Origin of the sequence: Acetobacter suratthaniensis, assembly GCF_017377745.1 — a bacterium.
Lineage (GTDB): Bacteria > Pseudomonadota > Alphaproteobacteria > Acetobacterales > Acetobacteraceae > Acetobacter > Acetobacter suratthaniensis.
In genome coordinates, this window is sequence record NZ_JAFVMG010000004.1 from 1 (window position 1) to 57,671 (window position 57,671).

Consider the following 57,671-nt stretch of genomic DNA (forward strand, 5'->3'; position numbering starts at 1 on the left):
CTCGCGCCCGGCGGCATCAGACTGTGAAGGTGTATCCAACATGCGCTCTCTCCCACAATATGAAAGGATTCAACATCTTTCCTGACAGGGTAAGCTTTTTTCAAACCCTGCGATAGTCCGTCAGCATAGCGTGGGTAACCGGACGGAGTTATGGAAACCCGACTTTTATTTTTGATAGTGCTACAGGATTTTATACACCCCCGGCCGATGATCCAGCCGGGGGCATGTATTCTCAGAACTCGACGACAGTGCGGATACTCTCACCGCGCTCCATCATGTCAAAGCCCTCATTGATCCGCTCCAGCGGCAGCTTGTGCGTAATCAGATCGTCAATGTTGATCCGGTTTTCCATATACCAGTCAACAATCTTGGGAACATCCGTACGACCCCGCGCCCCACCAAAAGCAGAGCCAATCCAGCGCCGACCCGTAACAAGCTGGAACGGACGCGTGCTGATCTCCTGACCCGCAGCCGCAACGCCAATAATCGTCGAAACACCCCAGCCACGATGCGCACATTCCAGGGCCTGACGCATCAGTGTCGGATTGCCGACACACTCAAAGGTGTAGTCTGCCCCACCGCCCGTCAGTTCCACAAGATGGCCCACAACATCGCCATTCGGCCCAAGGTCACGCGGGTTTACAAAATCCGTCATGCCAAACTGCCGCGCCATCGCCTCACGCGCAGGGTTGATGTCAACGCCGATAATCCGGTCCGCGCCCACCATCTTCGCACCCTGAATCACGTTCAGGCCAATCCCCCCAAGACCAAACACAACAACCGTCGAGCCGGGTTCAACCTTAGCCGTGAACAGAACCGCGCCAATACCCGTGGTCACACCGCAGCCAATATAGCAGACCTTGTCAAACGGTGCGTCAGGGCGGATCTTCGCCAGCGCAATCTCCGGCAGAACCGTGTAATTCGCAAAGGTCGAACAGCCCATGTAATGATGGATCGGCTGACCCTTGAACGAAAAGCGCGACGTGCCATCAGGCATCAGGCCCTTGCCCTGTGTCGAACGGATGGCCGTGCACAAGTTCGTCTTGCGTGAAAGGCATGATTTGCACTCGCGGCACTCGGGCGTATACAGCGGGATAACATGATCCCCCGGACGCAGATGCTGCACACCAGCACCAACCTCCACAACAACACCAGCCCCTTCATGCCCCAGAATGGCAGGAAAAAGACCCTCAGGGTCCGCACCAGAAAGCGTGTATTTGTCCGTGTGGCATAGGCCCGTCGCCTTCACCTCTACAAGAACCTCGCCCGCTCGCGGCCCTTCCAGCTGAACCCGCTCAATCTCCAATGCACGTCCAGCCTCAAAAGCTACCGCCGCCCTTACGTCCATTCTCTTTATCCCCTGATCAAGACTTTTACTGAGTAACATTGCGCGAGGCAGCGCCAGATGGCCCTAGCCCCAGTTGCCGCAAATGGTTCATGATGGCCCGTGCCGCCTCATCGGCGGACGGAGCAACCAGCACGTTTCCGCTCCCTTTCGTGGCATCGGATGTTCCGCTCATCAGCCGTGGGCGCGCGCGCCATGGGCGAATGTCGCCCTGCACACCATTATCCTGCCCCTCATCCGATGTTGTGGTCAGATGAACGTTTTCGATATGTGCTGCACGCCCGATGGCGTGTACCCGCACAGGAACATTCCCCGTACGGTCATGTGCCGCCAGCACGCACGCGCCTTCAATAAACACGGGCCTACGCACCCCACGTGGCCGGGCCTGCAATACCTGCAGTGCTCCAGAGCTTTTTTCTTCCGTATCGGACGCGCCAACAACCTCAGCAACATCTGACACCACCGCCCAGTCAAGCGCATGCGCGACTTCAAACGGCACAAGCCCGCTATCCAGCCCACCGCAAGCCCTGTGTCCCGTAACCAGAATACGGATATCTGTATTGGCCCGAAGCCACGCGGCCAGTGCTGCACCAACCAAGCCAGCGCCGCGTTCCTCCGCTGCATTGTCCATCAGCACATCAATCCGGTTCAGACCATATGCCGCATAATCACGTAGGAGCGGCATTGCCGCACCGACATGCACCCCCACCAGATCAGCCGAAAGCTGCCGGGCAAGACCAATAGCATGCAGTTCTGACAGTACTGGAGCCGCACGCCCGGACAGGGCATCCACGCCGCAGGACAGGGCAACGGCTACCCGCATGACTGTTCCCCTTCCTGCTGTGCCAGCCGCAGCACTGCGGGCATGACGTCCTGTGCATCGGCAATAATGGCCAAGGAGGCACGTGCGACCATAGCAGCATGCAAATCGGTGTTGACGGCAATAATGTTTTCCACCCGCCCTATCCCCTGCAAATGCTGTGGCGCACCCGAAATACCGACAGCCAGATAACAGGCTGCATCCAGCACTGTGCCTGATGCTCCAACCTGTGTTTGCCGGGGCATATGCCCCGCATCACACACCACGCGGCTGGCCCCCGGCGTGCCACCCAATACCCGCACCATGGCCGCAAACTGAGTGAAATCATGCACGCCATTCCCTGCTGAGACCACAAAGGGGGCTTCCCCCAGAGGCAGGCTTGCGGGGTCACCCGCCACGGCATCACCAAAGCGCACGCGCCCTGTCTGCTCTGGCCCTTTCCTTTCGCTATCCGCCGGATAATCCATGCCCATAATTTCATGCGCCAGACCCGCATAGGCGGCCACCCTATCCTCCTCCAGCGTCATAACCTGCGGGAGCACCTGCACCACACGCTCGCGCCGCATGGCATGGCATGGCGCAATGACGGCGCGGAGTGAAAAAGCCTGTATCGCCCCCATAAAACTGCAACCACCGGCAACCGTAACACGGCGCGCCCTGTCTGCCCCTTCCGGGCTTTCAGGAAACAGGATGTGGGCGGCACCACTTTGCTGGAACCAGTGCAGGACGGCGCGTGCCTGCCTGTCCGGATTATCCTGCCCGGGCGGGAGGAAAAACAGTCTGTCCGCGCCTGCCTGCGCAAGAGCCGCTTGCTGCTCTTCTGGCAGATCAGCCGGACAGAGAATGCCCACAGCCCCCTTGCCACCATCCGCAACGAGCCGGGCGGCGCCGATAATCTGCCTATCAAAGCGGGAAAGACGCATATCCTCGAAATCGGGAGCAGCCAGAACCAGCATGGCCGGGTTTTCCACCCGGATCATACGCGGCGCCACCTCCGCCGCAACAGCGACTGCTGCACCCGCACGAGCACTCCCCCACACAATGCGCCTGCGTCCGGCCCCTCCCGGCACGGTATGGTACGCACGCTCCGCTCTTGGGTCGCGCCGCCGACCGTCCATCACATGATTAGAGATACCCCCCATAACATAGCGTAGCCGTCCGGCCTGTCCGGGCTGGCGACGCGCTGCGCGTTCGGCAAAGGGTGAGCGGCGGATACGGCCTGTCATGCATCCTCCACTGCGGCCAGAACCAACTCGGCAATATCACGCACCTGCGGCTGTTCCCCCACAACACCTTCCAGCATGGCCGTGCAGCCGGGACAGCCCACCGCCACCACAGCGGCTCCGGCCTGCCGTGCATGCGCCATGCGCAGATCGGGAATACGTTCGCGCGCATCCACATCGCTCACCGGATTGCCGCCCCCACCTCCACAGCACATGGCCTGCATGCCGTGCCGCTCCATTTCCACCACACTCTGGCACGCTCCGGCCAATAAACGCCGGGGCGCTTCGATCTGCCCATTGTAGCGGCCCAGATAACAGGGATCGTGCCAGGCAACCGGCGCACCGGCCTGCGGGTTCAGCTTCAAACGACCGGCCTGCACCAGTTCATCCAGCAGGCCTGTATGGTGCTGCACCACCCATGACGGCCCCATGCCATTGTTCAGACCCGGATACTCGTTGGCCAGCACATGAAAGGCGTGCGGGTCTGCCGTAACAATACGGTTAAACCGACGCCGCGAAAGCGTTGTGACGACATCAGCCGCCAGCATCTGGAAAGTTTCCTCATCACCCAGCCTGCGGGCCAGATCGCCACAATCGGTTTCGGCTTCGCCCAGAATGGCAAAACGTAGTCCAGAACGGTGCATAAGCGTGACCAGTGCCTGAAGGCTCCGGCTGTAGCGCCTGTCAAAGGCGCCCTCACCCAGCCAGAGCAGAATATCGGTTTCCTCCCCTTCAGCCAGAACAGGCACATCGAGCATGGCCAGCCCTTCCGCCCGCTCCACTGGTGGTCGTCCGGCAAGGTTGCCTTTGTCGCGCAGCACACGCAGGGCGGTTGCCGCTCCCGGCCGCAAGGCACCGTGCATGAGAGCTTGCCCACGGCGCAGATCAACAATGGTATCCACATGCTCGATCATCATCGGGCATTCTTCCACGCAGGCCCGGCAGGTTGTGCAGGCCCACAGCGTTTCAGGATGAATGGAGCCCCCTTCGCCCACAATCGCCTGTGACAGACCGCCCTGCCCGGTGACAGCCGGAGCCCCCGGCGCGGGAGAGCCCGTATAAACCCCACCACGCATGGCATGCACCATACCCTGTACCAGCGCCTTGGGGTTGAGCTTCTGCCCGGCGGCAAAAGCCGGGCAGACCTGCTCGCACCGCCCGCATTGAATACAGGCATCAAAACTCGCCAGAACATTCCATGAAAAATCAACAGGCGTCACGCAGCCCAGCATGGGGGCATCCAGCGCCATACCCCGCAGCGCGGTGTCGCGCCCGCCACCGAACCGGCCTGGGCGGGTATGGGTAACCAGCCATGTGGCCCCAGAAAAGGCATGTTTAAGCGGCCCGGCCCCCAGCAGCCACAGCAAAGCAGCGCCCCCGGCCCCAACCATGATCTGGCCAACCCATACGACCGGGCCTGTCTGTGTATCTGAAACAAGACCCCACATAGCCAAAAACCACAGACCGCCGAGGCAGCACACTATGGCAGGCGCAATGGCATAGAACAGCCCACCGGACAGAAAGGCCGGCCTGCGTGGCCAGCGCCTGCGCCAGACCAACACCGCCCCCGCCAGCCCCACCAGAGCAAACAACGCCACACAGCCCCAGTACAGACGGCTTGCCCGCAGGAACGGCAACACCCCGAGCAAGGCCAATGCAACACTGGCCATAAGCCCACCGGCGGTCAGAGCGTGCATGCGCCCGGCCCCCGGCCTGCGCTCAACCACGTCATGCACGTCTTTCAGGTAGCGTCGTGGCAAAGCCATAAGCCCGGCCTGCCAGTCAATGACAGCCGACCGCCCCTGCCGCCAGCCCATGGCGTAGCGCCCCGCGACAAGCAGGCCACCCACGCACAATACCCAGACCAGACCTGCCGCCGTCAGCATCATCTCTTAAAAATCCTTGCACAGACGCAAGGCATCATAAATGGCCGCATGAATATTGCGTCCGGCCACAGCATCGCCAATGCGGAACAGGGCGAAGCCTCCCGCCCCGGCCTGCTCAAGTGCTGGCTGCGGCTGGCCTTCCAGCAGGGCAGGAAGATCCGTCACACCATGATTGACCGATTGTGCTTTGAGATCAAAATACAGTGTTTCAAGCGGCAGATTTCCACATTCCACCACCACCGCATCCACCAGACGCTCTTCTTCCTCGCCTGTCATGGTGTTGCGCAGTACTGCCACCACGCGGTTTTCCTCGCGGTAGAGTTCCTGCAACTCCATATTGGGGGACAGGATCACACCCAGACGATACAGCTCGCGCAGGTGGACAGGCTGGTTTGTTGTGCCTACCTCCTGTGCAATCAGCCGGTCGCACGTCGCCATTTCCACCTGACAGCCACGCGTGGCCAGCAACTCCGCCGCAGAGGCTGCATTATGCTGCCCCATTTCATCATAAAGCAGAACACTGCCTTCAGGTGCCGCCTGACCATCCAGCACATCACGCACGGTACAGGCCAGTTCATGGCCCGGCCAGTCACCCCGGTTGGCAACACCACCCGTTGCTACAATGACAACATCAGGTGTAAGGGCCGCAACCGACTGTGCATCCGCCGGGGTATTCAGCCTGATCTCCACGCCCAGTTTACGCACCTGCGCATCAAGCCAGCGCACGATGCCTGACAGGGCTTCGCGCCAGCCTGCCTTGGCCGCAATATTAACCTGCCCCCCCGTACGGTCTGTTTTTTCAAACAGGATCACCTCATGCCCACGCAGGGCGCACACGCGGGCCGCTTCCAGACCAGCGACCCCGCCCCCCACAATCACCACCCGCCGCTTACGCTCTGCCGGGGCAATATCATGTGGCAAGGTCTGTTCACGCCCGGTCGCAGGGTTTTGCAGGCACAGCGCATCGCCCCCTACGTAAATCCGATCAATACAGTAACCGGCACCAACGCACTGGCGGATATCCTCTTCCCGCCCGGCAGTCAGTTTGTTGACGATATGCGGATCCGCAATATGGGCCCGGGTCATGGCCACCATATCCACATGCCCTTCAGCAATGGCGCGGGCCGCCGTGGCCAGATCCATGATGCGCTGGGCATGGAAGACCGGAATATCCACTTCACGGCGCACACCACTGGCCAGATGCAGGAATGGGGCTACAGGAAACGCCATGTTGGGCAGGCTGACAGCGTGCGACATTTCATCGCGCGCCTGACCGCCAATGATGTTGACAAAATCAATCAACCCACGCCCGGCATAATCCGAGACAATGGCAATGGCGTCCTCATGAGAAATGCCGCCTTTGAGCATTTCATCACCCGACATGCGTAGGCCCACCACATAGTCATCACCCACCGCTTCGCGCACTGCGGTAAAAACTTCGCGCCCGAAGCGCATGCGGTTTTCCAGAGAGCCCCCATAGGCATCGCTTCGCCTGTTAACGAGCGGGCTCCAGAACTGGTCAAGCAAATGCCCATGTGCGCCGGACAGTTCCAACCCATCCAACCCACCGTCCTTGCAGCGGCGGGCCGCATCGGCAAAGGCGCGGATAATCCGGCTTATATCTTCATCTTCCAGTGCTTTTGGCACCGAGCGCGAGGCGGGTTCACGCACAACGGAAGGGGCTACAACCGGCAGCCAGGCATCTGTATCCCATCGGGTACGGCGGCCCATGTGGGTAAGCTGGATCATCAGCTTACCGCCATAGCCATGCACCCTATCCGCGAACTGCTGAAAATATGGAATGATGCTGTCATCCGAGACCGCAATCTGGTTCCATGGCGTAGCAGGGCTATCGCAATCGACCGAGGAGGAACCGCCGAACATGGTCAGCCCGATCCCACCACGCGCCTTTTCTGCATGATAAAGCTGGTAGCGATCCTTGGGCTTACCCCCCTCGCCATAGCCCGGCGCATGGCTTGTGCTCATGATCCTGTTACGGATAACCAGATTTTTTATCCGCAGGGGGCGCAGAAGAACATCCGCATTCGCGTTCATGCTGTCAGTTTCCTTCAGGGCTGGCCGTTCTGGCCCATCTGCCGCCGTTCATCGCGCGGGGGATAACCATACCGTCCGCGATAGGCCGTGCTAAAATGCGCCGAGGATGTAAAACCACAAGCCATAGCAACATCCGTTACCGGCATGCAGGTCTGCTGTAACAGCCGGCGTGCCTTTTCCAGCCGGGCCGCCGACAGGTAGCCTGCCGGGGTGGTGTTGGTATGGCTTCGAAAAATGCGTTCAAGATGTCGGGTTGAAAAACCAAGTTCTTTGGCCAGTGTAGCAACCCGCAAGGGGCGGTCCATCTGGGTTTCGATCATGCGTACTGCTTTACGCAGGGCCAGCGGCATTCCTGCCAGATTGGCGGCGGGCTGACTTTCCTCGCCCGCGCGACCACGATCGAGAATGAACTGCGCCGCCACCGCGCGCGATAGAGAAGCACCTGAGCGCGCCTCGACAATTTTCAGGATCAGGTCGAGCGGCACAGACCCACCTGTACAGGTCAGCCTGTTTCGATCAATGACAAACATATCGCCGGACACATCTATCTCTGGAAATTCCTCCTGAATTGCACTCAGGTTTTCCCAGTGCACCGCGCAGCGATACCCCCGTAGCAAACCGGCTTCAGCCAGCGCAAAAGTACCTGTGCACAAAGCCCCGAGCATAACGCCTGCACGGGCTTGCGTGCGTAGGAAAGTGCGCAGGGCCTCAGATGTTGCAGCCCGGACATTAACCCCACCACAGACAAAAATAATATCATAACGCTGGCTTGTCGCCTGAAGGCTCGGGTTCAGGCTCAGCCCGTTACTGGCCTGCGCGGCCTCACCATTCAAGGTCAGGATATCCCACACATAGGCATCGCCCTGACCAAGCCTGTTGGCCATACGCAACCCCTCGATCGCGTTGCTGACCGCAATCATGGAGTAATTATCCAGTGTCAGAAAACCAAAGCGCCGCAGGGCGGCAAGAGACTGATCACGCGCCATGGCTCAGCGCTCGACCACAAGATCGGTACGGGGCTTGGCACAGCACAACAGGATCATACCCTGATCAATCTCGCGCTGGCGGATCCCCCCCTGATGCTCCATATCCACCTCTCCCGACACCAGCTTGCATTTGCAGGTGCCACACATGCCCTTGGCGCAGGAAGCAGGCAGGCGCATGCCCGCCGCCCGCGCAGCAGACAGAACCGGCGTACCGGACGGGCAGGCAATTTCGCGGCGGCTTTTGGTAAAGCTGACCGTATAGGCTGTTTCCGTCAGTGCCTGCGTGGTCTCCACAATTTCGGGTTCTTCCTCAACAAGGGTGCCGAAGTCGAAACTCTCCTCGTGATACTGTTTCATGTTGAAACCGGAACGTTCAAGAAGTGCGCGAACCGCCGCCATATACGGCGCAGGCCCACACACATAAACCGTGCGCTCCAGAAAATCCGGCGTGATCTGAGCCAGCATGTCCGCACTCAGGCGCCCACGATAGCCATGCCATTTTTCAAACGGCGCATCACCCTCGCAAATAAAACTTGTACGCAGGCCGGTATTGCCCAGCTCCAGCGCAGCAAGCTCCTGACGAAAAATCAGATCAGCCGGGCTGCGCGCACTATGCACGAAGGCAATATCCGCGCCGTTCCGGGTGTCGAGCAGATAACGCGACATGGACATCATAGGGGTGATACCACTCCCCGCTGAAAGAAACAGGAACCGGCGCGCCTCGGAACCATCGCAGGCAAAATCACCCATGGGGCCGAGTACGCGTACATCCATGCCTTCACGCAACGTATCGTGCAGCCAGTTGGACACCAGCCCCCCCGGCACACGCTTGACCGTAATGGACAAAGCATGCGGCCGCGATGGCGAGGATGAAACCGTATAGCAGCGATTAACCTCTTCCCCGCCGATTGGCAGCACCAGTGTCATGAACTGACCGGGCCTAAACAAAAAACGCCTTGGCTCAGGAGCCGTGAAAACAAAGGTCTTCACATCATGCGTTTCCTGTATGACAGCCTGACAGCGCAGGACTTCATCCGTTTGCGCGTTCCAGGCCGGTGCATCCAGAATGGCGGGGAAAAGTTCCGTCATGCAAGATAGTCCTTCAGACGTTCGATGTACCAAGAGGCAAATTTCTCTACCAGCCCTTCGGTGTAAGGAGAGTAGAAGCCCGTTTCATAAGCGGGGTCCTGCGCACCCTGCTGGGCGATTCCTACCAGATCGGCATCCTGCTGGTTGGTTGCTTTCCAGACTTCGGTCAGCCGGTCCAGATCGTAATCAACACCTTCAACCGCGTTCTTGTTCACCAGCCACGTAGTGCGCACCAGCGTACGCCCGGCACTCAGCGGCAGCGCCGTGAAGGTAATGACGTGATCGCCCATGAAATGGTGCCATGAGTTAGGCTGCGTCCAGAAAGACAGCGCGCCCAACGCCTTGTCCGACACTGTGCCAATCGGCAGGCGGCAGGCTGCGCGCGTATCCATGGTGTAGCTTTCGCCACTCTGGTCGATGGGCAAGCGCTGGGTACGAAAACCGGTCGGGCGTCCGGTCAGTTCATCCACCTCACGCGAAGGCAGGCCCTCGCCTTCCCAGCGTGAGCAGGAAGCCTCAACCAGATCGGTATAACGCTGGGCATCGGTGCGGGCGTCTTCATCCAGTTCCGTGGGAGAGAAGCCAAACCCGTAGGCAAAGAGCGGAATGGTCAGTTCGGGATGGTTGGGGCCGCAGTGGTAACACTCGCGGTTGTTTTCCATCGTCAGCTTCCAGTTCCCGTCTTCAATCAGGTCAGCCTGATAGGCAACACGGGCTTCGCGCACGTTATGGGGGGCCAGATACGGCTCCATAACACGGGCCATCTCGTCAATATCGCCCGGCGGGTTGTCGGACAGGCAGATAAACAGCAGCCCACCGATCGAACGTAGCGCCACGGGCTTGAGGCTGTTGCAGCCGGGCTTGAAATCCTCGCCCATGTGCTCATAAAATTTCAGCTTACCATCCAGCCCGTATGTCCATGAATGATACGGACACACGATATTGCCGATCATCGTTGCCCCCTCGGGGATCATCCTGACCCCACGATGGCGACAGACGTTGTGGAAAGCCCGGATCGCTCCATCATCATCCCGCACGATAATGATGGAAGCTTTACCGACATTCACGACCAGCGCATCGCCCGGCTCCGCGACTTCCGGCTCGGACGCCACAAAAATCCAGTGCCGGTCGAAGATCGCCTTCATATCAAGGTCGAATACTTCATCGCTCGTGTAAAAAGGCGCATCCAGCGATTTTCCCGCGACACGCCGCTCAACAAGAGCCTTTATGGATTCAGTCATGTTTTCAAACCCTTGCCTGCCGGCCTGCCATTCGCTTGCCGTAACAAAGACTGTGCCATAATCATCCGAGATTTTTTTTGAAATTGCGACCTAAATTTACGCGCAAAAGACTTTTTTTATACGCTCAACATTCCGGGAAACAAACGGCCAGCCCCCCCTGCGACGTTTCCTTGTAACGGCTGCTCATATCCGCGCCCGTTTCTTTCATGGTTGCAATCACCTGATCCAGCGAGACATGGTGCGACCCATCACCCCGCAGCGCGAGTGAGGCCGCATTGATCGCCTTGACCGCCCCAAACGCATTACGCTCGATACACGGAATCTGCACCAGGCCGCCCACGGGGTCACAGGTCATGCCAAGATGGTGTTCCATGCCAATTTCGGCTGCGTTTTCAATCTGTTCCGGCCCACCACCCAGAGCCGCCGCAAGCCCACCCGCCGCCATGGAACACGCGACACCAACCTCGCCCTGACACCCGACCTCCGCCCCTGAAATCGAAGCATTGCGCTTGAACAGACCACCTATGGCTGTGGCAGTCAGGATAAACCGCTGCTCGCCCTCCTTCGTGGCATCGGGGCAGAATGTCCGGTAATAGCGCAGAACAGCGGGCAGAACGCCTGCCGCCCCATTAGTCGGAGCGGTAACAAGCCGCCCGCCCGCAGCATTTTCCTCATTCACGGCGATAGCGAACAGGCTCACCCAATCCATAACCTCGTGTGCTGTGCGCAGGTTACGAAAGCGATCCGCTTCAAGCCGTTTCCGCAAGCCCGGTGCACGGCGACGTACAGCCAGCTTGCCCGGCAGCACGCCTTCATGGTGCATGCCACGTTCTACCGCGCTCATCATTTCTTCAATGATACGGCTGATATGCGCCCCAACCTCATGCCCCGGCCGCAAGGCAACCTCGTTCGCCAGCACGATTTCGGCAATGCTCAGCCCCGTCTGGCGCGTAAGCTCAAGCAGCTCACGCGCACACACAAAATCAAACGGCACAGCAGGTTCATCCGGCGCTGCCTGCTGGGCAAGCTGCTCCTCGGGCACCACAAACCCACCCCCTACAGAACAGACACGCTGGCACGCCAGCACGGAGCCCTGTGCATCAAGCGCTTCAAACTGCATGGTATTGGGGTGAAAGGTAGCCGGGGTTTCATAATCAAACACCACATCAGCCTGCGGATCGAACGCGATGTCTGCCCCGTTCAGCCGCAGGAGGTGCTCCACGCCAGCCCGTTCCATACAGGCATCTGCCTGTGTTTTTTCCACCGTATCGGGGCGCAGTCCGGCAAGCCCCAGTATTACGGCCCGGTCAGTCGCATGCCCTTTGCCAGTCCAGGCCAGAGAGCCATACAGTGTCACCCGCAAGCGTGCGACACCCCCCGGCAAGATAGCGGCAAAATCGCCCGCAGCCCGCATGGGGCCAACCGTATGAGAAGAAGACGGACCAATGCCGATCTTGAACAGATCAAACAGGCTGACCATGGGTCTTTATCCAGAGCGAAGACACAACCGGGGCGAGCGACCTGAGGGCACTCCCCCCGGCCCGGTCATGAAACGACAGAAGGTGTAAAAATCAGAACCGTGTGTCGTGCGCGGCACTTTTCAGCATCGCGGTGACATAGGGCAGAAACGAGGTCCAGACCTCCAGATGGAAGCGATCCTCTGCCTGCCGCCAGATCATGCCATCGGCCTTGTCCAACAGGGTACGCGTGGCCGTGCCGGGAGCAAAGCTTGCGGGGGCGAAATCCAGCGGACTGAGGCAGCCCAGCACCTCGGCCGCACGGGGGCCACCGACAGACAGCGTAGCTTGCCTGGCCGTAACCTCCACAAGACTATGCGCAAGGCCAGACAAGGCACTGGCCCATGCCTCGGCCACACCCTGTGCTGCTGCTGGTTCCAGCAAAAACAGCACTTCATACGGGCCAAGCCTGAGAGCCGTAGCGCCCTCAGCCTGCGCGACCCCCAGCATATCCGGCACAGTGCAGCCTACGGCGGCACAGGCCGCCTGCATGGCCGCCTCGCGCCCCTGAAAGACCCAACGGGTCAACGATGGGCCGGTCGCAAGAGCGAAGCCAGCCAGATCAACAGTGCTCTCAGCCATTCAGGCGCACTCCTTCCGCGTCGTAAAAGACGGGATCAACCAGCTTGACGGGAATCACACGGTCTTCCATCGGCACATAAAGCGTCTGCCCCTTGCGCGCCCGGCCACCCGAAATCATGCCCAATGCAATGGAACGCCCCAGTGTTGCGCTGAAATACGATGAGGTGACATAACCCAGCTTGTGCATGGGGATAGCCTCCTTCGGATCAGCCACAAGCTGCGCACCTTCCTCCAGCACTTCCTGCGGGGCTTCGGTCAGCAACCCGACAAGCTGCATCCGTTCGGGTGACTGCATGGCGGGCAGCGCCAGAGACCGCTTGCCAACAAAATCTTTCTTGGCCTTGCCAACCGCCCAGCCACATCCGGCATCATCCGGTGTCACGGTGCCATCGGTTTCCTGCCCGACGATAATGTAGCCTTTTTCCGCGCGCAGCACGTGCATGGTTTCCGTGCCATACGGTGTCAGCCCATGCGCCTGCCCGGCCTGCCACACGGCATCCCATATCCGGCGGCCCTCGGTTGTCGGCACGTTGATTTCAAAGCCGAGTTCACCCGAGAAGCTGACGCGGAACAACCGCATGGGAACACCCAGAATGGTGCCCTCGACCACGCTCATATGCGCCAGTGCCTCACCGGAAATATCCAGCCCATCCACCAGAGGCGCAAGAATTTCACGCGCTTTTGGCCCCTGCAACGCAATGACCGACCACTGCTCGGTGGTGGAGGTCAGCCAGACATCCAGATCAGGCCATTCCGTCTGCAGATAGTCTTCCATCATGGACAGAACACCCGCAGCCCCACCCGTGGTGGTGGTGACATGAAAACGGTCTTCCGCAATGCGGCCCACAACGCCATCGTCATAGATGAAGCCGTTTTCGCGGCACAACAGGCCATAGCGGCAGCGCCCGACCCCGAGCTTGGTCCATGCGTTCACATACATGCGGTTCATGAAGGTCGCCGCATCCGGGCCTACAACCTCAATCTTGCCCAGCGTGGACGCATCGAAAATACCCGCCGCATTGCGCACAGCCAGACATTCGCGCCGCACGGCGGCTTCCATGTCCTCGCCATTGCGGGGGAAGTAGCGCGCACGGCGCCACATCGAGACATCCTCAAACACCGCACCTTGCGCACGCGCCCAGCTATCAACCTGCGTGCGGCGGTCGGGATCGAACAGATCCCCACGCGCATGGCCCGCGAACGTGCCGAATGTGACCGGCGTAAAGGGCGGACGGAACGTGGTCAGCCCCACCTGCTGCACCGGCCTGCCCAGCGCGTAGGAGGCAATGCCCAGAGCATTGACATTGGACAGCTTGCCCTGATCGGTGGCCATGCCCGTTGTGGTGTAACGCTTGACGTGTTCGATGGAGCGGAAGCCCTCGCGCACGGCCAGACGGATGTCCTTGGCGGTTACATCGTGCTGGAAATCGACAAAGGACATGCTGTGCAAATCCTTGCCTCGACGGGGCAATGCCCCGGCAAAACCTGCATAATCAGCACGGTCCTGCGCATCCACCCGCCATGCAGGGGTATCGCCCGTATGGCCACCGGCACTGGCCGCAGCCACACCGGCGGCGGCACCATCCGCCAGAACCGCATCAAGCTGATACACGCCGTGACACGCCCCGACCGAACGCTCACGCTCAGCGGACTCGCCGGGCACATAAGCCCCGACTTTTTCATCAAACCGCAGCTTGCCACGCGACTGCGAGAACAGATGCACACTGGGCGTGTAACCGCCTGCCATCAGCACCAGATCCGCGCTGACATGACGGCCCTTACCAACATCACCACCCGGCAGCACCGGAGCCAGTTCAACCCCGCTGACCCGCTGCGTGCCATGCACGCGCTGGACAACGAAAGATTTGTACACCCGCACTCCCATCTGCTGGCACTGGCGCAACAATGCGCTGTCAGGTGCCGGACGGATGTCGGCTATGGCGGCAACAGACGCCCCCACCTCCAAAAGATCAAGCGCCACACGATAAGCACTGTCATTAGCGGCAACAATTACAACCTTGCGCCCGCACAGCACGCCATAACGGTTCAGATACGTACGGGCCGCCGTAGCCAGCATGACACCGGGCCGATCATTGCCTTCAAACACCATCGGGCGTTCAAGTGCTCCCGTGGCCAGCACGACTTCCTTGGCCCGCACCTGCCACAGACGCTCGCGCGGCTGGCCGCTGGCACCGGTCATCAGATGATCGGTCAGGCGCTGGTTCAGTGCAATCATGTTGTGCGGGCCGTAATTGAACGCGGAACAGCGCGTCATCAGCCGCACATTTGGCAGGGCTTCCAGCTCGGCCACAACGCCGCGCACCCAGTCCGGCCCGCTCAGACCCTCGATACGGGCCTGACGGTCAGACAGGAGCGAACCACCGAATTCAGCCGTTTCATCCACCAAAATGACCCGCGCCCCGGTACGGCCAGCCGCGAGCGCCGCACTCAGCCCGGCCGGGCCACCACCCGCCACCAGCACATCGCAATGATCATAACGGAAGGCATAGCTGTCGGGATCGGGTTCTGTCGGGGCAACACCCAGACCAGCCGCATGGCGGATGATCGGCTCATAAACCTTATCCCAGAAGTTTTTCGGCCACATGAAGGTCTTGTAGTAAAAACCTGCGGGCAACATGGCCGAGAACAGGCTGTTCACACTCCCCAGATCGAACTCCAGACAGGGGGAGCGGTTCTGGCTGACAGCTACAAGACCTTCATGAATTTCAACCTGCGTCGCCCGCAGGTTGGGCGTGTGCAGGGCCGGGCCTTTACCCACCCCCACCAATGCATTCGGCTCATCCGAACCCGCCGTAACAGGCCCGCGCGGACGGTGATATTTATACGACCGTCCCATGAGATGACGGCCATGCGCCAGCAGGGCAGAGGCCAGCGTATCGCCCGCATAGCCCGCATAACTGCGCCCATCAAACGTGAAGCTGACAGGGCGGGATGTATCAACCCGCCCCCGGCCCGGAATACGGAACATCTGGTTCATCGCGCCGCCTCCGCAGCCTGTTCCGGCGTTACATCGGGCCGAGGCTGGCCCATTTCATAGGTCATCACGAAACGATCTGTCCGGGTATCACGCAGGGCATTGAAAAACCGGCCGCAGCCATGAGCATGGCGCCAGCGTTCGGCAATCAGCCCCTTGGGGTTGTCACGCATGTAAAGATACTGAGCCCATTCCTCATCACTCAGAGTCATGGGGTCGGCCGGGCGGGCGATATGTGCCTCGCCGCCATTCGCAAACTCGACTTCAGCCCGTTCCCCGCAATAGGGGCATTTTATCAGCAACATGTCCTACCCCGCTTAATGGGCAACCGCAGCAGCCGCTGCTTCGTCAATCAATGTCCCGTCACGGAAGCGTTCGATCGTGAATGGCGCATTGATGGGGTGTGGTTCATCCTTGGCGATCGTCCAGGCGAACAGATTGGCCGCCCCCGGTGTCGCCTTGAAACCGCCTGTGCCCCATCCGCAGTTCACATACAGCCCCGGCACCGAGGTTTTGGCCGTAATGGGCGAACGATCAGGCGTGTTGTCGGTAATCCCGCCCCATGAACGCATCATGCGCAGGCGCCGGAACATCGGACAAAGCTCGGTAATAGCCTCAAGCGTATGGGCCGGAATATGCAGCCCGCCACGCTGGGTATAGGAAACATAGCTGTCCGTGCCAGCGCCGATCACCATCTCGCCCTTATCAGACTGGCTGATATAGGCATGAATGGTATTGGACATGACAATGGTGGGGAAAGCCGGTTTAACCGGTTCGGACACCAGTGCCTGCAACGGGTTGCTCTGCAATGGCAGACGGATACCCGCCATACCCAGCACCACAGAGCTATGCCCCGCCGCCGAGACACCAATTTTGCGCGCCTTGATGGGGCCAAGCGTTGTTTCAACGCCCGTCACCTCGCCACTGGGCGCACGGGTAATGCCCGTTACCTCGCAGTTTTCAATAATATCCACGCCCATATCGGACGCCGCCCGGGCAAAACCCCAGGCCACAGCATCGTGCCGGGCCGTACCCGCACGGCGCTGGAGCGCACCCCCCAGAATGGGGTAACGGATATTGGGCGAGATATTCAGCGGCGGACAGAATTCCTTGACCTCCTGCGGGGTCAGCCATTCATTGTCGATACCGTTGAGCCGGTTCGCATGCACATGGCGCTTGAACACCTGCACATCATGCACTGTATGCGCGATCATGAGGCATCCGCGCTGGCTGAACATGACATTGTAGTTCAGTTCCTGCGACAGCCCCTCCCACAGTTTGAGAGAATGCTCGTAGTAGCTCGAGCTTTCATCAAACAGATAGTTGGAGCGGATGATGGTCGTGTTGCGTGCGGTGTTGCCACCCGCAAGCCAGCCACGCTCAACCACCGCGATATTACGCAGGCCATGCTGTTTGGCCAGATAATAGGCAGCCCCAAGGCCATGCCCACCACCGCCGACGATAATAATATCGTAGGCAGCTTTCGGTTTGACGGAGCGCCATTGGGGCTTCCACCCCTGATGGGCCCCAAGCGCCTGACGGAACAGAGAAAACGCTGAAAATTTCTGCATGTTCATCCCACATGCTGCAGAGCCATATCTCCTTTTATGCGACACAACCGGGGGAGCCGCGCGTATAAAACAGACAAGTTTCATGAACGAAACGGACACACGCAAAAACCGGCATAACAAACCGGCCAGTTAAAAAAAAGAACGACGCACCCTGCAAAAAGGGCACGCCGTTCTTCCAGAACCCCACAAAAGAAAAGCCGCCTGCAAGCAGGCGGCTCTCCAGCCAGTTAGCACCCCAGAAGAGGCTTGGCTTTACTGTGCCCGACGTTTGGACACGAACGTGAAAATGCAGGCCATCACAGCCATAAAGCCCACGTAAATCGCGCCGATTTCAAGGTTGTAGTAAATAACGGCAATCAGCGCGATCACCGCAAAAACAAGAGCCAGCCCCGGCAGCAGCGGATAAAGCGGTGCGCTGTACGGGCGGACGAGAGAAGGCTCCTTGATACGCAGCCGGAACAGGCTGGCCATGCTGAGAATATACATGGTGAGCGCACCAAACACCGACATGGTCACCAGTGTGGCAGTCAGGGACTGTCCAGCAATGGAGATAACATCATCAGAGAAAATGGCGGCAATCCCGACCAGACCCCCGGCAATGGTGGCAACATACGGCGTGCGGAAACGCGGGTGCAGACGGCCAAGCACGGCAGGCAGGAAACCCGCACGGGCCAGAGCGAAAATCTGACGCGCATAGCCCATGATAATGCCGTGCAGAGAGGCCACAAGCCCGAACAGGCCCAGCCATACCAGCATGTGCAGCCAGCCGCTATTCGCCCCCACAACCGTTTTCATGGCCTGCGGCAGCGGGTCATTCAGGTTGGCCAGAGCATGCCAGTCGCCCACGCCACCAGCAAAGATCATGACACCGAAAGCAAGGCTGACCAGCGTGAGAACGCCAGCGATATAGGCAACCGGAATGGAGCGGCGCGGATCTTTTGCTTCTTCCGCCGCCATAGCAACACCTTCAATGGCGAGAAAGAACCAGATGGCAAACGGAATGGCGGCAAAAATACCCCCCATCGCTTCCCAGCCGAAATGCGGCGCCACACCCCAGCCGTCCTTGACGAAGTTATCCCATGAGAAACCCGGCGCAACCACGCCCATGAACACCAGCAGCTCGATAATGGCCGCAACGGTCACGAACAGTTCGAAGGTCGCGGCAATATGCACCCCGACGATGTTCAGTGTCATGAAGACCACATATGCCCCAAGAGCTGCCACTTTAGGCGACAGGTTGGGAAACTGCACGTTCAGATAAGCACCAATCGCAAGCGAGATGGCAGGCGGCGCAAAAATGAACTCAACCAGCGTTGCCAGGCCAGCCACAAGGCCACCCCAACGCCCGAACGCACGCAGGCTGTAAGCAAAAGGCCCACCAGCATGCGGCACAGCGCAGGTCAGTTCCGTAAAGCTGAAAATAAAGGCTGTGTACATCACGGCCACGAACACTGTCGCCACGAAGAAGCCCAGCGTGCCCGCCGTACCCCAGCCATAGCTCCAGCCGAAATACTCACCCGAAATCACAAGACCGACAGCGATACCCCACAGATGAAACGCGCTTAGGGATTTGCTGAGATGTGTCGACTCTTCAGCCATATGTAAAAAAATCCTTCATTCAAGAAAGGCGATCCACGCTTCCGATCGCGCCACCTTCGGGAGCCGCGTCCTTGAGGCCGACCCCCGTCAATTTAAGATGCCTGGCTTCGCGCATGAGCCAGGCCAGCTTGTCCGCAGCCACCTGCACGGACAGCCCGTGCGGATGGATATTGGACAGGCAATTCCGTGATGAATCCGGGCACCCCACATACGGCGCGTAAGTCAGATACACGCCCATGCTGTCCGCAACGCTCAGGCCCGGACGCTCCCCGATCATAACCACCACCATACCGGCGCCCATGGTCTGGGCGATTTCATCGCCCAGCGCGACACGGGCCTGTGTCGCCACCACCAGTGGGGCGATCTGCCAGTCGGCCAAACGCGCCCGCATGGCTTCAAACAGCGGTACGGCCCCCTGCTGGGTTGCTGTGCTGGATAAACCATCCGCCGCCACGAACACGACATCCCATGCGCCCTTTGGCAGGGCCGCCAGCGACTCCTCGGACAGCCTGCGGCCCAGATCCGGCCTGCGCAGATAGGTTGAACGATCCGGTGCGCGGCTGTTCACGTGCAAAAAAGGCTCATCCGCCAGAGCCTGTTCGATACAGGCCACATCAAGCGGCGTATGCACGGCATCGCGTGCCTGTGCATGGGCTGCCTGAAACTCAAGCACATCGGGCGTTTTCAGCGTGTTGCCACTGCGGGCCAGACCGATGCGTGCACGGGTGTACTGGCGCAGCGGCTTCCAGTCATCCTGCCCACTGGTGCTGACACCCTGCCCTGCGGCTGCGGGCACCCCCCGCGTGACATCCGCGCTCATGCTGCACCTGCCAGACTTGCAAGCCGGGTCTGGCCGGGGGCAAGGGCGCGCATACGCTCACTGGCACCGTCATACAGCCCCATACGCTCAAGCCATGCGGCAAATTCCGGCGCGGGCTTGAGGCCCAGCAGACTGCGCAGCGTCAGAATATCGTGGAAGGCAAGGCTCTGGTAATTGAGCATGACATCATCCGCCCCCGGCACCCCGATCAGGAAGGTAATGCCCGCAGCACCCAGCAGCACCATCAGGGTATCCATATCATCCTGATCGGCTTCAGCATGGTTGGTGTAGCAGGCGTCACACCCCATTGGCACACCCAGAAGCTTGGCGCAGAAATGATCTTCCAGCCCCGCGCGAATGATCTGCTTGCCGTCATACAGATATTCCGGGCCGATAAAGCCCACGACCGTATTGACCAGCAGCGGCTTGTAGGCACGGGCCACGGCATAGGCGCGGGCTTCGACCGTCTGCTGGTCCACCCCATGATGGGCGTCAGCCGAAAGGGCCGCCCCCTGCCCGGTTTCGAAATACATGACATTCTGGCCAACCGTGCCACGCTTGAGCGACAGCGCCGCATCATAGGCTTCCTGAAGGATAGCCAGGGTTACGCCAAAACCTTCATTCGCCTTCTGGGTGCCCGCAATGGACTGGAACACCAGATCAACGGCACCGCCCCGGTTCATGATTTCGATGGTGTTGGTCACATGCGTCAGCACGCAGGTCTGTGTGGGAATATCGTATTGCTGGCGGGCATGATCGAGCATATCGAGCAGGGCCAGACCATTGGCCACGCTATCGGTTGCGGGGTTGATGCCAATCACCGCATCGCCAATCCCGCACAGCAGCCCATCAAGCGTGGAGGCCGCAATCCCTTTAAGGTCATCTGTCGGGTGGTTGGGTTGCAGGCGCGATGTCAGGCAGCCTTCCAGCCCGATGGTGTTACGGAACTTGGTGACAACGCGAATCTTGCGCGCAACCGACATCAGATCCTGATTACGCATGATCTTACTGACAGCGGCCGCCATTTCCGGCGTAATACCCGGCGCGACAGCACTCAGTGTCGCGGCATCGGCTTCATGCGACAAGAGCCAGTCACGGAACTGCCCCACCGTCATGTGGGCAAGCCGGGCAAAGGCTGGCTTGTCATGCGTATCCACGATCAGGCGGGTTACGTCGTCTTCCTCATAAGGCACCAGCGCCGTTTCAAGGAATGTGCGCAAGGGCAGGTCGGCCAGCGCATAACGGGCCGCTACGCGCTGCGCATCCGATGTCGCACACAGCCCGGCAAGCTGATCGCCCGAGCGGACAGGAGAAGCAGCCGCCAGCAAGTCCTTCAGGGTTTCAAAACTATAGGTTTCCCCCCCCAGGGTGTGACGGTACGCCATAAAACTGCCTCCAGTATGCCAGCCAGCGGAACAGAGGCTCAGACCTCCTTCCGGTTCGAAGTCGTAACCATACATAAAACAGTCTGTGCAGGACACAAGCACCGAGCGGATTTTCGCAAAAACTCCACACATCCCCACATACCCGCCCCCTTATCGGCCATTAAACGGCGGTTCATACCCATGCAAAAACCCTCTACCTGATGCAGCCACGCAACAGCGGATGAGATTCTGCCCCCCACTACGTTGCGAACGATCCTGCCCGTGGCGGGCATCAACCCGTCCGTGCGGGGTTTTTCCCTCTTGCATCTTCCCCCAAAGCCTGCTTGCAGATACGCCATGCAGCCCACATCAGACAGGACAGACTGGTTCCCTATCGTACTCCGCATGGAAGGCGCGCGCGCGCTTGTAGTGGGGGGCGGGCAGGTCGCCGCCAATAAAACGCGCCTGCTGGTTCAGACAGGCGCACAGGTTCACGTCCAGTCCGCCAATCTGTGCGACGAACTGGCCCAGATGGCCACACAGGACGCAGAGCGCGAAGGCCGCTTTATCCATATCGCGCGCGATGCAACCCCAGCGGATGCCGCACATTGGGCCGCACAGGGGTTCAGGCTGGTTTATCTCGCCACTAACGATCAAGCACTCAACCACACACTGGCAGCGCTGTGCCAGCAGCATAACCTTCCAGTTTGCGCGGTGGATGACCCTGCGGTGTCCTCTTTCATTACCCCTGCCCTGATTACACGCGGGCCGGTGCAGGTTGCCATTTCCACAGGTGGGGCAGCCCCCGTGCTGGCGCGGCGGCTCCGCACGCGTATCGAGCAGATATTGCCAGATGGGCTGGGCCGTCTGGCCCGCTTCATGCAAGCACAGCGGAGCTGGCTGCGTGCGCGCCTGCCCGAAGCCGGTGCGCGCAGGCAGGTGTGGGAGCGTTTCATCGACGGCCCCGGCGGCAAGCTGGGCATGGATGGCCAGGCCGAAGAAGCCCGCAAAGCCCTTGATGATCTGCTGGAAAACCCCACCCCACGCGGCGAAGTCTGGCTGGTTGGCGCTGGCCCCGGCAACCCCGATCTGCTGAGCCTCGCAGCACTGCGCATGATGCAGGATGCGGATGTGGTGCTGTATGATAACCTCGTGGCGCCCACGATCATGAACTACATCCGGCGCGATGCAGAGCTTGTTTTTGTAGGCAAAAGCAGCAACCGCCACACCCTGCCGCAGGGCGATATCAATGCTGAACTGGTCCGCCGGGCAAAGCAGGGCCTGCGCGTGCTGCGCCTTAAGGGGGGCGATCCGTTTATTTTCGGACGGGGCGGCGAGGAAATCGAAACACTGGCTCAGGCCGGTGTGCCATTCCGTATCATCCCCGGCATTTCGGCGGCCAATGGGTGCGCGGCCTATGCCGGTATTCCCCTCACCCACCGTGACTGCGCCCAGTCATGCCTGTTCATAACGGGCCATGCCCGGGCTGACGGCACCCTGCATCTGGACTGGGAAACCATCGCCCTGCATAATCAGACGGTGGTCATCTATATGGGCCTTGCCGCCCTGCCCCAGCTTTGCATGCGCCTGATCGAACACGGCCTGCCACCAGACTGGCCCGCCGCACTGATCGAGCGCGGCACCCTGCCAGAACAGCGCGTGCTGTGCGCCACCCTGTCGGATCTGGCAGAAAAAGCCACCGAGCAGGGTATAAGCAGTCCCGCCCTGATTGTGGTGGGCGAAGTTGTCCGCCACCGCATTCTTCCCGCCGGACAATAGCCATGCCCTTCCGCTCCCTTACGGCCCGCAGAGCACAAGCCCCACTTCTTATGGCGGCTCTGGCCGTATTGCTGAGCGGTTGCGCCACACCGGTTTCGGTTCATACCATGGGGCTGGCGGACAGTTACCGTGAGCGCACGCACAGCGCTCTGGACGGGCCGCGCCTCAGCACCCAGACCCAATCCGTTCTGGAACGCCAGAACCTGACAGACACATGGAAAAAACACCCCCAGCAGGCACTGGCCACCCTGCGCGCAAGCACACAGGCGCGTTTTTATACGCCTGATCTGCCCAGCCAGCTTTTTGCTCTGTCGGAACTCAATTACCAGCTTGCCCGTAAAACGCAGGCTCCCGCCGCCTTTATGGCGACCGCGCTGTATGCCTACGCCTATCTTCAGCCCGATGCCCCAACAGCCGAACGCCCCACGCCGTACGATACCCGCGTACAGCAGGCCAGCGCCCTGTATATGCTGGGCCTGACCGGCGCATTCGGCAGCCCGGTCAATCCAGACAGCCAGCGCTGGACGCTGCCTTTTGCAACACTCGACCTATACGCGAACCCAGCCGAACGGTTATGGCATGGCCAAACCCTGAGCGACTTCCAGCCCACAGCCCAGCTGAAGGTTTCTGGCCTGCAAAACCTCTACACCACCCCCGGTCTGGGTGAGCCGCTGGCGGCTGTGCCGCAAAGCGATTCACAACCCAATACGGCCTTTACAGTAACCGACAAGGTGCGCGTTCCCGTTAATCTGAACCTGAGCATAGCCGACCCACGCCGCCAGATTCTCTCAGACAGGATCACCGGCCGCATTATTCTGACACCGCTTGACCAGACAACGCAGTTTGACACAAAATCCGATACCCCCCCTCTGCAATATGACCAGACCGCCGCACGCGCCATAAGCCTTAGCCAGCCAGAAATATGGTCAAGCGAATACAAGGGTTTTCTCGACGGACGCTTTTTTGACAATGGCCGACGGTCACAGCTTTTCGCTATTGAACCGCATCAGCATGGACGCATGCCGGTTATCCTGATTCACGGCACAGCCTCCAGTCCGGGGCGATGGGCAGACATGGTCAATGACCTTCTGCAAGATAAAGACATAAGCAACAATTTTGAATTCTGGTTTTTTTCCTATGCCACGGGAAACCCCATTCCATATTCCGCCCTGCAACTGCGCCGCGCGATAAAAAAAGCACTGGCTGATCTGGGTGGCCCGCAGGCAGACCCGGCTCTGGGCCAGATTACCCTTATCGGCCATAGTCAGGGTGGTTTGCTGGCCAAAATGCTCACCATTTCACCACAAGACCACCTATGGAACGGGCTGATGAAACGCCCGCTCTCCAGTCTGGATTTGCCCAAACGGACAAGCCGCTTTCTCGATCAGGCACTCATGCCGACCGCCATGCCGGAAATCCGGCGCGAGATTTTTATTTCAACACCCCAGCACGGCAGCTATCTTGCCGGGCTTTCAATCGCGCATTTTATCGGCGGCCTTGTTACCTTCCCTGTTTCTATCAAGGATGTGACAAAGCAGATCATGAATGGCAATGCCGATGCCATGAAGCTCGACATGAGTCCGGGGCGGCTGGGTAGCGTTTATGCCATGTCTCCCCATAGCGCGTTCATGCGCACGCTTGCCTCCATTCCTGTTGTGCCAGATGTTGCCACCCATTCCATTATTCCCGTGCAGGATGACAGCCCTCTGAATGTGGCGGATGATGGGGTAGTTACTTATGAGAGCGCGCATATCCCGGATGTGCGCTCCGAGCTGGTGGTACGCCATTCCAGTCATTCAACGCAGGCCAATCCCGTCACCATTGCTGAAGTCCGGCGCATCCTGCTTGAACAGCTGGCAGCCTTCCGTCCGGACTTTCACCCCGGTGGTGATGTAGACAGGCGCAATATTGTCAGAATCGGCGGGAGCTATACCCCGGTTGGCGCCCAACCCGAAACACCGCCTGCAGCCTCTCCATGAAGACGCGGGCAAAGCGCGGGCACACGAAATTTCGCACGTTCCGTAAGATCATGGGGCGGCTTGCGGTTCTGCTCATCGCGCTGATAGGCGGCGCATCGCTTTTCTATTCCACACTGGAACCCGCAGCCCTGCGGATCGGGTTGAGTATTGCGTTTCCCGCAGCACTCCTTGGCAGCCTTGCAATCAGGGTACCGCTACGCCGCCGCAGTATCATGCTGGGGCTCTGTCTGGTTCTGGGCATATGGTTCTGCACCGATCCTGCTCGCAACGACCGTGATTGGGCCGAAGAATATCGCCAGACAGCCGATGCTACCGTGCAGGGGCGCATCGCACATGTCACGAATATCCGCAATTTCCGTTATCGCACCCCCAGTGATGCCACACCGGCTTATTATGATGCTGATTTTGATCTGGATACGCTCTCCAGCGTCGATCTTGTCACGTCCTACTGGGCCGGGCAGGCCATTGCCCATGTCTTTCTGAGTTTTGGCTTTTCAGATGGGCGGCATCTGGCATTTTCCATAGAAACCCGCAGGCAGAAGCGCTTTGATTACTCCACCATTGCCGGGTTTTTCCACCATTACGAACTTTTTTATGTTGCGGCGGATGAACGTGATCTGATTGGCGTGCGCACTGATATCCGTCGGGAGCATGTTTATCTTTACCGCCTGCAACTCTCCGCCGCCACGCGGGAGCGGCTGCTGCGCAGCTATCTGTCTGAACTGCACACACTCACCACACATCCGCGCTGGTACAATACGCTTACAGCCAACTGCACAACGGAAATACTGGCCCGCTCAGGGGCTAGTCCGCGCTGGCGACTGGACTGGCGTGTGCTCCTGAGCGGCTATACGGCCTCGCTCGCCTATGACATCGGGCTGCTTGATCACCACTACCCCTTTGACACCCTACAACGCTTAAGCCTGATCCAGCGCCCTGATGATGCAAAGCCGAGTGCAAATTACTCGCAAGAAATACGCGAGCATCTTCCACTAACAGACCCACAATAAAAGAACACATACCTTCTCAAAAGGTAAATAAAGCCGATCAAACGAGAACGAATGTCAATTTCACGCCATTTTTTATTTCAAAAAACATATTTACATAAACCATCATTCGCCATTACATAGCATCACAAGTCATCAGAGCATTTTCAGACAGGGAGCCTGCACATCATGGCCAAAGACCCCAAGGTTATCGAATACCTCAACCTCCAGCTCACCAACGAGCTGACGGCCATCAACCAATACTTCCTGCATGCCCGCACGCTGCGCCACTGGGGCGTGACCCTGCTGGGCAAGAAGGAATATGAAGAATCCATCGAGGAAATGCGCCACGCCGACTGGCTGATTGAGCGCATTCTGTATCTGGGTGGCCTGCCCAACGTGCAGCGCATGAACACGATCCTGATCGGTCAGGACGTGAAGGAAATCCTTGAATGCGACCTCAAGCTTGAAGAAAAGGCGCTGGCCGACCTGCGCGACGGCATTGCCTATTGCGAAAGCGTGCGCGACTTCGTGTCCCGCGATCTGCTGCTGAAAATTCTGGCCAACGAGGAAGAACATGAAGACTTCCTGGATCGCCAGTTCGACCTGATCCGCCAGATCGGCATTGAGCGTTATATCCAGCTCAACTCCGCTCCGGCACCTGATCAGGAATAACAGCCTGCTCTGCGGCGGGGCTTCGGCCCCGCCTTATTTTTTATCAAACAGCTCTGCATAGTGTTCAGGCTTGAAGCCCACCAGAATGCGGTCTGCCCATTCCACAACCGGGCGTTTGATCAGAGTAGGGTGAGCTTTCATAAGCTCTGTTGCCCGCACTGGGTCCAAGTCCACCTTATCTGCCGGATCAAGCCCACGAAATGTCGTGCTGGCACGGTTCAGCAGCACTTCCCAGCCCAGCGCATCCACCCAGCGTTCCAGCGACACACCCGCCATACCGTCTACCCTATAGTCATGAAAGACATAGGAAACGCCTTGGCTTTCCAGCCATTGCCGCGCCTTACGCACGGTATCGCAGTTCTTGATTCCATACAGAATGGCCTGAGCGCCCATACTTTCCCCCTTCTGGCATGATGGCACGGCGCAGGGCCGGGCACCCCTTCATACACCAGAGGGCGTAATATCCAGCAGCTTTCTCAGGGCCTTCATCAAAGGGGCATCCACCGCGGTGTCAAACGGACGGGCTGCCGCTACATCATACCCAACACACATGGGCAAAACCCGCTGGTGCGGCGCTTCATCCGCATAACGGGGTACAATATGGGTATGGAGCGATGGCGCGAGATTGCACCATGTTTCGTAATTGATCCGCTCTGCGCCGGTCGCGCGCAACAGGGCATCGCCTACCCGCACGGTATCCGACAGGTAACGCAGCCGCGCGGCTTCCGGCATGGCGTTGAGCGACTCCACGTCCGGGTCGGCTATCAGAATACAATATCCGGCCAGCGGCTGGGTGTCGGCCAGCACCAGCCAGCCGCTCTCCATACGACCGATCACACGCGGGTCTTGCCCATTGCGAGCAAGGACAAGGCGCTTCTGGATAGGATTTTCAGACACGTGACGTCTCTTCCCGCCGAATGGATGCAAACTGCGCCCCGCCTTCCGCTTCGTGGCGGCTGACATCGCGCGGCCTGCTGCCATAACGGGCCGTAACGGCCTCCAGCACGGGCAAAGAGGCTTCATCCCCTCGCAAAAGGGCAATCAGGGCACGCACACGCAGCATGTCATCCTCGCTGGCGATACTGTAGAAAATCGTCCGCGACTCGCGGCGTGGCACAACAATTTCTGCCCGCCGCAATGTGCCAAGCTGCTGGCTGAGTGTTGGCTGCCCAATACCGGTGCGGGTTTCAAGCTCGCCAACAGCCAGCGGGCCATGCCGCAGCAGAATATCCAGAATGACCAGACGCTGCGGCTGGGCAAACAGCTTGAGCCGCTCCACCATCTGCCGCGCTTCATCCAGTTGCAGGCTACTCACGCCCCGGCTCCCTGCCCCGTAGTTACGGGGGCCGGTGCGGTATCAGGCTGCTTTTTCATAAACCATTGCGGCCCCAACGCTTCTATTTCCTCCTGCGTCTGCCCGGCGGGCAGCACCACGGCATCGCCCGGCATCCAGCCTTCGGGGGTTAGCACATCGCCTTTGCTGACACGTTGCAGGGCGGCGAGCGTGCGCTTCATTTCCTCTACAGAGCGGCCGACCGTCATGGGGTACCATGTAACAACCCGCACAATGCCTTGCGGGTCGATAAAATAGGTTCCTCGCACGGTAGCACTATTGCGCGCATCCGCATCCAGCATGCCATAGGCCTGCGCGATCACCAGCGAAGGGTCTTCCACAATCGGGAAAGGCACCGATACGCCAAACTGCGTCCGAATAGCCTCCACCCACGCCAGATGCGCAGGCAGGCTGTCCACGGAAAGCCCCACCAGCGCACACCCCATGGCGCGGAACTCCGGCTCCGCTCTGGCCAGGGCAAGGAACTCACTGGTGCAGACCGGCGTAAAGTCAGCAGGGTGGGAAAACAGCAGCACCCACTGTCCACGCAGACTGCTGAGGGTCAGGACACCGCGTGTCGTGCGGGCCATGAAATCCGGCGCGATGTCACCAATCCTGAGAGACACCGCGGCAGACGGCGCTGAGCCGGGCTGAGGCGATTGATCATTCATGTGGTCTGTTTATGCGAAAAGCAACTCTTGACGCAAGATGGTTTCATATTTAGTGAAAGTAAATATACATTGTTACTGAAATTGATAAACATTCAGGAGCGCACATGTCGGACCTTGCCCTTTCCGCCGCTTATGACCAGATCGTGGCAGCCGGTCACCAGCCGCAGACCCGCCCCTGTATCCGCAGTTTTTTTGATGAGACGACCTTCACCGCAACGCATGTCGTGCATGACCCACGCACGCGGGCGGCAGCCATTATAGATAGCGTAATGGATTACGACCCGGCCTCAGGCCGCACGTCGTTCCATTCCGCCGAACAGGTGGTGGCCTATGTCCGTCAGGAAAACCTGAACGTGCTCTGGCAGCTTGAAACCCATGCCCATGCCGACCACCTTTCCGCCGCACCATGGCTTAAGAAACAACTGGGCGGGCAGATCGGCATCGGGGCCGATATCGTGCAGGTGCAGCAGACCTTTGGCGCCATTTTCAATGCCGAGCCGGCCTTCACCCGCGATGGCGCACAGTTCGACCATCTGTTCACCGATGGAGAAACCTTCTCTCTGGGCGATCTGCCCGCCATAGCGCTGCATGTACCCGGCCACACTCCGGCGGATATGGCCTTTATCATTGGTGATGCCGCCTTTATTGGCGATACGCTGTTCATGCCCGATTACGGCACCGCACGGGCGGATTTTCCCGGCGGCAGCGCACGCACACTCTACCGCTCCATCCGCCGCCTGCTCTCCCTGCCGCCCCAAACACGGCTTTTCCTGTGCCATGACTACAAGGCTCCCGGTCGCAACACATTCGTATGGGAAACCACGGTGGAGGCCGAGCGCCAGAACAACATCCATGTGCATGACGGAATCAGCGAGGATGCCTTTGTATCCATGCGCACAGCACGCGACGCAACGCTCTCCCTGCCCAACCTGATCATGCCTTCGGTTCAGATCAACATGCGGGCGGGCCATTTGCCCGCGCCCGAAAACAATGGCATCAGCTACATCAAGATTCCCGTAAACACGCTCTGACACGCACCGGACGGTTCTCCCTGCCATGCTCTCCCACTCCCTGCTTCAGTCCGGCCTGCTCCATATCGGTGTGGAACTGCTCTGCGGCGCGCTGATTGGTTTCACACTCGGGCTGATTGGCGGGGGCGGCTCCATTCTGGCGGTGCCGCTCATGGTATATGCCGTGGGCGTGCCGAACCCGCATGTCGCGATCGGTACCAGTGCACTGGCGGTTGCCATCAACGCCCTGATCGGACTGGGCCAGCATGCGCGCGCTGGCACGGTCAAATGGCGCTGTGCCGGTATTTTCGCCTCATGCGGGGTGGTAGGCGCTTTTCTGGGTGCGGGGCTTGGCAAGGCAATGGACGGCCAGAGGCTTCTGCTACTGTTTGCCCTGCTCATGATCGGAGTGGGTGCGCTTATGCTCCACGGCCGGGGCAACACCGGCTCCCCCGGCGCAAGCTGTAATCGCCACAACGCCCCCAAGGTCATGACCTATGGGCTGGGTGCGGGCCTGCTTTCGGGTTTTTTCGGCATTGGCGGAGGATTTTTGATTGTGCCGGGGCTGATGGCCTCCACCAGCATGCCCATTCTCAACGCCGTTGGCACATCACTCGTGGCGGTTGCGGCGTTCGGGTTCAGCACGGCACTCAGCTATACCCTGTCCGGCTATGTGGACTGGCAACTGGCCGCGCTCTTTATCGCCGGTGGCGCTCTGGGTAGCATTCTGGGCACACGCACGGCCCGCAGCATGGCCGGATCAACCGGCAGGCTAACAACCCTTTTCGCGGGCGTGATCTTTCTGGTCGCGTTTTACATGATCTGGCAGGGTATTACGCGGCTATAAGCGCCCGAGCGGCTGCCAGCGCCACATGTAACTGCTCAAAAATATTCTGCTGCCCCACGGCTTCGACAATATGATGCCGCTCCATATCCGCCAGCGCATAGGGTAACACCCGCCCGAAAAAGACCTGCACATGCCGCGCACGCAAGCGCTCAAGCACATCACGCACCACACGGGCAGCGGAATAATCAATATCCGTAATGGCGCTGCAATCCACCACCAGACAACGTACCGGCACCGGTGCCGTATCAATTAACAAAGTAATATCCTGAGAAAAAAGCTGGCAGTTTGCATAAAACAGGTCTGAGCTGAAGCGATAAATGATCAATCCCGGCTCTGTCTGCGCACCTGCCTGCACGGGCTCTACTTCCATTGTGCCTGTCGCGGCATCCGAGCGCAGCACCATGGTATGTGGCCTGTAACTATGCCGCACATGCCGGAACAGGGAGAGTGCAATGGCAATAAAAATACCCTGCTCCACCCCCACTCCCACCACGGTAACAGCCGTCACCAGTGCAAGCCAGAACTCTCCGGGGCTTTCACGCCGGATGCTGTTGAGCGCCTGCACATCCACCATGCCGACCGCAACGCAGAAAACCACCGATGCCAGCACGCAATGCGGCAACCATGCCAGCGGCCCGGTTAATGCCAGCAGCACACACACCGTCACTCCGGCAAAAACCACCTGCGCACGCTGGGTCATGGCCCCCGCGCGCACGGCCATAGCGGTCTGGGTCGGGCTGCCATTGACAGTGAAAGTGCCACTCAGCCCGGCCACGGCATTGGCGGCGGACAGGCCGAGGATATCGCGGTTTTCATCCACATTTTCATGAAACATATCGGCAAAGGCACGCGATGTTGCGGCGCTCTGGGCAATGATGACAAACACGCAGGATGCCGAAACCGGCAAAAGGGCCAGCATGTTTTCCCACGGGATGACGGGCACATGCAAAACGGGCAACCCACCCCGCACCGGCCCCAGCACCCCAACACCGTGGGCTGTGGGCCACCCGCTCCAGCCGAGCACTATACCAAGCCCCACAACAACAAGAGCTACCGGTTTACGCGCACAATATTTCTGCCCGAGTAGCAGCCCCAGACAGGCCACACCAGAAATCAGAACCGCCGCCCCATTCGCCTGAGGCAACCCGCGCACCAGTTCCAGCACCTGCAAAGCAGGTGTATGGCGGGCCGATACCAGACCGAGCATATCGTACAGCATTCCCAGCCCGACCTGCACTCCCACGCCAGCCAAAAAACCCACCAGCACGGTGCGGGAGAGAAAATCCGCCAGAAAACCAAGCCGACATAGCCGGGCCACCAGCAAAAAACCCGCATTCAACAAGGCAACCGCACTCACCATGCTGATATAGGCTGCACTCCCCATCGGAGCCATTTCAGACAATGCGCCCGAAAAAATAGCGGCTGTAGCAGAATCCGCCGCCACGACCAGATGGCGCGAGGCGCCAAGTGCTGCAAACGCCAGCAAAGGCAGCAATACTGTATAAAGTCCGGTTACGGGGGGCATGCCCGCTATCCGCGCATAGCCGAGAACCTGCGGAATGTTCATGGAGGCAAGGGAAAGCCCCGCCAGCGCATCGCGTCCGAAACTGGCGGAAATCTTCAGGCCGAAAAAGCCCGGCCCCTTCCATTCCATGCCCATTGCATCTCCTTCTGTCCTCCGGCGGTGCTGTGCAAGGCGGGCCGGGCTGTCGTTTCCATCATCCATCGCAGCGGGTTTGCACGCCAAGCGGAACATGCGACATTTGCGGTTTTTCCAGCCAAGGACAGATCATGACCGTTACCGTGTACCATAACCCTTCTTGCGGCACATCGCGCTCCGTTCTGGAACTGGTGCGTCAGGCCGGGATCGAACCTGAAATCGTTCTTTACCTGAAAACCCCACTTACACGGGCTGATCTCGACAGACTGGTCAAGCAAGGCCCGGCAACCGCGCGCGACCTGCTTCGCAGCAAGGAAAAACTCTGCGCTGAATTGGGTCTGGATAAACCTGACGTTACGGACAGCCAGATTCTGGATGCTATCGCGGCCCATCCCGTTCTGCTGAACAGGCCGGTTGTGGCAACACCCCGTGGCGTCAAGGCCTGCCGCCCGGCGGATACGGTGCTGTCACTCCTGCCGTAAGGCCGCCATACACCCCCGGCGGATGATCCAGCCGGGGGTATGTGTTCTCAGAACTCGACGACAGTGCGGATGCTCTCACCGCGCTCCATCATGTCAAAGCCCTCATTGATCCGCTCCAGCGGCAGCTTGTGCGTGATCAGATCGTCAATGTTGATCCGGTTTTCCATATACCAGTCAACAATCTTGGGAACATCCGTACGACCCCGCGCCCCACCAAAAGCAGAGCCAATCCAGCGCCGACCCGTAACAAGCTGGAACGGACGCGTGCTGATCTCCTGACCCGCAGCCGCAACGCCAATAATCGTCGAAACACCCCAGCCACGATGCGCACATTCCAGGGCCTGACGCATCAGTGTCGGATTGCCGACACACTCAAAGGTGTAGTCTGCCCCACCACCAGTCAGTTCCACAAGATGGCCCACAACATCGCCATTCGGCCCAAGGTCACGCGGGTTTACAAAATCCGTCATGCCAAACTGCCGCGCCATCGCCTCACGCGCAGGGTTGATGTCAACGCCGATAATCCGGTCCGCGCCCACCATCTTCGCACCCTGAATCACGTTCAGGCCAATCCCCCCAAGACCAAACACAACAACCGTCGAGCCGGGTTCAACCTTAGCCGTGAACAGAACCGCGCCAATACCCGTGGTCACACCGCAGCCAATATAGCAGACCTTGTCAAACGGTGCGTCAGGGCGGATCTTCGCCAGCGCAATCTCCGGCAGAACCGTGTAGTTCGCAAAGGTCGAACAGCCCATGTAATGATGGATCGGCTGACCCTTGAACGAAAAGCGCGACGTGCCATCAGGCATCAGACCCTTGCCCTGTGTCGAACGGATGGCTGTGCACAAGTTCGTCTTGCGCGAAAGGCATGATTTGCACTCGCGGCACTCGGGCGTATACAGCGGGATAACATGATCCCCCGGACGCAGATGCTGCACACCAGCACCAACCTCCACAACAACACCAGCCCCTTCATGCCCCAGAATGGCAGGAAAAAGACCCTCAGGGTCCGCACCAGAAAGCGTGTATTTGTCCGTGTGGCATAGGCCCGTCGCCTTCACCTCTACAAGAACCTCACCCGCTCGCGGCCCTGCCAGTTGAACCCGCTCAATCTCCAATGCACGTCCAGCCTCAAAGGCTACCGCCGCCCTTACGTCCATTTTTTGCACTCCCGCTTCATGCACCACAGGGCCAGAAAAAACCGACCGTATTGATACCGTTCCGTACTATAGGCCACGCCCCCTGCAAAGGGCAGAGGGGGACAGCCACGAACCGCCAGCGCTCACACCGGAGTGATCAGCCCGCCTAAGCCCTCGGTCTTCAGTCCAGAAGCGACAATCCGCAGGAGAGGCCGCATACAGCACGTATCCATATATTTTAGATATGGATTGTCCATCATTCATATATTGGACATTTGTCAGAGCCGGGTTTTTACAATGAGCGCAATCGCTATCCTGCGTTGTTGGAGTATTCCGAGCGTGACCTATACCGTTGGCATGTATCTTGCAGACCGCCTTGTACAAATCGGTCTGAAGCACCATTTCGCCGTTGCGGGCGACTACAACCTTGTCCTGCTGGACCAGTTGCTCCTCAACAAGGGCATGGAGCAGATTTACTGCTGCAATGAACTGAACTGCGGTTTCAGCGCCGAAGGCTACGCCCGCTCCAATGGCGCTGCGGCCGCTGTGGTCACCTTTAGCGTTGGCGCCATTTCAGCCATGAACGCCATTGGTGGCGCCTATGCCGAAAACCTGCCCGTTATCCTGATTTCCGGTGCACCCAACAGCAACGATCACGGCACCGGCCATGTTCTGCACCACACCACAGGCAAGACCGATTACGGCTACCAGCTTGAAATGGCGCGTCAGGTCACCTGTGCGGCCGAAAGCATTACGGATGCCCACTCCGCCCCGGCCAAAATCGACCATGTGATCCGCACCGCGCTGCGTGAGCGCAAGCCTGCCTATCTGGAAATTGCCTGCAATATTTCCTCTGAACCCTGCGTGCAGCCCGGCCCTGTCAGCAGCCTGCTGGCCGAGCCCGAAATCGACCACAAGAGCCTTAAAGCCGCTGTGGATGCGACCGTTGCTTTTCTGGAAAAATCCACCAAACCCGTCATGCTGGTGGGCAGCAAGCTGCGTGCCGCCAATGCGCTGGCCGAAACCGAAGCACTGGCCGACAAGCTGCAATGCGCTGTTACCATCATGGCGGCGGCCAAAGGCTTTTTCCCTGAAGACCATGCTGGTTTCCGTGGCCTGTACTGGGGCGAGGTCTCAACCCCCGGCGCGCAGGAACTGGTTGAAAGCACCGATGCGCTGCTGTGCATTGCGCCCGTGTTCAATGACTACTCAACGGTTGGCTGGTCTGCATGGCCCAAAGGCCCCAATGTCATTCTGGCAGAACCCGACCGCGTAACGGTTGATGGCCGCGCCTATGACGGCTTTACCCTGCGCGCCTTCCTACATGCTCTGGCTGAAAAAGCCCCTGCACGTCCGGCTTCCGCCAAAAATGGCAGCGTGCCGACATTCTCGCTGCCCGCCACATCCGATGAAGCTGGCCTGACGAATGACGAAATCGTGCGTCATATCAACGCCATGCTAACATCCGACACCACGCTGGTGGCTGAAACGGGCGATTCATGGTTCAACGCCATGCGCATGACCCTGCCCCGTGGCGCACGGGTGGAACTGGAAATGCAGTGGGGGCATATCGGCTGGTCCGTGCCGTCTTCCTTCGGTAATGCCATGGGCTCGCAGGATCGCCAGCATGTAGTGATGGTGGGTGATGGCTCTTTCCAGCTTACCGCACAGGAAGTGGCGCAGATGGTGCGTTACGAGCTGCCCGTCATCATCTTCCTGATCAACAACCGTGGTTATGTCATTGAAATCGCCATTCATGACGGGCCTTACAACTACATCAAAAACTGGGATTACGCCGGTCTGATGGAAGTTTTCAATGCGGGTGAAGGTCATGGCCTTGGCCTGAAAGCCACCACGCCGAAAGAACTGGCGGAAGCCATTGCCAAGGCCAAAGCCAATACCCGTGGCCCGACGCTGATCGAGTGCCAGATTGACCGTAAGGACTGCACGGATACGCTGGTCAAATGGGGCCGCAAGGTTGCCTCGGCCAACGCACGCAAAACGCCGCTGGCCTGATACATAACGGGCGCGCCCAAAAGGCACGCCCGCCTTACGCGGTAAAAAGACTTGATACACAAAGGCCCATCCTGAACGCAGGATGGGCCTTTACGATATTAACGCATCACCCTGCCCGTATGCGGGCAGGGCCACGCCGCGTTAGCGCATCGCGCCGGCGACAATGGCGGAAATCACGCCCGTGGCCACCGCAGTCAGCAGAAACTGATTGCCAGACTGCACCCAGCGATACCCGTATGGCGGGGCATAAAGTCCGGGGTAAGCGTGCCAGTCATTAACCCACGGTGCGCCACCCCAGTAGCGATCGCCGCGCCGCCATGCCATCGGGCCGGGGCCACCACGCGGCGGACCTGCCCAACGACCACCACCCGGGCCGCCTCCGTGGCGATATCCACCGCCACCCCACTGTCCGCCACCGGGGCCGCCACCATGCCGCCCGGGGCCACCACCGGGCCCACCACCGGGACCGCCCGCCTGCGGCCCACCGCCACCGCCGGGACCACCGCCTGGCCCGCCACCCGGGCCGCCTCCTCCGGGGCCACCCGGCCCACCGGGGCCAGCAAAAGCACTGACAGGTGCCGCCCCAAGGCAGGCGACCAAAACCCATGCAACGGCTTTCGTCTTCATAATACCTCCTGCACGGCGATCAGGCCTGTTTTTCATCTGCCTGACGCCTCTTTCCTTACTCATATATGCCAGAACTGGTGGCGAAAATACGGCTCCTCCCGCCAACGCATGAAGAGCGGCAAAAGCTCCATCACGTCATGCACAACACGCCCCCCTGCAAGAACAGCCATCTTCTCACCGGAGAGCCTTACGCGTGAGCCTTGCGCCAAACGGGGCCTTGCGAATCAAAACGCAGACTAATATTGTCTGCGTATGGCACTTTATGGCGCAAGCACCGAATATATCCTGCACAGCCTGCTCTGGCTCGTGAACAACCCCCATCCCGTCAGCAGCCTTGATCTGGCGGAGCTTCAGGCCATCCCGCCTGCTTTCATGGCCAAACTTCTGCCTCGCCTTGAAAAAGCTGGCCTGCTTGTTGCCGCCGAAGGCCTGAAAGGCGGCTACCGTTTGGCCAGAGCCGCAGCCGATATAAGCGTGCTTGATGTTGTGCAGGCAGTCGAGGGGGAAAAAAGCCTTTTCAACTGTCAGGAAATTCGTGAACGCTGCGCGTTGTTTCAAGAAACCCCGCCACAATGGGCCGTGCAGGGCCGGTGCGCTATCCATGCCACCATGCTGCGTGCCGAACAGGCTATGCACCGGGAACTGGCACAGACATCGCTGGCTGATCTGGCGCACAGCCTGCACGACAAAGCACCACCACGCTTTTTGGAAGACGCCAGCACATGGCTGGATACACGCGCCCAAACCCGCCGCACTGCCAAAGTCAGGCAACGCAGGCGTATGGAGAGCCCACCCTGTGGCAAAAAAGCAAATACTCCATGCCCATGAAGCACAAGACATTTTGAAGAAGGAGTAAGCCTGTCATGAAAATTCTTGTCGCCGGAGCCAGTGGCGCCCTGGGCCGTCCGCTCATTACCCGCCTGCATGAAGCAGGGCATGACGTTTGGGGCCTTGCCAGCCGCCCCGAAAGTCTCGACGCCATGACCGCACGGGGGGCCCATGCCATAAACGGTAATGCGATGGATCGTGCAGGAATTTTTACAATACTTGAACAGCTTCGCCCTGATGTCGTGATAGACCAGCTTACCTCCCTGCCCGCCAGCCCGTTTGATCTGGCCAACAGGCTGGCCGCTGATCGGCACCTGCGGCTGGAAGGTGGGGGTAACCTGTTTGCAGCAGCTCAAGCCTGTCAGGTCACACGGTATATTCAGCAGTCCTGTGGGTTCTATCTGGATACAAACGGGCCACTCGCGACAGAAGCATCGCGCTTGCGCACCCATGCACCGGGCAATATTGGTGAAAGTGCGCGCATGTATGCCGCACTGGAAAAGCGGGTTCTGGGATCACACTCCATGCAAGGTGTTTGCCTGCGCTATGGTTTTTTCTATGGCCCGGGAACATGGTACTGGACAGAGGGGGCATTCAATACCCATCTGCATAATAGAGAGGTGTCACTTCTTGGCGCTGGCAGCAGCGTTTTTTCCTTCATTCATGTTGATGATGCCGCACAGGCCACCATGGCGGCCCTGACAGCGCCCGCAGGCGTGTACAATGTCGTCGATAACCACCCCACCCCGTTCCATGACTGGTTGGCGGCTTACACCCGCTGGGTTGGTGCGCCTGCCCCTGCACGGCTCAGCCCCCAAGACGCCCTCCGACTGGCAGGTGAAGAAAGCGTATATTACCAAAACAACCTGACAGGAGCGAACAACCACAAGGCCAGAGAGCGACTGAACCTGACACCACGTCCTCAGCCATGGCTATCGGCCATCTGAGTATCCAGCCCGGCAGGCAGCCTTCCCCATCCCGTTATCAGGGGCGGCGATGCAGGGCGATGTAAACAGGTGCCCGGCCCATGCTCCGGCCAGTGTTCTGCCTGCCACAACCAACCACATACAGGTCAGGGCAATCGTCAGGATCGTGCCGATATAACCGAAAAATGCGAGATCCAGCATAATGCCAAGCCGATAGGTTGCCGCTGTATAAACACCCAGCGGAAACGTATAGCCCCACCAGCCAAGGTTGAACGGAATACCGTTTTTCAGATACCGAGCAGTAATAAGCAGGGCCAAAAGCAGCCACCACACCCCCAGCCCCCACAGAACAAGACCGGACACAACGCCAATCCCCTGCGCGACAAGCCCCAGCTCAGCCAGCCCATGGACTGTAAAAATTGCCGGGGCGTCTCCTCCCATGACCAGCATACCAAGTGCTCCTGTGCCAACCGGCCCGAGTGCCAGCCAGCTTGAGGCCGCCATGCTCTCATCCGGCAGCTTATAAAGCGCCATTCGCAGGATAAGGATTGCGAGCATACTCAGTGCAACAGGAACGGAATAAGACCAAAGTACATAAGAGGTTATCAGAACCACACTCTGCACATGCGTATCAGCCAGATGCGGAGCAAGAAAACCACCGGTCGCCCCCGCCACCTCAGCCGCAACAACCGGCAGAAGCCAAACAGCCGTCATGCTATCAAGACTGATCTCGTGGCGGGTAAACATGAGATAAGGAATGCCGACACCACAGGCTAGAGACAGCGCAACATCCACCCACCACAGACCATAGGCCAGCGAAATATACGCTTCGGCAAACAGCCCATTTCCAAAAACAAGCAAACCATTGATAAGCGTGGAAAGCGCCATCGGAATCGTGCCAATAAACATCGAAGCGACATTGTGCCCGAAAATACGCCGCGCCTCATGGCCGAACAACATCCAGCGCGCCGCATAAAGCCCACAGAAAATCAGAAAAAGAGCAAGTGCTACAGACCATAACCCCACGCCAATGGGCCTGAGTGCCGGGCCGATACCCGACATCTGCGGCAGCGCCAGTGCAAGAATACCCGTCCCCATAACAACAGCGAACCAGTTAGGCGTGAACTGACGAACAACCTCGCGCGGGTGCTCCAGCATGAAAAACGGTCTAAGACGGCACACAGGTTTTTTGTTTCCAACCATAGTCATGGCTGGCTCCCCTTAAGGCACTCAACCAGTGCATCGGCCATACGTGTCCGATAACGCTCCTTATGCCGCAACGCGTAAAACGGGCGGGCAGGCATGGAAAACGCATGGTGATAAAGGTCGCCCACCGCCAGCGCACGCCGCACCACAAATTCCGAAAGAACGGCCACGCCCGCCCCCGCCTCAACTGCACTGCGCACCGCCTCGTTGGAAGGCATGACCATGGCGATTGTCAGAGCCTGCGGATCAATCCCGCGCGCGCGCAGCACATCTTCAAACGTCGAGCGCGTGCCGGAGCCTTGTTCACGCACGATCCAGCGTGCCCCAAGCAGCCAGCGCTCATCAACCACCGGCACGGGAGAAGACCCGACAAGCAGCATCCTGTCCTCACCTACCGTCCACGAGGCCAGCGCCGGTTCATTGATGGCCCCTTCCACCACGCCCAACTCGGCCTCGCCGCCGAGAACACGCCGCGCCGCCCCTTCGCTGTTATCAATGCTCAGTTCAATCGCGATACCGGGATAGCGGGCATGAAACCCCGCCAGCTTGCCGGGCAGCCAGTAGCTTGCAACCGTCTGGCTTGCGACAACCCGCAAAGTGCCACGCAGCAACCCACTATACTCGGCCAGCGCGAGTGCTGCCGCCGAGGCGCGCCCCAGAACGGCCCGCGCCTCCTCCAGAAACATACCCCCGGCCTCGGTCAGTTCGATCCGACGCCCAATCCGATGAAAAAGCGGCACGCCATACTGGGCCTCCAGCGCGGCAATAGCGTTGCTGGCGGCTGACTGGGTTATGTTAAGCGCGGCTGCGGCCCGCGTAACATGCTGGCGCTCAGCAACGGCAATGAAAATACGAAGCTGCTCTAACGTCATGACCAAATCCCCTCCGTATCCAAAAATACGCAACCGGGATCAATCTTTCCAATGCCATTTATATATGGTTCCAATCTGAAAATCAGATCAGTTTCCGCACCAGAATCCCCACTCTTTGCGCCCTCTGTCTGTACCCTTTACAGATAACGCTCCCGTTCGCCCCGAGCCTGTCTCTGGCGGAACATGATAACCCGCCACATCCTGCGCACCACGCATCTATCGAGGTTTTACTCTTGTCACTGCTCGACACCCCCCTGCCCGCCTCGATACAGGCACAACGCTCAACCCGTCTGGCTTTTCTCATGGCCGGATTTGCAGGGGCCGCATGGGCGCCCATTATTCCTTACGTCAAACTCAGATGTGCGCTGACAGACGCCCATCTGGGCCTGCTGCTGCTCTGCCTTGGCATGGGGTCCATTATTGCCATGCCGGTGTCGGGTGCGCTGGCAGGCCGTGTAGGTTGCCGGTGGATCATTGCTATTTCCACCCTTGCTGTCTGCTGTGTTCTGCCGGTTCTGGCTTCTTCCGGCTCCGTTGCGGTACTGGCTGTGGCGCTAACCATTTTCGGGGCGGGAATCGGGTCTATCGATTGTGTGATTAACGTGCAGGCCATCCTTGTCGAACGGGCCTGCCAACGCACCATGATGTCCGGTTTTCATGGCCTGTTCAGTGTTGGTGGTCTGTGTGGAGCCACGGGGGTCAGTACCCTGCTTGGCCTTGGCCTGTCACCCGCAGCGGCCTGTAGCGTGGTGTCGGTATTATTGCTGCTGGGGGGCATTGCGGTTCTGCCCGGCCTGCTGAACGGCCGCACCGGCTCTGCCGAAGGCCCGCCTCTGGCCATGCCCCACGGGGTTGTGCTGGCCATCGGGGTCATGTGCTTTATCGTTTTCCTGACAGAAGGAGCCGCCATTGACTGGAGTGCTGTGTTTCTTGCGACAGTCCGCCATGTCAACGTCCGCTACACGGGGCTGGGTTATGTCGCCTTTGCCTGCACCATGACAGTCGGACGCCTGATGGGAGACCATCTGGTGCGCCGCGTACCGGGGCGCATACTGGTAACGGCAGGTAGCCTGCTGGCGGCCACGGGCATGCTGCTGATTGCTACCATACCTGTCTGGCAACTTACCCTGTTGGGCTATGCTCTGGTGGGAGCGGGTTGTGCCAATATCGTACCCGTTCTTTACTCAACCGTTGGCCGACAGACCCTTATGCCCGAACATCTGGCTGTTTCCGCCGTAACAACGCTTGGCTATGCCGGAATCCTGATCGGGCCTGCGGCACTGGGACTTATTGCCCAGCTTGCCAGCCTGCCCATTGCATTGGGCACTGTTGGCATTCTGCTGATAGCCGTCGCCCTGTCTGGCCTGCTTTTGCCGCGCGCGCTCATTAACGGTGTGGATCAGGACTGAGACACACCCTACGCCATTCCGCCGTAGGGAGGCTTGGCGGGACAATTATTTTTTTGGGAGGAGACATGGATAAACCGCTGATTTCTGCGGCCAGGAATGGTGGGCGCAACAGGGATTGAACCTGTGACCCCTACCATGTCAAGGTAGTGCTCTACCGCTGAGCTATGCGCCCATTCCTGTGGTGTGGGGCCTTGTATCCTGCTTGCGCTGGCAGCGCAAGCCCACAATAAAGGAGGGAGATGAAAAATTTTGTCCACTCCGTCCTGTCCCGTGGAATCCGTGCCTCTCTCTCGGCTATCCAGCCCCCAGAAAGCGCCCCGGCCCCACCAGAAGACCCGCTGGCGCCACCACCCGTCGTGACATTGGAGGGGAGCCGCACAAGCCCCATAGTGCTCGCCGCCCCCCACGCAGGACGCTATTACCCTGAATGGTTCACCAGCACGGCCCGCCAGCCTCTGGCAGACCTCCGCAGTGGCGAGGACAGTTTTACGGAGCGCCTCGCCCAGCCCGCCCATGATCTGGGGCCTGCACTCGTTCACGCCACGTTTCCGCGCGTTCTGTGCGACCCCAACCGGGCTGCGTGGGATCTGGACCCACGGATGTTCCAAGGCCCTATTCCGCCCTTCATCCGCCCGACGGAGCGCGGGTTGTCCGGGCTTGGCTCCATTCCGCGCATTACCGGCAGCCACCGCGCCATTTACCGCACGCGCCTGCCATTCAGCGAGGCTGCCCGGCGTATCGCCACTTACTGGATGCCCTATCACACAACATTGGCTGGCCTGCTGCGGCGCACCCATCAGCAGCACGGACAATGCCTGTTGCTGGACCTGCACTCCATGCCCGACACGGCGGAAGTCGGCACGGCTGATTTTGTTCTGGGCGACCGGCACGGTACGGCCTGTGCGCCAGACATTATGGAGCGGGCCGAGCAGACCCTGCGCGCGCTCGGCTACAGCACCGCACGGAATACCCCCTATGCGGGCGGTTACATTACCCAGCAATACGGCCACCCACCCCAGAACTGCCATGCGCTACAAATCGAAATGCGGCGCAGCCTGTATATGACGGAAGCAACCCACACCCCGCATGAGGGTTTTGAGCCTCTGGCCCGTAGCCTTGCTGTGCTCGTCGGGAGTCTGCTGGAGCATCTGGGCTGAAAATAGCCGGGCAAGATTCACGAAAAACTATTGAAACAGAACGGCCAAGCCCTCATCTCATGCTCCAAAACAGGGAGCGGCTAAACCCCTCAGGCCGCACCCGCGCCCAACCACACCAGAGGAGACAGAACATGACCGACAGCACCAGCGCCACACAGGGTGGCAGCGAAACAAAGGAATTCAGCGCCGAGGTCGGACGCCTGCTCGATCTGGTCGTGCATGCTCTGTATTCCGAGCGCGAAATTTTTCTGCGCGAACTGGTCGCCAATGCTGCGGACGCCACCGACCGCAGGCGCTTCGAAGCCCTGACAGACGGTGCGCGCGCCCTGCCCGAAGGCGCAAAAATCCGTATCAACCCGGACAAGGATGCCCGCCTGCTGACCATCAGCGACGATGGCGCAGGCATGAGCCGCGAGGAACTGGTGTCCAACCTTGGCACCATCGCCCGCTCTGGCACGCGCGCCTTCGGTCAGCAGCTTGAAAACGCCAAACCTGAAGACCGCCCAAGCCTGATCGGGCAGTTTGGCGTTGGTTTTTATGCGGCCTTCATGGTGGCGGATAAGGTTGAGGTCGTCTCCCGCCGCGCCGGGGCCGAAGTCGCCTGGCGCTGGTCATCAGACGGACGGGGCTCCTACACGATTGAACCGGCCAGCCGTGAGACAGCGGGTACTGACATCACCCTGCATATCAAAACCGATGCTGATGAGTTCCTCGATCCGTACCGCCTGCAATCCATTATCCGCAAATGGTCCGATCATATCGCCTGGCCTGTCACCATCATGCAGGACGGCAAGGAAGAAGCCGCCAACGAAGGCACGGCGCTGTGGCGCAAGCCCCGCTCCGAAGTCACCACGGAACAGCTTGAAGAATTCTACCGCCACCTGACCCACAACTTCGATACTCCGTGGGAAACCCTGCACTGGCGCGCCGAAGGCACCATGGAGTTTTCGGCCCTGCTGTTCATTCCCTCGTCCCGCCCGTTCGAATTTAGCGAGCAGACACGTGAAAGCCGTATCCGCCTGCATGTGCGCCGGATGTTCATTACCGACGAGGCAGAAATCCTGCCGTCATGGTTGCGTTTCGTGCAGGGCGTTGTGGATACCGAAGACCTGCCGCTGAATGTCTCGCGTGAAATGCTGCAGGCTACGCCGGTTCTTGCCCGTATCCGCAAGGCTGTAACAGGCAAGGTGCTCTCATCCCTCAAGGCGCGGCTTGAAGATGCGCAGGCCTATGAAACATTCTGGGACAATTTCGGCCCGATCCTGAAAGAAGGCATGTGGGATGACCCGACCTACCGCACCGAAGTCGCGGGGCTGAGCCGTTTCCGCTCCAGTGCGGTGGATGGGCTGACCGGGCTTGCCGACTACGTAAACCGCATGAAGCCCGAACAGGACGCCATCTACTACGTAACGGGCGACAACACGGATGTGCTGGCGGCCTCGCCTCAGATCGAGGGGTTCAAAGCCCGTGGGATCGAAGTACTGCTGCTGTCAGACGCCGTGGATTCCTTCTGGCCGGAACGGCTGGGCACCTATGAAGGCAAGACCCTGCGCAACGTGGCGCAGGGTCTGAACGATCTGGACAAGTTCGCACCGGACACGGAAACAGCCGCCCAGAAAGCGGATATGGACACGCTGCTGCCTGCCCTGAAAGCCGCTCTGGAAAACGAGATTACCGATGTGCGGGCGACCGATCGCCTCGTTTCCAGCGCCATGGTGCTGAGTGCGCCCGAAGGTGGGCCCGATCTGCAACTGCGCAAGCTGATGCAGCGGAGCGGCCAGGCCATGCCAGAAGCCAAGCCGGTGCTGGAACTCAACCCCGCCCACCCGCTCACGCACGCCCTGGCAGCCCGCCTACAGGCGGGGGAAGACATTGCCCCGCTGGCGCATATCCTGCTCGATGTCGCCAGCATTCAGAACGGTGACACCCCCAAGGATGTCAACGCGTTCGCCAGCAGGATCATGAACTATCTTGCAGCGCCGACCACAGCAGACTGATCAGGCGTTTTTTGACAACAGGGCAGGTTCGGCATTTCAGGCAGGGCCTGCCTTTTCCTCCTGCTTGACCGCACACCACAGGGCATCGAGCGTCTGCACATCCTGCTCGGCCATGGACAGACCCTGTTCCGTCAGCCGTGCCTCCACTCCCTCAAACCGCCGGGTAAACTTATCACAGGCCTGCCTCAGGCACGCTTCGGGATCAAGCTTGAGCCTGCGCGCAAGACTGGCGACAGAGAACAGGATATCACCCAGTTCATCCTGCATGCGCGCCTGATCGCCACTAGCCATTTCCACGGCAAACTCCTCAACCTCTTCGCGCACCTTGCCCAGCACTTCGCGCTCATCCGGCCAGTCAAACCCCACACGCGCTGCGCGCGCTGCCAGCTTGGACGCCCGAAGCAACGCAGGCAGCGCGGGTGGCACCCCAGCCAGAGCGCCCAGTGCGCGCCCGCCAGCCGCCAGACGCTCACGCTCCTTCAACTGTTCCCACTGGGCAGGCACTTCGGCCTTTGCCTTGCCGGTAGCATCCTGCTGCGCGGGTTCGGACAGCACATCAGGGCCGAACGTTACATGCGGGTGGCGACGGATCATTTTTTCCGTCACCATCCTTGCGACCGTCGCAAAATCAAACAGCCCCTGCTCGCGGGCAAGCTGGGCCTGATAGACCACCTGCAACAGCAGGTCGCCCAGTTCATCAGGAAATGCGCGCCAGTCCTGCTTCTGGATGGCGTCCAGCACCTCATAGGCTTCCTCGATGGCATAGGGCGCGATAGTTTCGAAGGTCTGCTCCTTATCCCACGGGCAGCCTTCCTCAGGGTCGCGCAGGCGGGCCATCAAGGCCAGCAGCCGGGTAAGCTGGTGTTCCGCCTCAGCCCCGCCTGAAGAAGAAAAATCCGTCATGCCGCCTGCATCCATCCTGTTGTGCCAGCCCCGCCATATGCGGGCTTTATCGCAGGCGCATTGTGCCATAAAACGCTCTTACGTCCATGCACCCCGGCAAGGCGGCCCACACCAGCCGCGCGGGCTGAAGCACCGACGCAACGCGGAGAAACACAATGGCGCAGCAACCAGTCGTATTCATTGATGGCGAGGCAGGCACAACGGGGCTTGGTATCCGCGAACGCCTGAGCGCCCTGCCGGTGCGCCTGCACTCCATCGACCCGGCCCTGCGTAAAGACCGTAACGCCCGCAAAGCCGCCATGGCCGAGGCGGATCTGGTTGTGCTGTGCCTGCCCGACGCCGCCTCACGCGAGGCCGAAACCATGGCCGCGGAACTGGGGGCCGATGCTCCGCGCCTGCTGGATGCAAGCACGGCATTCCGCACTGACCCCACATGGGTTTACGGCTTTCCTGAACTCTCGCCCGAACAGGCGCATGCCATCTCATCAGCGCCGCGTGTTTCAAACCCCGGCTGCTACCCCACAGGGGCCATCGGCCTGCTGCGCCCACTTATTCAGGCGGGTGTGCTGCCCGCCCATTACCCGGTGTGCATCAATGCCGTAAGCGGCTATAGCGGCGGCGGACGGCAGATGATCGAAGCCCATGAGCGCGATGGTGGCCCTGCTTTCGAGCTGTACGGGCTAACGCTGGAACACAAGCACGTGCCTGAAATCCACACGCATGCGGGGCTTACAGCACGCCCCCTGTTCGTGCCTTCGGTCGGGCATTTCGCACAGGGGATGATTGTTTCCATTCCGCTGCACCTGTCCTTGCTCGAAGGAGCGCCCAGTGCTGCCGACCTGCACGACATTCTGGCCCGGCATTACCAAGGACAGGATCATGTGCGGGTTGTTACGGCCGATACCACACTTTCCGCCGAAGCTCTGGCCCATAGCGACCTCATGGAACTGCGGGTGCATGGCACGCCCCATACCCGCCATGCCCTGCTGACGGCGCGTCTGGATAATCTGGGCAAGGGAGCTTCCGGGGCTGCGCTGCAGAATATCCGGCTCATGCTCGGGCTTGCGTAAAAACGCCCATGAACCGGTTTTGAAACAGGAAAAGGTCTGACAGACATGACAAATCGTGTAGCGCTCGTTACCGGTGGCAGCCGCGGCATTGGCGCCGCCATTGCCCAACGCCTTGCCGCCGATGGGTACGATATCGCCATTTCCTACGCCAATAACGCTGCGGCGGCAGAACAGGTCGTTGAAAAAATCCGCGCACTGGGCCGCAAGGCGCTGGCCATCAAGGCCAATGGCGCCTCGGTTGAGGGCAACCGTGAAGTAATCGCCGAAACTCTGGTGGTTTTTGGCCGGATTGATGCACTGGTGTGCAATGCAGGCACGTTCTTCTCTGGCCCGATTGACGAAATGAGCGTCAGCCAGATCGAACATATCCTCAACCTGAATGTGCGCGCCACCATGGTTGAAACCATGGAAGCCACCAAGCACATGACTTCGGGTGGGCGGATTATCTATATCGGTTCCGCTTTTGGCGCCCGGGCACCTTTCCCCGGCATTTCGCTTTATGCGGCAACCAAAGCCGCCCTGCGTGGCTTCGCCAAGGGTGTCGCACGCGATCTAGGCCCACGCGGCATTACCGCCAACGTGGTGGAACCCGGCCCGATCGATACAGACCTGAACCCTGACAGCGGCGAAGTCGCGGCCCTGATCCGCAGCTTTGTCGCAACCGGTGCTTACGGCAAGGCGCAGGACATTGCGGATATGGTGTCATTCCTTGCCAGCCCGCAGGCCAGCTACGTAACCGGGGCCGCCCTGCCGGTCGATGGCGGTCTGGAAGCCTGACCCCTTCAGCCCCTGCCCCACAACGGGGCAGGGGCTACCCGGCGGGCCTCACGCCATTTGCGGAATTTCAACCACAATCCGGCCTTTCAGCCGACTTTCAAGCAGATCTTCCGCTGCCTGCGGCACATCCGCCAGCGGCACGCTACGGCTCAGCCCGGCCAGACGCTCCAGATCCACCAGTTCCGCCAGACGCTGCCAGGCTGTCTGCCGCAAGGGCCGCGGACACATGACGCTGTCGATCCCCACCAGCGTAACCCCCCGCAGAATAAACGGCGCAACCGTTGCAGGGAAATCCATCCCCCCTGCCAGCCCGCAGGCTGTTACCACACCTTGCGGCCGCATACCCGCGCACACGGCGGCGAGCACATGCCCCCCGGCCACATCCACAGCACCAGCCCAGCGGGCTTTTTCCAGTGGGCGCAGCGGGGCCTCAAACAACGCGCGCGGCAAAACTTCATGCGCCCCGAGGCTTTGCAGATAGGGCTGCTCCTCCAGTCGCCCGGTTACGGCAGCAACCTCGTACCCCAGCCGGGCCAGCAGCATGACAGCCACGCTACCCACGCCCCCTGTAGCCCCTGTAACCAGAACCGGGCCATCGACCGGTCGCACCCCTTCACGCTCCAGCGCCATAACGCACAACATAGCCGTAAAACCGGCCGTGCCCAACGCCATCGCCTGAAAAGCATCCAGCCCGGCAGGCAGAGGCACCAGCCAACTGGCCGGTACGCGCAGGCGCTGGGCATAGCCGCCCCAGTGCAGTTCGCCTGCGCCACATCCGTTCAGCACCACTGGCTGACCAACCCGAAATTCAGGCGATGTCGTCTGCTCCACAATGCCTGCCGCATCCACCCCCGGCACCATAGGCCAGGCTCGAACAACCGGCCCCCGGCCTGTCACGGCCAGCGCATCCTTGTAATTCAGGCTCGACCACTGCACCCGCACCGTTACATCGCCCTGCGGCAGGGTTTCGTCCGAGAGTGCATGCAGCCCGACACGCTGCCCACCTTCGGCGGTTTTTTCTATGTACAAAGCTTCAAACATACGCTCTTCCATATCATGTGACATGGCGCAGCCCTGCGGTCTGCCCCTTATCCTTCACCACCGGCCCCTGCGCCGGATCTGTTGTGCGGAAGGTAACAGGCCTTTAACGCCCGAAAAGGGCTGATGTTGGTGCCTGACAGAGTTTTGATAGCCAAGCGCAGGACAGTCGGACAGCCTGCCATGCAGGAGCACATAAAAAATACATTGGCTTGTCCCCCCCGGTCAGGACTATAGATGCAGTAATTATATAATATCATACTGACCGGACACTCTCCTTGCTCCTGTTTATAATGGGCCTGTTGGCTCTTGCGCTCCTCATCGCAGTTAGCGTGCTGATCTCACTTTCCGAAATTTCTTTTGCCGCGGCACGCGATGTGCGCCTTCGCAGTCAGGCCGAAGCAGGCAACCGCAAGGCACAGGCCTTCCTTGCCCTGCGCCGCAACAGCGGGCAGGTCATGACCGTTATTCAGATCTGCCTGAACGGCGTGGGTATTCTGGGCGGTATCGTCAGTTCGGAAATGCTGACCCCACCCCTGACCGCGTTCATGCTGCAATGGCATTTCTCTGAATGGTGGGCTCAGAACCTCGCCTCGGCTTTCAGCTTTCTGTTCGTAACCGGCGTATTCGTCCTGTTTGCTGATCTGCTGCCCAAACGGGTTGCCATGAACGACCCCAACCGGGTCGCCCTCGCTATTGGCTGGTTCCCCCGCGTGGCGCTGCGTGTGCTGTATCCGTTTGTCTGGACATTTTCACGCATATCCGATGCTGTGCTGCATGCCCTGAAAATTCCTGCGGCCTCAGCGGTAGAACCCGTAACCCCTGAAGACCTGCGCGCCATTCTGGCAGCAGGCACCGTATCGGGCGCCCTGCTCCAGCAGGAGCACCAGATGATCAGCAACGTGCTGGCCCTGCAGGATCGGGCGGTCACTTCCGCCATGACCCCGCGCGACGAAATCGTGTTTCTCGATATTCAGGACACACCCGAGCATAACTACGACAAGGTGCGCGCGGCCCCCTATTCACGCTATCCGCTATGTAATGGCGGGCTGGACAAAGTTATAGGCTCCATCCGCTCGGAAGACGTTCTGGCCTCAGTGGTGGACCCCAACGCCCCACAAGCGGAACAGCCGCGCGGCAACCCCATAGCCCGCCTGCGGCGCGATGTGCTGTCCGTACCGGAAACCCTGCACCTGTGGGATACGCTGGCCCAGTTCGACAGCCACGGCACCGGCTTTGCCCTTGTGGTGAACGAGTACGGGCTGATGGTGGGGCTGATCACCTTCAAGGACATCATGGGTGTGCTGATGGACGGCGTGGCCAGCCCGTTTGAGGAACAGGCCATTGTCCGCCGCGACGAAAACTCATGGCTGGTGGATGGCGCAGCCCCCATCGGAGACGTCATGCGCGAACTGGCGATTGTGGCCTTGCCCGATCATGACCAGTTCGACACCATCAGCGGCTTTATCATGCACCGCCTGCGCCGCATGGCCCGCAAAACAGACCGGGTGGATGCCTCTGGCTTCCGTTTTGAGGTCGTGGATGTGGAAGGCTTCCGCATTAACCAGCTACTGGTCACACGCCTACCCGACAAACTACCGGCCTGAACCCCGTAACAGGCCCCCGGCAGGCGGCGTGGCCCCTTCCTTGGCCAGACAGGCCATAAGCGCCCCACCTGCCCTCTCTGCTCCCTACTCTCCCCACACATGATAGCGCTCCATCCCCCGGCACAAACAACCGGGGAGGTGCACCCGCATACCGCCTGACGCAAAATACCCTTGCCCTACACAGGCACACCCCTTTCGCACCCACAAAACCTGTCGCCCGGCCAGCCCGGTCTGCCGTGCGCCGCCCCCTGTGTGCACCTGCCGGGCACAACGGTCTGGCAGGATAGGATGCGGGTTTGCACAAAACATCCCACGCTCCATGCAACCTCTGCCTGTCTCGCGGGTTTTCATAAAAAAACGGGCCATTCCCGAAGGAATGGCCCGTCCTGTGCAAGTCTTTTAAAACCGGAAGAACCGGGATCAGGATACTTTAGAAAGCAGCCTGAACACGCGCCGCCAGCGAGTTGCCGCTACGACCATATTCGTTGATGACGGCCATGGTGCCGTAATTGGTGTTGCCGTTGCCGGTCGCCATGAAGTGGTTGAAGTCCAGCATGACGCGGAAGTGACGGTTGGGATACCAGTTCAGACCACCAGACCAGACAGTCTGCTGGTTGCCGTTCTGGGCATTAGCCCCGGTACCGTTAATCGCCGTATCATGGAAATCGCTGACGCTGTAGCGACCCGTGATTTCAAGCGCACCCCAGTAACCATGCTTGGGATCAAATTCGTGCTCAACACCCGGAGCGCCGAATGCGCCTTCTTTCTCGTTATAGGCACGCCCTTTACCGATCAGGGTGTAGTTGGCGGCAACGTAGTAGCCGTCAAGGTTCACGTTACCCATGCCCTTGGCATAATCGGCAGCCCCAAGAGAGCGGGTCACGCCAATATTATAGTATTCAGCCTTCAGCAGCAGCTTTTTCCAACGCAGGCCCAGTTCCGGGCCAGCGGCCCAAACGGAGTCAACATTGTTCATCGTTCCACTGCCAAGCAGAGAAGTCGATGTAAGGGCCAGTTCCGGGTTGCCGCCGGCGGAGTAATTACGGGCGCCCGTAGCAGAGTTTGTCGCCGGACGGAAAGAGCTAATTGCCGACAGACCAACGTGCAGGTCGATATCTTTCGATACAAACGGACGACCCGCGACGCGGAAGGTACCACCAAGGGGGTTATTGGTCGTGTAGCTGGCAGCACTATTGTTTCTGCGATCACCAAAGCTCTGGCCGGTGAAGTAAGCCCCGATCCACCAACGCTTTTCGTAATGCATACCACCGAGGCTGAAGCGGGCGTCACCAGCTGCAATGTTACGCACGACGTTCGTAATGTTGGGACGTTCCATCATTTCGAAGTCGTTCGAGCTTTCGGAGTCTTCTTCCGTCACGCGCGGCTGGAAGTAACCGACCGTCAGGATCGTGTTGTGCAGACCGGTGTAGTTCAGGTTCGCTTCATACAGCGTCTGATCGGTCGTAGCACCGTCAACACTACCCGAACCGAAGTCAGGCGTTACGTTCGCCACCCAGTCTTTGTAACGGAAGGTGAAAGGAATACGGATACGACGGGCATTTTCAGTCAGACCGGAGAAGTCACCCCGGCTTTGCCCGGGAGCAGACGACATACCCATGAAGCCACCGAAGTCTTCATGGAACGCCAGACCGACGGACAGAGCATATGCACCATCTTCAGACGAAACCGTGAAGCGACCCTTGGGGAAGCCGATGATCATGCCACCAACGCGGACTTCTTCATCCTTCGCACTTGCAGCCTTGAAGTCCTTCCAGGACATCGTGTCGCCACGGTCGGAAGGCGGGGTGCCCACGCCGCTGGGGCCAACGGACTTATGCAGGGCGGCGTCATCAAACTGCACGCCGTGCTCAACCGGGCCAGAAGAAATCTGGCGGCTTGCGCGATAACCGTGCGCAGCCTGCTTCTGAGCCGCATCGGTCTTTGCGACCTGAGACTTGAGGCTAACGATCTGCTGCTGCATTTCGCGGCGCATGGAGGCCATTTCCGCCTTCAGGGCGCGGATCTCGGCATCATCAGCCGAGGCAGCCTGAGCCACAGGAGCAATCCCGGCCAGCAGCATGGTCGTAAAAGCAATTGTCGGAAAAAGGGGTTTGCAGCGCATTATGCCATTCCACAAGTAAAACAGTGAGGGATGGATACCGTGTCCGCTCGCTTTTGCGTGTGACGCTTCAATGAGGGTTTCATTACGGTTTCATTAAAAAAGCGGTCTGGAAAACCAAACCGCTTCTTTTCATGGATATCCACCACAGGTTACAAAAAAACCTTGGTAGAACGCTTACTTTCCGCTCTTCCAAGCGGCGAGGATATCGTCCTTAACGCTCTTGGGCAGCGGCACGTAGTCCAGCTTCTCGGCAGCACTGTCGCCATTGGCGAAGTCCCAAGCGAAGAAGGTGCGAACAGCTTCATCACGCGCGGGGTTGCGTGCGGGAACCGGAACCAGAACATAGGTGGCGGACACAACCGGCCAAGCATCCTTGCCGGGGGTGTTCAGCAGGTTGATGGCGAAATGCTGTGCGCTCTTCCAGTCGGCGGCTTCAGCCGCGTGGGAGAAGCTGAGCAGGCCAGCGGCAACATTCGTGCCAGCCTTGTTGCGCAGGCGCACCGTGGTCAGGTGGTTACGGCTGGCGTAAGCGAATTCGACATAACCAATCGCGCCTTCGGTGTTGCGCACCGTGGCGGCAACGCCGTCATTCCCGCGCGCACCCAGACCATTCGGCCAGTTGATGGAGGTGCTGGCACCCTGGTTCTGCTTCCAGCTATCCGAAGAATCGGCCAGATAGGAGGTGAACACGAAGGTCGTGCCCGAACCGTCCGCACGGTGGACAGGAGCAATAGCCGTGTCCGGCAGATGCACACCGGGGTTCAGCGCCGCAATCTTGGCATCGTCCCAGGTGGTGATGTCGCCTGCGTAAATCCCGGCCAGCACTTCGCCGCTCAGGGTTACGGCATCAGGCTTAACACCGGGGATGTTCACAACCGGAACAATGCCGCCCATGACCGTCGGGAACTGGAAGAGGTGACCATCCTCAAGCTTCTTGGCATCCATCGGCGCATCGGAAGCACCGAAGTCAACCGTTCCGGCCAGAATCTGGTTCTGTCCCGCGCTGGAGCCAACGCTCTGGTAGTTAACCGTAACACCGGTTGCCGTCTTGGCCGCCGCGCCCCAGGATTCGTAAATGGGGGCCGCAAAGCTGGAACCAGCGCCAGTCACGTTTTCAGCCCGGGATACCGCCGGAAGAGTGGCCAGGAGGCTCGTAACAGCTGCCAGACACACTCCAGACCTGATTGAAAGACGCATTGTTGGATTAATCCCTATTGCCGTGAGCTTGCGGCGGCTTGCCGCGCCCATGTGCTTAAAGGACAGTTCCCTGAAATGGTGTGATGGTTTCAGGACATTTACATTACAGATTTATGACAGAGCGCCTGCCAGCGGCAACCACACGCAACATTCCGTGCCCTGCCCCACCACACTGCGCACGATAAAGCGCCCACCATGGCGAGTTACAACATGCTGCACGATAGCAAGGCCCAGCCCGCTGCCCTGCACACTGGCCGCCGTTTTGGCCACCCGGTAAAACCGCTCTGTCAGGCGGGAAAGGTGGCGTGCGGGAATACCCGGCCCCGTATCAGACACACTCAGCACAACACCCGGCGTTGCGGGCCAGCCCGCATCGGGGGGGGCGCGCTCTCCCCGTACGGTAATGGACAGAGGCGATGCACCCGGTTTTGCCTTGGTTGCCAGTCCATATTTTAGCGCGTTTTCCACAAGATTCATCAGAACCTGAAAAAGCTGCGCCTCATCCCCTTCCACCTCCAGAAGATCGTTCTGCGGGATTTCCACAACAAGAGAGGCCTGACGGCCCGCCAGCAACCCCACAGTTTCTCTTTTAAGGTGATTAAGCAAAGCGGCCACATCCACCACCTCGGTGGGGCGGAGATGCTCCTGCATCTGCACTCGCGACAGATAAAGCAGACTATCGAGCAGCCTTTGCATACGCCGGGCCTGCGTACCCATGATTTCCAGAAACTCGCGCTGGGCTGCGGGATCATCCGCCGCCGGGCCTTGCAAGGTTTCGATGAATCCCAGCAAAGCCGCCAGCGGCGTGCGGAGTTCATGACTGGCAAACGCAACAAAATCCGTATGCTGGCGTTCCGCCATAACGGCTTCCGTCTCATCATGCAGAGCGACAAACACGACGGTTGTCAGACCCCCTTTGCGGGGCGTTTCCCCCATAAGGGCGGCGGGAACTGCTTTTTTGTGCAACCAGGCACGAATAACCCGGTACTGGGGAATATCCAGCACCACGATGGCCTCTTCCGGCACGCTGCCGCTCTCACCATTGGAAAGCAGATACTCAACCCGGTTCTGAAACGCCGGATGCCGCACGATGCTGCCGATACAATCACGGAACTGGCGATGGGCCTCCGGCGAGATCACACAAGGCAGGCGCGATTCGTTCAGCGCCAGTGTCGCGGCAGGCAGACAGGCCATCACCTCTTCAAGCGGCAAGCCATACGGCATTTCTACCCGGCGGGGTATCGCACCAAGGGCGGCAGCCCGCTCGCGCAAAGAAAACATGCGAGAGAGCAGAAACGGCACGGAAGACAAGAGACTCCCTGCCAGCACACCGCACCCTACGGCCAGCCATACATGCATGACGTCAGACCACTTTCATGAACAGGCTGGGATCAGTCCTGCTCCAGAGGTTTGTCCAACGCGTAGCCTCTGGCCCGAACCGTGCGGATCAGATCTGGCTCGGTCGCTTCATTCAGGGTCTGGCGCAAGCGGCGGATATGCACATCCACCGTCCGCAGTTCCACGCAGGAGCTACGCTCCCATGCGTGTTTAAGCAGTTCTTCACGCGAGAAAACCTTGGCCGGATGCAGCATAAGAAATTCCAGCAACCGGTATTCTGTCGGCCCCAGCGATAGCAGACGACCATTGCGCTCCACCTTGTGGCCAACCCGATCCATGACCAGATCCTCAAAGCGCAGAGTTTTGTCTGCCGGGGGGGCGCGCCGCAGGATCGCCTTCACGCGGGCAAACAGCGTGTCCATGCCAAAGGGTTTGATCAGATAATCATCCGCGCCAATATCCAGCCCGCGAATGCTATCGGCTTCCTCGCCCCTTGCACTCAGCATGATAATGGGCAGCGACGCCGTGCGATTCTGCTCGCGCAGGCGGCGGCAGACCTCGATCCCGGAAATACCCGGCAGCATCCAATCCAGCAGAATCAGATCAGGCTGGCGCTGGCGCACCTGTTCCAGCGCTTCCTCACCGTCGCCTGCGTGGCGTACCGTGTAATTCTGCTTTTCAAGATTGTAACAGATCAGCCGCGCAAGGGCCGGGTCGTCCTCGACAACCAGAAGATCCGTTTTCTGCATAACCGTCCGCCTTCATCACTACTGTCAGGCAGGATATGACGCGCATATGACAAAAAACAACCGCGCAGGCTACTTATGTTACAGCCGCCCACCCCATAACATGGCAAAAAACCGCGCCTGTCATGGTTAAAACACGCCTATGAAACTTTTATGAAGCCTCATGCCCGAACGGCAGGCGGTTACAAAAAACCCCCGTGCGAACGGGGGTTGATTGTTTCCATCCGTAGCTCAGCCCTCGAAGGGGTCACGCACCAGAATGGTATCATCACGATCAGGGCTGGTAGACAGCAGGGTAACGGGTGCGCCCACCAGTTCCTCGATCCGGCGCACGTATTTAATGGCCTGCGCGGGCAGATCCGCCCAGCGGCGCGCGCCGTGGGTGGTTTCTTTCCAACCTTCAATGGTTTCATAAACCGGGCGGATACGCTGCTGCGCCGCCGGAGCAGACGGGAAGCGCTCCGTCTTTTCGCCATCCAGTTCGTAACCAACGCAGATACGGATTTCATCCAGCCCGTCCAGCACATCGAGCTTGGTCAGGGCCAGACCGTCAACACCGCCCACGCGCACCGCATGGCGCACCAGCACGGCATCAAACCAGCCGCAACGGCGCGGACGGCCCGTAACCGTGCCAAACTCATGACCGCGCTCGCCCAGGCGGCGGCCGGTTTCATCAAACAGCTCGGTCGGGAACGGCCCCTCACCCACGCGGGTGCAATAAGCCTTGGCAATACCCAGAACAAAACCGGCCGCACCCGGCCCCATGCCCGAACCCGTACCTGCGTTAGCCGCCACCGTGTTGGAACTGGTCACAAACGGATAGGTGCCGTGATCCACATCCAGCATGACCGCCTGTGCGCCTTCAAACAGGATACGCTTACCCTGACGGCGGGCTTCGTCCAGAATGTCCCATGTCGGGGCCATGAACGGCAGCACGCTGGGGGCTACCTGTGTCAGATAATCCAGCAGTTCGGCCTTGCTGAACGTTGGCGCACCCAGACCGGCCAGCAGCGTGTTGTGGTGCAGCAGCAGTTCATCCAGCTTCCAGTCCAGCGTTTCCGGCTCAGCCAGATCGCACAGGCGGATACCACGACGGGCCACCTTATCTTCGTAAGCCGGGCCGATGCCACGACCGGTCGTGCCGATCTTGCGATCACCCCGAGCGGCTTCACGCGCACGGTCAAGCGCACCATGCACGGGCAGGATCAGCGGCGCGTTTTCGGCAATTTTCAGGGTTTCGGGGGTAACGGACAGACCCTGTTCGCCAATCCGGGCGATTTCCGCCAGCAGGGCCTGCGGGTCAACCACCACGCCGTTACCGATAATGCCCAGCTTGCCGCTGACAACACCCGAAGGCAGAAGCGAGAGCTTGTAAACCTGATTGCCAACGACCAGCGTATGGCCAGCATTATGGCCACCCTGAAACCGCACCACCACATCGGCCCGGCTGGCAAGCCAGTCCACAATCTTTCCCTTGCCTTCATCACCCCACTGGGCGCCGATCACGGTTACGTTGGACATTGAGGGTCTGCTCCTGAAAAAACTGCCTGCTGGTCAAGAAAAAGGGGTGCCACGGCACGGGGCCGGGCCTGAACGTAGGGAGGTGATATCCGCCATCCGTACCTAGGACAGCGCGACACAGCCCGTGCCCGAAAGCACAAAGCCGCACCCCAGACGCCGGGCTTCGTCCACCGCCTGCGCGCCGGACAGAAAACCACCAATGGTAGCATGGCCACGCGCACGCAGTTCCGCAGCCTGCGCGTGGTCACAATCGGTTGCCAGATAAACGCGCGGGCGCGGCGGCGCGGCAGGAATAAGCCTGCACAGCACATCGGGGCGGAAGGTCAGCCCACAGGCCGGTTCGTTATCGTTGCACCGATAGCGCCCGCCCCGGCCCAGCTCTTCCGAGCGCCCCAGAGCGAACAGCGTCACGCAGACGCCGGTATGATATTTCCAGCCCCGAAACTCCACGGGGTCTACCGTCAGGCTCAGCCCCGGGCAGCGCTCACGCAGGGCGCTGACCGTTGCCACCAGCCTGCGTACAATGGCGGCGGCACGCTCAGGCAGGCTGATTTCCATCAACCGCGCCACAGCGTGTTCAGCCGCACCGCTCGCATCCAGCAGGGCAATCAGGGTCGCAGCCAGCGCACCACCGTGTTCGGCCACGGCGGCGGCATC

At 59.7% G+C, this 57,671-nt stretch carries 49 protein-coding genes and 1 tRNA gene (1 of these 50 running past the window's edge); 16 read left to right on the top strand and 34 right to left on the bottom strand.

Translation table 11 applies throughout. The annotated features are described in order from the left end of the window. Positions 1-232: 232 nt before the first annotated feature. The 16 genes from J2D75_RS05705 to J2D75_RS05780 form a co-directional block, all read right to left on the bottom strand. The gene (locus tag J2D75_RS05705; RefSeq protein ID WP_207853818.1) at positions 233-1,348 is read right to left on the bottom strand and encodes an S-(hydroxymethyl)glutathione dehydrogenase/class III alcohol dehydrogenase; all 1,116 of its coding nucleotides are present in this window, start codon (positions 1,346-1,348) and stop codon (positions 233-235) included. A 25-nt stretch (positions 1,349-1,373) separates the two neighbouring features. After that, positions 1,374-2,168 carry an adenine nucleotide alpha hydrolase family protein gene (locus tag J2D75_RS05710; protein WP_207853819.1) on the bottom strand — a complete coding sequence of 265 codons (795 nt, stop codon included), beginning with the start codon at positions 2,166-2,168 and terminating at the stop codon, positions 1,374-1,376. Next, a complete protein-coding gene (locus J2D75_RS05715; protein ID WP_207853820.1) occupies positions 2,159-3,391 on the bottom strand; it encodes an FAD-binding protein in 1,233 nt (410 codons plus the stop codon). Before J2D75_RS05715 ends, J2D75_RS05710 begins: the two co-directional genes overlap by 10 nt. Further along, the gene (locus J2D75_RS05720) at positions 3,388-5,277 is read right to left on the bottom strand and encodes a DUF3483 domain-containing protein (RefSeq protein ID WP_207853821.1); all 1,890 of its coding nucleotides are present in this window, start codon (positions 5,275-5,277) and stop codon (positions 3,388-3,390) included. Before J2D75_RS05720 ends, J2D75_RS05715 begins: the two co-directional genes overlap by 4 nt. A gap of 3 nt (positions 5,278-5,280) precedes the next feature. Continuing rightward, positions 5,281-7,329, bottom strand: coding sequence for an NADH:flavin oxidoreductase (locus J2D75_RS05725; protein ID WP_207853822.1), 2,049 nt, complete (start codon positions 7,327-7,329; stop codon positions 5,281-5,283). A 14-nt stretch (positions 7,330-7,343) separates the two neighbouring features. Further along, positions 7,344-8,315, bottom strand: coding sequence for a GlxA family transcriptional regulator (locus tag J2D75_RS05730; protein WP_207853823.1), 972 nt, complete (start codon positions 8,313-8,315; stop codon positions 7,344-7,346). A gap of 3 nt (positions 8,316-8,318) precedes the next feature. Beyond that, complete coding sequence (locus J2D75_RS05735; RefSeq protein ID WP_207853824.1) at positions 8,319-9,404, bottom strand: hybrid-cluster NAD(P)-dependent oxidoreductase; 1,086 nt, start codon at positions 9,402-9,404, stop codon at positions 8,319-8,321. Continuing rightward, the gene (locus tag J2D75_RS05740; protein ID WP_207853825.1) at positions 9,401-10,645 is read right to left on the bottom strand and encodes an aromatic ring-hydroxylating oxygenase subunit alpha; all 1,245 of its coding nucleotides are present in this window, start codon (positions 10,643-10,645) and stop codon (positions 9,401-9,403) included. The genes J2D75_RS05735 and J2D75_RS05740 overlap by 4 nt, the downstream gene beginning before the upstream one ends. Before the next feature lie 124 nt (positions 10,646-10,769). Then, complete coding sequence (locus J2D75_RS05745) at positions 10,770-12,125, bottom strand: L-serine ammonia-lyase (RefSeq protein WP_207853826.1); 1,356 nt, start codon at positions 12,123-12,125, stop codon at positions 10,770-10,772. A 91-nt stretch (positions 12,126-12,216) separates the two neighbouring features. Next, entirely contained in the window at positions 12,217-12,744 is a 528-nt protein-coding gene (locus J2D75_RS05750; RefSeq protein ID WP_207853827.1) for a sarcosine oxidase subunit gamma, read from the bottom strand. Next, complete coding sequence (locus J2D75_RS05755; RefSeq protein WP_207853828.1) at positions 12,737-15,742, bottom strand: sarcosine oxidase subunit alpha family protein; 3,006 nt, start codon at positions 15,740-15,742, stop codon at positions 12,737-12,739. Before J2D75_RS05755 ends, J2D75_RS05750 begins: the two co-directional genes overlap by 8 nt. Then, positions 15,739-16,044: a sarcosine oxidase subunit delta gene (locus J2D75_RS05760; protein WP_207853829.1), complete on the bottom strand. Its 306-nt coding sequence runs from the start codon at positions 16,042-16,044 to the stop codon at positions 15,739-15,741. The genes J2D75_RS05755 and J2D75_RS05760 overlap by 4 nt, the downstream gene beginning before the upstream one ends. Positions 16,045-16,056: 12 nt before the next feature. After that, positions 16,057-17,310 (bottom strand): sarcosine oxidase subunit beta family protein, encoded by a 1,254-nt coding sequence (locus tag J2D75_RS05765; protein WP_207853830.1) that lies wholly within the window; start codon positions 17,308-17,310, stop codon positions 16,057-16,059. A gap of 252 nt (positions 17,311-17,562) precedes the next feature. Further along, entirely contained in the window at positions 17,563-18,909 is a 1,347-nt protein-coding gene (gene eat, locus J2D75_RS05770) for an ethanolamine permease (RefSeq protein WP_207853831.1), read from the bottom strand. Between the two features lie 19 nt (positions 18,910-18,928). Next, positions 18,929-19,729, bottom strand: coding sequence for an ethanolamine ammonia-lyase subunit EutC (gene eutC / locus J2D75_RS05775; RefSeq protein WP_207853832.1), 801 nt, complete (start codon positions 19,727-19,729; stop codon positions 18,929-18,931). Further along, positions 19,726-21,114, bottom strand: coding sequence for an ethanolamine ammonia-lyase subunit EutB (locus J2D75_RS05780; RefSeq protein WP_207853833.1), 1,389 nt, complete (start codon positions 21,112-21,114; stop codon positions 19,726-19,728). The genes eutC and J2D75_RS05780 overlap by 4 nt, the downstream gene beginning before the upstream one ends. Positions 21,115-21,450: 336 nt before the next feature. Between J2D75_RS05780 and cysG the strand changes: the two genes are divergently transcribed. From cysG to bfr, 4 genes are all read left to right on the top strand, one after another. Further along, complete coding sequence (cysG, locus tag J2D75_RS05785; RefSeq protein ID WP_207853834.1) at positions 21,451-22,872, top strand: siroheme synthase CysG; 1,422 nt, start codon at positions 21,451-21,453, stop codon at positions 22,870-22,872. 2 nt (positions 22,873-22,874) lie between these two features. After that, positions 22,875-24,851, top strand: a complete 1,977-nt coding sequence (locus J2D75_RS05790; RefSeq protein WP_207853835.1) for an esterase/lipase family protein — start codon at positions 22,875-22,877, stop codon at positions 24,849-24,851. Further along, positions 24,848-25,861 (top strand): Lnb N-terminal periplasmic domain-containing protein, encoded by a 1,014-nt coding sequence (locus J2D75_RS05795; protein ID WP_408736744.1) that lies wholly within the window; start codon positions 24,848-24,850, stop codon positions 25,859-25,861. Before J2D75_RS05790 ends, J2D75_RS05795 begins: the two co-directional genes overlap by 4 nt. Positions 25,862-26,023: 162 nt before the next feature. Beyond that, positions 26,024-26,512, top strand: coding sequence for a bacterioferritin (gene bfr, locus J2D75_RS05800; RefSeq protein ID WP_456304230.1), 489 nt, complete (start codon positions 26,024-26,026; stop codon positions 26,510-26,512). A 33-nt stretch (positions 26,513-26,545) separates the two neighbouring features. Here the strand turns inward: bfr and J2D75_RS05805 are convergent, their stop codons facing one another. The 4 genes from J2D75_RS05805 to J2D75_RS05820 are packed head-to-tail and all read right to left on the bottom strand — an operon-like array spanning position 26,546 to position 28,516. Further along, positions 26,546-26,905, bottom strand: a complete 360-nt coding sequence (locus J2D75_RS05805; protein ID WP_207853837.1) for an ArsC family reductase — start codon at positions 26,903-26,905, stop codon at positions 26,546-26,548. 48 nt (positions 26,906-26,953) lie between these two features. Beyond that, a complete protein-coding gene (locus tag J2D75_RS05810) occupies positions 26,954-27,409 on the bottom strand; it encodes a hypothetical protein (RefSeq protein WP_207853838.1) in 456 nt (151 codons plus the stop codon). Continuing rightward, entirely contained in the window at positions 27,402-27,794 is a 393-nt protein-coding gene (locus J2D75_RS05815; protein WP_243428557.1) for an ArsR/SmtB family transcription factor, read from the bottom strand. The genes J2D75_RS05810 and J2D75_RS05815 overlap by 8 nt, the downstream gene beginning before the upstream one ends. Positions 27,795-27,823: 29 nt before the next feature. Continuing rightward, positions 27,824-28,516, bottom strand: coding sequence for a peroxiredoxin (locus J2D75_RS05820; protein WP_207853840.1), 693 nt, complete (start codon positions 28,514-28,516; stop codon positions 27,824-27,826). A gap of 104 nt (positions 28,517-28,620) precedes the next feature. Between J2D75_RS05820 and J2D75_RS05825 the strand changes: the two genes are divergently transcribed. Together J2D75_RS05825 and J2D75_RS05830 are read left to right on the top strand one after the other, a co-directional pair. Further along, on the top strand, positions 28,621-29,547 hold the full coding sequence (locus tag J2D75_RS05825) for an MBL fold metallo-hydrolase (protein ID WP_207853841.1): 927 nt from the start codon (positions 28,621-28,623) through the stop codon (positions 29,545-29,547). Positions 29,548-29,572: 25 nt separating this feature from the next. Continuing rightward, complete coding sequence (locus J2D75_RS05830) at positions 29,573-30,373, top strand: sulfite exporter TauE/SafE family protein (protein WP_207853842.1); 801 nt, start codon at positions 29,573-29,575, stop codon at positions 30,371-30,373. On the opposite strand, the gene J2D75_RS05835 is transcribed toward J2D75_RS05830, so the two are convergent. Then, the gene (locus J2D75_RS05835) at positions 30,360-32,027 is read right to left on the bottom strand and encodes a SulP family inorganic anion transporter (RefSeq protein WP_265782939.1); all 1,668 of its coding nucleotides are present in this window, start codon (positions 32,025-32,027) and stop codon (positions 30,360-30,362) included. The genes J2D75_RS05830 and J2D75_RS05835 overlap by 14 nt on opposite strands. Positions 32,028-32,164: 137 nt before the next feature. Here J2D75_RS05835 and arsC point away from each other — a divergent pair, with 137 nt between their 5' ends. Further along, positions 32,165-32,515: an arsenate reductase (glutaredoxin) gene (gene arsC, locus J2D75_RS05840; protein ID WP_207853843.1), complete on the top strand. Its 351-nt coding sequence runs from the start codon at positions 32,165-32,167 to the stop codon at positions 32,513-32,515. 47 nt (positions 32,516-32,562) lie between these two features. On the opposite strand, the gene J2D75_RS05845 is transcribed toward arsC, so the two are convergent. After that, complete coding sequence (locus tag J2D75_RS05845) at positions 32,563-33,678, bottom strand: S-(hydroxymethyl)glutathione dehydrogenase/class III alcohol dehydrogenase (RefSeq protein WP_207853844.1); 1,116 nt, start codon at positions 33,676-33,678, stop codon at positions 32,563-32,565. A 318-nt stretch (positions 33,679-33,996) separates the two neighbouring features. Here J2D75_RS05845 and J2D75_RS05850 point away from each other — a divergent pair, with 318 nt between their 5' ends. Continuing rightward, positions 33,997-35,673, top strand: coding sequence for a thiamine pyrophosphate-binding protein (locus tag J2D75_RS05850; RefSeq protein WP_207853946.1), 1,677 nt, complete (start codon positions 33,997-33,999; stop codon positions 35,671-35,673). A 141-nt stretch (positions 35,674-35,814) separates the two neighbouring features. Here J2D75_RS05850 and J2D75_RS05855 read toward each other — a convergent pair whose 3' ends face one another. Next, on the bottom strand, positions 35,815-36,300 hold the full coding sequence (locus J2D75_RS05855; RefSeq protein WP_207853845.1) for an RcnB family protein: 486 nt from the start codon (positions 36,298-36,300) through the stop codon (positions 35,815-35,817). Between the two features lie 252 nt (positions 36,301-36,552). On the opposite strand from J2D75_RS05855, the gene J2D75_RS05860 reads away from it, so the two are divergent. Beyond that, positions 36,553-37,128, top strand: a complete 576-nt coding sequence (locus tag J2D75_RS05860; RefSeq protein ID WP_207853846.1) for an RrF2 family transcriptional regulator — start codon at positions 36,553-36,555, stop codon at positions 37,126-37,128. A gap of 35 nt (positions 37,129-37,163) precedes the next feature. Further along, complete coding sequence (locus tag J2D75_RS05865; protein ID WP_207853847.1) at positions 37,164-38,075, top strand: NAD-dependent epimerase/dehydratase family protein; 912 nt, start codon at positions 37,164-37,166, stop codon at positions 38,073-38,075. Here J2D75_RS05865 and J2D75_RS05870 read toward each other — a convergent pair. Continuing rightward, complete coding sequence (locus tag J2D75_RS05870; protein WP_243428544.1) at positions 38,061-39,263, bottom strand: TDT family transporter; 1,203 nt, start codon at positions 39,261-39,263, stop codon at positions 38,061-38,063. The two genes, J2D75_RS05865 and J2D75_RS05870, sit on opposite strands and share 15 nt — an antisense overlap. Next, positions 39,260-40,132 (bottom strand): LysR family transcriptional regulator, encoded by an 873-nt coding sequence (locus J2D75_RS05875; RefSeq protein WP_207853848.1) that lies wholly within the window; start codon positions 40,130-40,132, stop codon positions 39,260-39,262. The genes J2D75_RS05870 and J2D75_RS05875 overlap by 4 nt, the downstream gene beginning before the upstream one ends. Positions 40,133-40,365: 233 nt before the next feature. Here J2D75_RS05875 and J2D75_RS05880 point away from each other — a divergent pair, with 233 nt between their 5' ends. After that, the gene (locus tag J2D75_RS05880) at positions 40,366-41,541 is read left to right on the top strand and encodes an MFS transporter (RefSeq protein WP_243428545.1); all 1,176 of its coding nucleotides are present in this window, start codon (positions 40,366-40,368) and stop codon (positions 41,539-41,541) included. Between the two features lie 97 nt (positions 41,542-41,638). Here J2D75_RS05880 and J2D75_RS05885 read toward each other — a convergent pair. Beyond that, positions 41,639-41,713 (bottom strand) — tRNA-Val (locus J2D75_RS05885). A 67-nt stretch (positions 41,714-41,780) separates the two neighbouring features. On the opposite strand from J2D75_RS05885, the gene J2D75_RS05890 reads away from it, so the two are divergent. Together J2D75_RS05890 and htpG are read left to right on the top strand one after the other, a co-directional pair. After that, the gene (locus J2D75_RS05890) at positions 41,781-42,698 is read left to right on the top strand and encodes an N-formylglutamate amidohydrolase (RefSeq protein WP_207853849.1); all 918 of its coding nucleotides are present in this window, start codon (positions 41,781-41,783) and stop codon (positions 42,696-42,698) included. A 131-nt stretch (positions 42,699-42,829) separates the two neighbouring features. Then, on the top strand, positions 42,830-44,695 hold the full coding sequence (htpG, locus tag J2D75_RS05895; RefSeq protein WP_207853850.1) for a molecular chaperone HtpG: 1,866 nt from the start codon (positions 42,830-42,832) through the stop codon (positions 44,693-44,695). Between the two features lie 36 nt (positions 44,696-44,731). Here the strand turns inward: htpG and mazG are convergent, their stop codons facing one another. After that, positions 44,732-45,598 (bottom strand): nucleoside triphosphate pyrophosphohydrolase, encoded by an 867-nt coding sequence (gene mazG, locus J2D75_RS05900; RefSeq protein ID WP_243428546.1) that lies wholly within the window; start codon positions 45,596-45,598, stop codon positions 44,732-44,734. 155 nt (positions 45,599-45,753) lie between these two features. Between mazG and argC the strand changes: the two genes are divergently transcribed. Together argC and J2D75_RS05910 are read left to right on the top strand one after the other, a co-directional pair. After that, positions 45,754-46,668, top strand: a complete 915-nt coding sequence (gene argC / locus J2D75_RS05905) for an N-acetyl-gamma-glutamyl-phosphate reductase (protein ID WP_207853852.1) — start codon at positions 45,754-45,756, stop codon at positions 46,666-46,668. 45 nt (positions 46,669-46,713) lie between these two features. After that, positions 46,714-47,445, top strand: a complete 732-nt coding sequence (locus J2D75_RS05910; protein ID WP_207853853.1) for an SDR family oxidoreductase — start codon at positions 46,714-46,716, stop codon at positions 47,443-47,445. Between the two features lie 48 nt (positions 47,446-47,493). On the opposite strand, the gene acuI is transcribed toward J2D75_RS05910, so the two are convergent. Beyond that, a complete protein-coding gene (gene acuI, locus J2D75_RS05915) occupies positions 47,494-48,486 on the bottom strand; it encodes an acrylyl-CoA reductase (NADPH) (protein WP_207853948.1) in 993 nt (330 codons plus the stop codon). A 275-nt stretch (positions 48,487-48,761) separates the two neighbouring features. Here acuI and J2D75_RS05920 point away from each other — a divergent pair, with 275 nt between their 5' ends. Next, complete coding sequence (locus tag J2D75_RS05920; protein ID WP_207853854.1) at positions 48,762-50,090, top strand: hemolysin family protein; 1,329 nt, start codon at positions 48,762-48,764, stop codon at positions 50,088-50,090. 430 nt (positions 50,091-50,520) lie between these two features. On the opposite strand, the gene J2D75_RS05925 is transcribed toward J2D75_RS05920, so the two are convergent. From J2D75_RS05925 to J2D75_RS05950, 6 genes are all read right to left on the bottom strand, one after another. Then, a complete protein-coding gene (locus tag J2D75_RS05925) occupies positions 50,521-52,212 on the bottom strand; it encodes an OprO/OprP family phosphate-selective porin (protein WP_207853855.1) in 1,692 nt (563 codons plus the stop codon). A 174-nt stretch (positions 52,213-52,386) separates the two neighbouring features. Beyond that, positions 52,387-53,421 carry a phosphate ABC transporter substrate-binding protein PstS gene (gene pstS / locus J2D75_RS05930; protein WP_207853949.1) on the bottom strand — a complete coding sequence of 345 codons (1,035 nt, stop codon included), beginning with the start codon at positions 53,419-53,421 and terminating at the stop codon, positions 52,387-52,389. A 99-nt stretch (positions 53,422-53,520) separates the two neighbouring features. Further along, positions 53,521-54,768, bottom strand: a complete 1,248-nt coding sequence (locus J2D75_RS05935) for a sensor histidine kinase (protein ID WP_207853856.1) — start codon at positions 54,766-54,768, stop codon at positions 53,521-53,523. Between the two features lie 32 nt (positions 54,769-54,800). Continuing rightward, the gene (gene phoB, locus J2D75_RS05940; protein ID WP_207853857.1) at positions 54,801-55,496 is read right to left on the bottom strand and encodes a phosphate regulon transcriptional regulator PhoB; all 696 of its coding nucleotides are present in this window, start codon (positions 55,494-55,496) and stop codon (positions 54,801-54,803) included. Between the two features lie 228 nt (positions 55,497-55,724). Beyond that, the gene (locus J2D75_RS05945) at positions 55,725-57,014 is read right to left on the bottom strand and encodes an adenylosuccinate synthase (RefSeq protein ID WP_207853858.1); all 1,290 of its coding nucleotides are present in this window, start codon (positions 57,012-57,014) and stop codon (positions 55,725-55,727) included. Between the two features lie 102 nt (positions 57,015-57,116). Then, a protein-coding gene (locus J2D75_RS05950; protein WP_207853950.1) for an ATP phosphoribosyltransferase regulatory subunit crosses the window boundary here: on the bottom strand, positions 57,117-57,671 show its 3' end. 630 nt of this gene lie beyond the right edge of the window; the window shows 555 of its 1,185 coding nt (coding positions 631-1,185); its start codon lies off the right edge, out of view; it ends in the stop codon at positions 57,117-57,119.

What these genes read in the sequence shown, in the direction of transcription:
- J2D75_RS05705 (WP_207853818.1), bottom strand. Translation starts at nt 1,348, where the DNA reads ATGGACGTAAGGGCGGCGGTAGCTTTTGAGGCTGGACGTGCATTGGAG.
- J2D75_RS05710 (WP_207853819.1), bottom strand. Translation starts at nt 2,168, where the DNA reads ATGCGGGTAGCCGTTGCCCTGTCCTGCGGCGTGGATGCCCTGTCCGGG.
- J2D75_RS05715 (WP_207853820.1), bottom strand. Translation starts at nt 3,391, where the DNA reads ATGACAGGCCGTATCCGCCGCTCACCCTTTGCCGAACGCGCAGCGCGT.
- J2D75_RS05720 (WP_207853821.1), bottom strand. Translation starts at nt 5,277, where the DNA reads ATGATGCTGACGGCGGCAGGTCTGGTCTGGGTATTGTGCGTGGGTGGC.
- J2D75_RS05725 (WP_207853822.1), bottom strand. Translation starts at nt 7,329, where the DNA reads ATGAACGCGAATGCGGATGTTCTTCTGCGCCCCCTGCGGATAAAAAAT.
- J2D75_RS05730 (WP_207853823.1), bottom strand. Translation starts at nt 8,315, where the DNA reads ATGGCGCGTGATCAGTCTCTTGCCGCCCTGCGGCGCTTTGGTTTTCTG.
- J2D75_RS05735 (WP_207853824.1), bottom strand. Translation starts at nt 9,404, where the DNA reads ATGACGGAACTTTTCCCCGCCATTCTGGATGCACCGGCCTGGAACGCG.
- J2D75_RS05740 (WP_207853825.1), bottom strand. Translation starts at nt 10,645, where the DNA reads ATGACTGAATCCATAAAGGCTCTTGTTGAGCGGCGTGTCGCGGGAAAA.
- J2D75_RS05745 (WP_207853826.1), bottom strand. Translation starts at nt 12,125, where the DNA reads ATGGTCAGCCTGTTTGATCTGTTCAAGATCGGCATTGGTCCGTCTTCT.
- J2D75_RS05750 (WP_207853827.1), bottom strand. Translation starts at nt 12,744, where the DNA reads ATGGCTGAGAGCACTGTTGATCTGGCTGGCTTCGCTCTTGCGACCGGC.
- J2D75_RS05755 (WP_207853828.1), bottom strand. Translation starts at nt 15,742, where the DNA reads ATGAACCAGATGTTCCGTATTCCGGGCCGGGGGCGGGTTGATACATCC.
- J2D75_RS05760 (WP_207853829.1), bottom strand. Translation starts at nt 16,044, where the DNA reads ATGTTGCTGATAAAATGCCCCTATTGCGGGGAACGGGCTGAAGTCGAG.
- J2D75_RS05765 (WP_207853830.1), bottom strand. Translation starts at nt 17,310, where the DNA reads ATGCAGAAATTTTCAGCGTTTTCTCTGTTCCGTCAGGCGCTTGGGGCC.
- eat (WP_207853831.1), bottom strand. Translation starts at nt 18,909, where the DNA reads ATGGCTGAAGAGTCGACACATCTCAGCAAATCCCTAAGCGCGTTTCAT.
- eutC (WP_207853832.1), bottom strand. Translation starts at nt 19,729, where the DNA reads ATGAGCGCGGATGTCACGCGGGGGGTGCCCGCAGCCGCAGGGCAGGGT.
- J2D75_RS05780 (WP_207853833.1), bottom strand. Translation starts at nt 21,114, where the DNA reads ATGGCGTACCGTCACACCCTGGGGGGGGAAACCTATAGTTTTGAAACC.
- cysG (WP_207853834.1), top strand. Translation starts at nt 21,451, where the DNA reads ATGCAGCCCACATCAGACAGGACAGACTGGTTCCCTATCGTACTCCGC.
- J2D75_RS05790 (WP_207853835.1), top strand. Translation starts at nt 22,875, where the DNA reads ATGCCCTTCCGCTCCCTTACGGCCCGCAGAGCACAAGCCCCACTTCTT.
- J2D75_RS05795 (WP_408736744.1), top strand. Translation starts at nt 24,848, where the DNA reads ATGAAGACGCGGGCAAAGCGCGGGCACACGAAATTTCGCACGTTCCGT.
- J2D75_RS05805 (WP_207853837.1), bottom strand. Translation starts at nt 26,905, where the DNA reads ATGGGCGCTCAGGCCATTCTGTATGGAATCAAGAACTGCGATACCGTG.
- J2D75_RS05815 (WP_243428557.1), bottom strand. Translation starts at nt 27,794, where the DNA reads ATGGTGGAGCGGCTCAAGCTGTTTGCCCAGCCGCAGCGTCTGGTCATT.
- J2D75_RS05820 (WP_207853840.1), bottom strand. Translation starts at nt 28,516, where the DNA reads ATGAATGATCAATCGCCTCAGCCCGGCTCAGCGCCGTCTGCCGCGGTG.
- J2D75_RS05825 (WP_207853841.1), top strand. Translation starts at nt 28,621, where the DNA reads ATGTCGGACCTTGCCCTTTCCGCCGCTTATGACCAGATCGTGGCAGCC.
- J2D75_RS05830 (WP_207853842.1), top strand. Translation starts at nt 29,573, where the DNA reads ATGCTCTCCCACTCCCTGCTTCAGTCCGGCCTGCTCCATATCGGTGTG.
- J2D75_RS05835 (WP_265782939.1), bottom strand. Translation starts at nt 32,027, where the DNA reads ATGGAATGGAAGGGGCCGGGCTTTTTCGGCCTGAAGATTTCCGCCAGT.
- arsC (WP_207853843.1), top strand. Translation starts at nt 32,165, where the DNA reads ATGACCGTTACCGTGTACCATAACCCTTCTTGCGGCACATCGCGCTCC.
- J2D75_RS05845 (WP_207853844.1), bottom strand. Translation starts at nt 33,678, where the DNA reads ATGGACGTAAGGGCGGCGGTAGCCTTTGAGGCTGGACGTGCATTGGAG.
- J2D75_RS05855 (WP_207853845.1), bottom strand. Translation starts at nt 36,300, where the DNA reads ATGAAGACGAAAGCCGTTGCATGGGTTTTGGTCGCCTGCCTTGGGGCG.
- J2D75_RS05860 (WP_207853846.1), top strand. Translation starts at nt 36,553, where the DNA reads ATGGCACTTTATGGCGCAAGCACCGAATATATCCTGCACAGCCTGCTC.
- J2D75_RS05865 (WP_207853847.1), top strand. Translation starts at nt 37,164, where the DNA reads ATGAAAATTCTTGTCGCCGGAGCCAGTGGCGCCCTGGGCCGTCCGCTC.
- J2D75_RS05870 (WP_243428544.1), bottom strand. Translation starts at nt 39,263, where the DNA reads ATGACTATGGTTGGAAACAAAAAACCTGTGTGCCGTCTTAGACCGTTT.
- J2D75_RS05875 (WP_207853848.1), bottom strand. Translation starts at nt 40,132, where the DNA reads ATGACGTTAGAGCAGCTTCGTATTTTCATTGCCGTTGCTGAGCGCCAG.
- J2D75_RS05890 (WP_207853849.1), top strand. Translation starts at nt 41,781, where the DNA reads ATGAAAAATTTTGTCCACTCCGTCCTGTCCCGTGGAATCCGTGCCTCT.
- htpG (WP_207853850.1), top strand. Translation starts at nt 42,830, where the DNA reads ATGACCGACAGCACCAGCGCCACACAGGGTGGCAGCGAAACAAAGGAA.
- mazG (WP_243428546.1), bottom strand. Translation starts at nt 45,598, where the DNA reads ATGACGGATTTTTCTTCTTCAGGCGGGGCTGAGGCGGAACACCAGCTT.
- argC (WP_207853852.1), top strand. Translation starts at nt 45,754, where the DNA reads ATGGCGCAGCAACCAGTCGTATTCATTGATGGCGAGGCAGGCACAACG.
- J2D75_RS05910 (WP_207853853.1), top strand. Translation starts at nt 46,714, where the DNA reads ATGACAAATCGTGTAGCGCTCGTTACCGGTGGCAGCCGCGGCATTGGC.
- acuI (WP_207853948.1), bottom strand. Translation starts at nt 48,486, where the DNA reads ATGTTTGAAGCTTTGTACATAGAAAAAACCGCCGAAGGTGGGCAGCGT.
- J2D75_RS05925 (WP_207853855.1), bottom strand. Translation starts at nt 52,212, where the DNA reads ATGCGCTGCAAACCCCTTTTTCCGACAATTGCTTTTACGACCATGCTG.
- J2D75_RS05935 (WP_207853856.1), bottom strand. Translation starts at nt 54,768, where the DNA reads ATGCATGTATGGCTGGCCGTAGGGTGCGGTGTGCTGGCAGGGAGTCTC.
- phoB (WP_207853857.1), bottom strand. Translation starts at nt 55,496, where the DNA reads ATGCAGAAAACGGATCTTCTGGTTGTCGAGGACGACCCGGCCCTTGCG.
- J2D75_RS05945 (WP_207853858.1), bottom strand. Translation starts at nt 57,014, where the DNA reads ATGTCCAACGTAACCGTGATCGGCGCCCAGTGGGGTGATGAAGGCAAG.